Source organism: Streptomyces sp. NBC_00464 (assembly GCF_036013915.1).
Taxonomy (GTDB): domain Bacteria; phylum Actinomycetota; class Actinomycetes; order Streptomycetales; family Streptomycetaceae; genus Streptomyces.
Map to the genome: position 1 here is coordinate 1 of NZ_CP107899.1, position 54,946 is coordinate 54,946.

Genomic DNA, 54,946 nt, shown 5'->3' on the forward strand with positions numbered 1-54,946 from the left:
ACAGCCACGTGCGGTGCCGGCGGCGCCCGGTGGCACCGGCCGGGGAACAGCGCGGGCCCGGCGTTACGGGGTGCGCCGTGGCGCGCGGGCACGTAAGGTCCTCTCCTCGTGGGCAGCTTCGTCGAAGGTCTCGTGCCGGCGCGGCTGGGCACCGGCTTCCGGTGCTGCTGGCGTCGTCGTGGACGAGCAACCTCGGCGACGGGATCGCGGTCGCCGCCGGGGCCGTTGCTGGTGGCGTCGCTCACCGGCAACGCGTTCCTGGTGTCGCCGGCGGCGCTGCTGCGGTGGGCGCCGCCGCTGGTGTTCGGCCTGTACGCGGGGGTGCTGTCCGACCGGCTCGACCGGCGGCGGATCGTGATGACGGCCGACGGGGTGCGCGCCGCGGCCCTCGTCGTCGTGGTCGCGCTGCTGGCCGCGGACCGGCTCACGGTGGTGCCCGCCCTCGTCGCGCTCGGCGCTGCTGACCACGGCGGAGGTGTTCGCCGACAACGCCGCCGCGACGCTCACGCCGACGCTGGTGCACCGCGACGACCCGGCCGTGGCCAACGCCCGCATCCAGGCCGGGTTCCTGACCCTGAACCAGCTGGTCGGCCCGCCGATCGGCGCGCGGCGTTGTTCGCGGCCGGCCTGGTGTGGCCGTTCCTCGCCGAGACGGTGCTCGTCGCCGCCGGGGTGCTGCTGGTCTCCCGGGTCGTCCTGCCTGCCCGGACCAGGCCCGGGACCCGGCAGCCCGGGACCCAGCAGCCCGAGGCGAAGCGGTCCAAGGGGGTGCGGCACGAGGTCGTCGAGGGGCTGCGGTGGACGGTCCGGCACCCCGCGGTGCGCACCCTGTCGCTGACGATCCTCATCTTCAACGTCACGTTCGGCGCCGCCTGGTCGGTGCTGGTCCTGTACGCCCAGCAGCGCCTCGGCCTCGGCGCCGTCGGGTTCGGCCCGTTCACCACCGCCGGCGCCCTCGGCGGGCTGCTCGGCACCGCCATGTACGGCCGGCTGACCAGCAGGGTGAGCCTCGGCAACGGATGCGGGCCGGGCTGATCATCGAGACGCTCACCCGACCTGGCGCTCGCGGTCGACGTCGGCGGATCGCCGGTGCGGTCATGTTCGTCTTCGGCGCGCACGCGTTCATCTGGGGCACCACGTCGATCACCGTGCGGCAGCGGGCGGTGCCGAGCACCTGCAGGGCCGCGTCGGCAGCGTGAACACGATCAGCGTCTTCGGCGGTCTGGTCGTCGGCTCCGCGATCGGCGGGGTCCTGGCGACCCGGGTGGGCGTGACGGCACCGTTCTGGTTCGCCTTCGCCGGCTCCGCGGTGTTCGTGGCGCTGCTGTGGCGCGAGCTGGACCTGCATCGCCCACGCCGACGACGTGCCGCCCACGACCCGGCGGAGCGATGACCCCGCCGGCCAGGTGGACGACGCCCGGTAGCCGGCGGCACCTGGACGCCGTCGAGGGCAGCGGTGAGGGGCGCCGCTGGGACACAATGCCCGGATGACGACGGACGAGCCCGCCTGGCGGCGCTGCCCGATGCCGGGTACTTCGACCGGTGGTACGCCGACATCGCGGACTCGACCAGCCGCGACGCGATCGTCGCCCGGATGCTGCAGCTGCCGGCGTACCTGCGCTCCACCAGCCTGTCTACCTGGCAGGGCGTCGCCGACGTGGAGGAGGCGCTGCGGGTGCCGCACGACGGGCTGCTGCTCGACATCGGCTGCGGCCGCGCCGGGTACGGCATCGAGATCGCCCACCGCACGGGCGCCCGGCTGGTCGGCGTGGACTTCTCCGGCCACGGCGCTGCGGCAGGCGGCGGACGCGGCGGCGGAGCGGCTGCCGGCCGGGCGGGCCGAGTTCCGGGTCGGCACCCTGCTGGACACGGGCCTGCCGGGCGGCGCGGCGGACGCGGTGATGTGCGTGGACGCGGTGCAGTTCGGTGAGCCGCCGCTGGCCGCGCTGCGGGAGTTCCGGCGGCTGCTGAAGCCGGGGCGGCCGGGTGGCGCTGACCTGCTGGGAGGCCGCCGACCTGGACGACCCGCTGGTGCCGCGGATCCGGGCCGTACAGCTGCTGCGGGACCTGCACGAGGCCGGCTTCGCCGACGTCGACGTCCGGCAGCGGCCGGACTGGCGGCAGGCCGAGCGGACCTGTGGGAGGCGGTCGTCGCCGAGCCGGAGGCCGACGCGGCGATGCGGTCGCTGCAGGAGCAGGCGCCGGTCCCTGGAGACGTTCGCCTCGCTGCGCCGGGTGTTCGCCACCGCCACGGCACCCTGACCGCCGGTCCGCTCACCTCCTGCACGACCTGGCCGGAAGCAGGATTGACCGGCGCGCGCCGGGGCATTGCCGCGCCATGGGTGTGCACAACCCGCCGACCTGGCTGGCGCTCCGCATCGGCCGGTCGGGCTGATGCCGGTGACCGGCGTCATCGTCGGTGCCGCCGCCGTCATCGCCGGGCTGGGCGCGGTGCTGGCGGGTGCTGGCGCCGCTGCTGGTCACCCTGGTCGTCGCCGCCGCGCTGCAGCCGTTCGTCCAGTGGCTGCGCCGGCACGGCCTCGCCGGCCCTGGCCGCGCTCGTCGGGGCGCTGCTGGTGCCGGCGCTGCTCGTGGTGCTCGGCTGCTCCTGGCGCACTCGCCGGCATGGGCGCGGCGTGGAGCGACGTCCTGGCCGGCGCGGGGGACGAGGTGCACGCCGCGCTGGGCGCCGACCCGCTCGACACGCCGCTGGGCTCGCCGCAGCGGCGCACCGCCGTGCTCGGCGTCGGCTCGGCCGTGCTGAGCGGCGCGCGGCGCTGGCCGTGCAGGCGGCGATCGGGGTCTTCGTGGCCGCGTTCGTCCTGTACTACCTGTTCAAGGACGGCCCGGCGGGCGTGGCGTGGCTCGAACGGCGGCTGCCGCTGCGGCCCGGCCTGACCCGGCAGCTGGTGTGGATGGTGCGGCGCTGCGGATGCGCCGGTACATCGTGGGCACCACCATCGTCGCGGGCATGGACACCGTCGTCATCACCCTCGGCGCCGTGGCGCTGCGGCTGCCGCTGATCGGGATGACGCTGATCACGTTCGTCGCGGCGTACGTGCCGTACCTCGGCGCGTGGGTCTCGGCGGCGTTCGTGGTGGTCGTCGCGCTCGGCGCCGGCGGCCCGGCCGCGGCCGTAGTGGATGCTGGTGATCGTGCTGGTGACGCAGAACATCCCGAGGTGCTGCGCCCGTTCGTGTTCGGCCGCGCCCTGGACCTGCACCCTGCGGTGATCCTCGCGGTCACCGTCGTCGGGGGCGCCCTGGCCGGCCTGGTCGGGGTGCTGCCGGCGCCACCGGTCGCGGCGATCGCCGTCTGGTGGAGCCAGATGCTGCACGACGAGCCGCATGCCGAGCCGCCTGCCGGGCCGCCTGCCGAGCCACCTGCCGAGCCACGTACCGAGCCACGTACCGAGCCGCCTGCCGAGCCGCCTGCCGAGCCACCTGCCGAGCCGCCTGCCGAGCCGCCTGCCGAGCCACGTGCCGAGCCGCCTGCCGAGCCGCCTGCCGGGCCGCGGGACGGGCCACGTGCCGAGCTGCGGCAGGAGCCGCCTGACGGGCCGCGGACACGGTGCCGGACGTGCTGGGAAAGCGTGACGCGCCGTCCCCGGCCCCGGTCAGTGGTCGCGCAGGCCGCCGGCGCCGTACACCTTGTCCTGGACGCCGTTGTCGCGCAGCGCCATCCACCAGGTGGCCGCGTTGATGGCGATCACCGGCTTGCGCAGCCAGCGTTCGGCCTCGTCGGCGAGGCGGACCATCGACAGGTTCGCCTGCACCGCACGATCGCGTCGACGTCGGGGCCGTCCACCTCGAGGATCGCCGCGCGTACTCGGCCTCGGTGACGTGCGCGATCGACACCGCTGTCGGGCAGCGCAGCCCCTTGATCCGCACCACCTCGAAACCGAGCTCGGAGAGACCCGGACCACGTTCTCGTCGCCGACCGGCTGGTACGGGGTCACCACACCGATGCGGCGGGCGCCGTACAGGTGCAGCGCGCGCTCGCAGGCCTGGCGCCGGTGGCGACGCCCAGGCCGGTGATGCCGTGATCTGGGCGACGAACTTCGCGGTTGCCCTCGACACCGCCCCAGAACGTCTCCGCTGACATGCCCATGACCATGAAGTCGGGCTCGCACGTCAGCACCCGCTCACAGGCGTGGCCGATCTCCGCCCGGATCTGGGTGAGGAGGTTCTCGAACCCCTCGTCGCTGGACAGGTCCTGGTTGCGGGATGTGGATGCGGGAGAAGTGGGCGGTCACGCCGGGCACGCCCATGGCGTAGAAGTCGGGTTCGACGATCGTGTTGGTCGAGGGGGCGATGACGCCGAACTTGTGGCGCCAGCCCAGGGCGTCGGTCATGCGGGCACCTCGATGGAGGGGAGCGGGCGAGCGACGGCAGGCGCGGACGGTGAGCCACGCCGCGGTGAGGAACGCCAGCTGCGCGGCGGTGTTGGTGCCCTGCTCGATCCACTGCAGGCGCAGCGTCTCGTGCTCGGGGTGGTTGCGCAGCGGCACGAGCGCGGTCACCAGGACGATGCCGAGCGTGTACAGCGCGATCGCGGTCCTGGCCTGGCCGCCCGGCGTACCCGGCGCCGATGACGCTCACGGTGGTGACGCCCGCGGTGGCGAGGACGAAGACCGGCTTCATCGTGCCGGCGACCAGGGCGCCGCCGGCCACCGCGGTGGAGACGGCCGCGAACGGCCAACACGGCGCCGTCGGCAGCAGCGCCCAGACGAGGGTGACGGCGCCGGCGGACATGAGCGGGAACAGGGCGGCCTCCAGCCACGGCAGGTCCACGCCGAAGCCGGCGACGAGCAGCTTCCACGCCGACGGCTGGGCCGCCGGCGCCGATGAGCACCGCGCCGGCCCGCCCGGCGGTGACTCTCCCGGCGGTGCCGAGCCCGGCGAGGAGCCAGAACCCGGCCAGGGCCAGCAGCGTCGGTACGAAGTCCTCTACCGCCAGAATCACCGGGTAATCATTCGTGGTCATGCGAAGAGGTCCCGTTTGCGGAAGGCGGCGGTGGCGAACCGGCCGACCGCCTTCGGGGTGGTGAGCCAGGCGACCGCCCGCCGTTGGGCACCCCGGCGAGGACCTGCTCGGCGAGCCACGGGGTGACGGTCTCGACGGTGTCGGCGAGGATGTTGAAGATCTTCTTCGCCTTGGCGAGCTCCTCCGGGGTGTAGTCCTGGGCGAGCAGGTCGGTGACGACCATGCCGGGCGACAGGTGCGCCACGGTGACGGGGGAGTCCTTGCCGAGCTCTTTGGCCAGGGCGTCGGTCAGGTACGTGACGGCGCGTTTCGTGGTGCCGTACGCGGCGAGCCCGGGCGCCTTCTGGTTGCCGGAGCCGAAGCCCTCCATGTTCCACAGGCCCCGTGCCCCCAAGGCGCGCATGGCGGCCAGGACGACGGCGCTGGCGTGGGCGAGGCCGCGGAGGTTGACGTCGATGACGGCACGAGTTGCCGGCGGCGGTCCCGGCGGCCGGCGGCGGTGGGTGGTCCTTCGCGTTGTTGATCAGGATAGCCGAGCCCAGCCGTGCCGCGGCGGACGGTGGCCTGCTCCAGGTCGCGCACGCATGCGGTCGGTGACGTCGGCGACGACGCCGCGCACCGCGGTCCGGGTCACCGGCCGGCACTTGCCCGTCCACAGGACGACGGAAGCCCGGCGGAACGCCAGCACCAGCTCTTCGGCGCGTCGAGCGCGCCGCGGGTCCTCCCGGTCACCACGACGACGGTCATGCCGCGCTCCAGGTGAGCGAGCCGTGCACGACGCCGGCGAGGGTGGCGCCCTCGTACACCCGGTACGCGACGGCCAGCACGGTGCCGGCGCCCATGCCGGGGGTGGCGTCGAGCATGAACTCCCCGGCCGGTCAGCTTCACCAATGGTGCAGTGCACGGTGCTGTAGCTGGCCCGGCCGAACGCGATCGTTGCCCCACGCGCCCGGCCCCTCGTAGAAGGCGCGGAACTCGTCGCGGCGCCAGTCCACCGTGTACGCGCGCTCCAGCGCGCCGGTCCAGGTGACCGACAGCCGGGTGCGCAGCAGGTCGAGCGGGGTGAGCGCGAGCTCCACGTCGACCGGCCCGGCGAGCTTCTGGTCCGCGCCCCACAGCTCGCATCGTCCACTGTAGACGCCCGCCTGCTTGGTCGGCAGGACGAACGGCACCGGGCCGTTGGGGTCTCCGCCGCGAGGTGCGCGGCGAGGGTGTCGCCGTCCACGCCGCGCTTGTACACGCCGTTGAAGCAGCCGACGACCGCCGGTCCCTGGTACAGCATCGAGGAGTACACCTGGGTGTCGTCGCCGAGCACCTGGTTCCAGGTGTTGAGGTCGACCCGCGCCAGCCGGGGCCGTAGTAGTGCGCGTCGACGAACGTGCCGTAGGCTGGCCGGTGCCGTAGAAGTCGGGGCCGGTGTAGATCCGGTCGGCGTCGGAGTCCACGACGCCGAACGCGAACGGCGCGCCGAGCCGGAACCGCCTGGCGAGCGGGCTGCCGCCCCTCGAGACCGGCCGTCCATGTAGTACGTGGTGACGCCGTCGGCGAAGACGGAGGAGCGGCGGGATGTCCTCGTAGCCGCGCCAGGTGCCGTCGGCGTCGAAGAGGCTCGGCCGGCCGTGCCACTCACCGGCGATGCGCTGCTGCCACTGCGAAGGCGAGGCGGTCATGACAGCGGACCGCCGATGAGCACGCCGCGGATCTCGTCGGAGGCGGCCTCGCCGAGCAGCCGCGACACCTGCGCCCACACCGGGTCGACCGCCGGGCTGGAACAGGTTGGCGCGCACGGTCGCGTCCCGGGCGGCCAGGTCGGTGTCGGCGAGCGTCGCGGTGACCTGTGCCGGCAGCCCGGCCGCGACCAGGTCGAGCCAGCGTGACGTAGGCGTCGACGATCGGGTCCATGCCCCGGAACGCGGCCTCGTCGGCGCGGTGCACCAGCATCCACGGCGACATCAGCGCGTGCTGGCGCGGGCCGATGTGCGCGCGGGTGAGCCCCTCGCGCTGCGACGCCTCCTCGTAGCACGCGGTCAGCGGATGGTACGCGCTGTCCATGTACGCCAGGTGCGACGACAGCTCGGCCCGGGGGATGAGGTCCAGGTGGTAGGCGTGGTAGCGCCGCTGTACACGGAGTCGAGCGTGAAGTGGCGGCACCGCCGACGCCGGGTCCGTGAACGCGAAGACCATGTGGCTGTCGAGGTCGATCGGGGTGCACGACGAGGCCGACGTACACGATCCGGGACACCTCGCCGTCGCCCTGCCAGACCCGCATCGTGCCGACCGGCGCCGGCGACATGGGTGAGCGCAGCTCCCGGTAGGGCCCGCCGGCCTCGGTCAGCGGCTGCCGGGCGAGGATCGCGTCCAGGGCCCGGGTGGCCAGGGCGAAGGGCAGCGACGTCACAGTTCCTCCAATGTGCCGTTGTCCTCGGCGTCGCGGCGGGCCTTGCCGATCCGCTCCGCCTCGGCGACCGTGGGGTGTTCGCCCTTCGCCTTGTGCACCCAGGCGCGGGCCAGCTCCGGGTGCCCCCGCCGGGCCGGTGAGGCGATGACCGTGGCCTCTCGGCGCGGGACGTCGCCCATGATGCGGTCCTCCTCGCCCAGCAGCCAGCTCCTGCTCGGCCAGTTCCTGCCGGCGCCGCCGGTAGTGCACGGCGATGAGGCTATTCTTGACGTGCAGCTCGGCGCCGAGATCGAACGGCAGCAGCTCGGGGCGGACCCGGTCGATGACCGGGGCGTCCTGGCCGAAGATCTTCTCGACCCGCTGGACGGCGTTCCGGTCGGCCCAGTTGCCGGTGAAGCGTCGCGCAGCGCGACCCACTTGACCAGCGTGGTCGTCTCGTCGACGGGGATGTTCGTGTCGTAGATGATGAGATTGCCCAGCGGCAGCCGGACGTGCAGCTTGATCATGTTCGGCAGCATCCAGCCGGCGGTCGTCGCCACCGGCGGGCGGTCCTTGAGGTTGTGGCCGCGCCGGCCGACCAGCGACCAGATGCCCTTCGGCGCGGGCGGGGTGCAGCCGGACCGTCGCGAACGCCGACCACTGGTCGGGGATCTCCAGCTCGTACTCCTCGACGTCGGGGCGCTCCGGGTTGCCGAAGGCGCTGGCGTGCACGAACGGCGTGTGCGCGATGTCGCAGCCGTTCTCGAGGATCCGCTCGTAGTTGATCTCCACAGGTACTCGCCGGTGACCGCCTTGTACTGGCCGCCGTCGCCGACGAGGTCGTCGAACTCGGGCCAGACCGGGATCGGCGGGCGCTCGGCCTCCGGCAGGTCGCCGAGGAACACCCAGAGGAACCCGTAGCGCTCCCGGACCGGGTACGAGTCGACCCGGGCCTTCTTCGGGATGCCGCGGCCCGGCTGGTTGGCCGGATCTTTCACGGCGCCGCCGGGCTCGTACTCCCAGCCGTGGTACGGGCACACGATCGAGTCGTTGCTGACCCAGCCGCCGGACAGCGGCGCCGCGGTGGACGCACAGGTCCGACAGCGCGATCGCGGCCTCGGGTGCGGTACAGCACCAGCTCCTGGCCGAGGCACATGGCGCGCAGCGGGGTGGTGGTGACACGGTCGGCGAACTCGACCGCGTACCAGGTAGTTCTTCAACATGCGCGAGGCTCCTAGCGGCGCCGGACGGCCCACCAGGTCCGTAGAGTCGAGGGCGGCGGGGTCGCCGCCGCGCAGATGGGTGCGCAGGAACGCGGACAGCAGGCCGGCGATGACGCCGCGGACCGTGGAGCCGCCGGCGGTGGACGGCCGGTCGAGGAACGAGCGGGCTGCGGTCGGGTCGGCGGGTTCCACGACGCTGAAGTGGTTGGCCCCCGCCGACGGTCGCCAGGACGTGCGCGCCGTCGCGGTCCTCGAGCGCCTCGTCGAAGGTGCGGCTGACCGGGTCGTGCGGGTCGCCGCCGGCGGCGCCGTACCGGTCGGCGGAGGCGGCGATGACGCCGTCCTCGGTGCCGGCCAGCAGCAGCACCGGCGAGTCGACGAGTGCCTCCGCGACGGTGCCGGCGGGCCAGCCGAGCATCGTGGAGACCATGGTGTGCGCGCCGTAGGTGGCGACCGCCCGCACCTGCGGGAAGAAGCGGCCGGACTGCAGCGCGACGGTGCCGCCGGCGGAGTGGCCGAACAGCGCCACCCGGTCCAGGTCGAGCGCGCCGCGCAGGGCCGTCGGCGTGCAGCGCGGCGAGCTGCCGCAGGACCGGCTCGATCGCCTGGCAGGTGGGGCCGTCGCCGTACGTGCCGGGCCGGGCCAGGGCGAGGTCGACGCCGGGCGTGATGCCGACCTGGCCGGCGAACAGGGGGCCGACCCAGTCGTAGGTGACCGTGGCGAAGCCCTGCCGGGCCAGTTCGACGGCGAGCCAGCGGTAGCCGTCCTGCCCGACGTTGACGCCGCTGAGCACGAGCACCACTGGTACGCCCCGCCGGCCGGGTCGGCCTGGAAGACGCCGCTGAGCCGTTCGGCGTCCGACCCGGTGACCAGCGCCGGGTAGTGCACCTTCAGGTGCGCGGTGGCGTAGGGGGCCTCGGCGCCGGAATCGTGACGGCGGACCACAGGGATCGGACTGTAAAGTGCGTCACGGGCGCGGCAGTTCGCGGTCGCCGCCCCACAGGGCGCGCACGAGACGCTGGGTATTCCTCGCCGAAGTACCGCACACCCATCACGTTGGCCGGGTCGCGCTCGGCGGATGTTGCGCCGGGTGGCGAGGTCCCGCTCGCGCAGCGCGGCGCGCTCCTCCTCGGGCACCGGGCGGCGCCTCGTCGACCCAGGCGAGCCACCGGTCGACCCGGGCGTGCAGCACGTCGCTGACGACCGTCAGGTTCCGTTCGGTGCGTTCGAAGGAGTACACGCCGTAGGCGTTGGGGACAGCGAGGCGCGGATGAACGCGGCCCGGCTGGTGAACCAGGCGAACTGCGGTCGGCCTTGTGCGCCAGCCAGTCGTCGTTGACGGGCGCGTAGTAGCGGTCGAAGTAGCCGCCGTCCACGACGATGTCGGTGCGCGGGATGTAGTCGGTGTAGAACCAGCCGCCGGGCCAGCACAGCAGCGCGACGCCGAGGTGCAGGCCCGGACCTGCGGGCCGAGCCAGCAGGTCAGGCAGGTTGACGAAGCTGCGCGACGGGTCGCCCAGCCACGAGTGCACCATCCAACGGACCTCCGGCCCGGTTGTAGGCGGCCACCCGGCCGCCGGGTCCTTCCGGATACGTCCCGTACTGCTCCAGGATGTCCGTGGACGGGTCGCGCGTCGTGGTGAACCTCGCGTCGATCTTGGCCTTGAGATCCGTCAGGAGCTGCTGGAACTGTGCGAAGGTGTCGACGTCGATGACGGGCGAGGCGTCGAGCATCTCCTCGACGTGCTGGACGGTTTCCTCCACGCGCTCACTCTCCAAGTCGTGCCGCAGCAATGGAAACAGTGTTTCGCCACGGGTAACGGATGTCAACGGGTGAGGGCGTCGACGAGCTGCCACGGCCGGCCGTCGAGCAGGTCGGTGCCGCGCGACACGAGCTTGTTGCGGCTCTGCGCCGGCGCGAGCACCGCGGCCGCGGGCGCGTCGGCCGCCACGCCGGTGACGATCGGGTGGCTGATCCGGCCCGTGAACGGGCCCCGCCACGCGGTCCACAGCGTGAAGTCGGGGCTCAGCGCGTAGAAGGCGGCCGGCAGGCTCGGCGGCGCCGCGGCGACGATGTTGAGCCGGTTCTCCGCGGCCCGCTCCGGCAGCCCCAGCGCCAGCTCCCAGTCCTCGGCCGGGGTGAACGGCACGGCCACCACGTCCACGCCGGCGATCGCGGCCAGCCGGAACACCTTCGGGGTAGATGGCGTCGTCGCCGACGACCACCGCCAGGCGCCCCCACGGCAGGTCGAACGTGGCGAGGCCGTCGCCGTGCCGGCTGACGTCGGCGCCAGCCGCGCGACCGGGTGCAGCCGCGCCGCCGGCCGACGGTCCCGGTGCCGGACACCACCACGCCGGTGTGCGCGCCGTCGGCCAGGACGCTGGTCACCGCGACCGCGTCCGTGCCGTCCAGCAGCTCGCGCATCGCCGGCACCACCCAGGGCTCCGCCAGCTCGCAGCACGAGCAGGGCCGCGCCGGCGGCCAGCACGTCGCGCGTGGCGCTGCAGCGCCGGGTGTCGTCGCCCGTACGATGGCGGCCCGCACCGACCCCGAGGGCCTGCGGCCGGGCCGGGGCTCGCGGCGGGCGGCCGATCGCCGCGTAGAGCGGGCTGGCGGCGGGCGCCGAACCGGTCGGTGCCGTCGGGCCGGCGCTTGTCGAGGGCGGCGGCCGGGTCGATGTCGGCGACCACCACGGCCTCGCCGGTGCGCGGGCCCTTCGCCACGACGAAGCCGTCCGGCGCCACGACCTGGAGTTCTCCCCGGCGCCGTGCAGCCACTGCGGCGGCACCTTGAGCCCGGCGCTGATCGCCTCGAGCTTGTCCTCCGGCAGCAGCGGGCCGACCTTGCTGGCCGCCACCACCCAGACCCGGTTCTCCGCCGCCCGCACCGGATGTGCAGGCTCGCCTCGTCCGTGGCGAACGAGTTGGTGTTGTTGAGCAGCACCTGCGCCCCGCGCAGCGCGAGGCCGCGGGCCACTTCCGGCGCGACGCCCTCCATGCAGGCATACATGCCGACGGTACCGAACGCGGTGGGCACGACCGGGCCAGCTCCTCGCTCCCCAGGCGATACCGCCCGCCGTCCATCAGCACCTGCTCGTCGCTCGTCGAGCATTTCGGCGACGGCACGTAGAGCAGGCTGCGCCGGCGAAGTCACGTCGGCGAAGACGATGCGCGGAGTCGACGCGGATGCGCGGGTGCCCGGCCTTCCGCGACCGCGGTCAGGAACGCGTCGCCGAGCCAGCAGGCCATGCGCCGGGCGTGGTCGCGGTCGTCGTACCACGACAGGTGGTTGCAGAAACCCGGCAGGACCACCAGATCCGCGCCCTCGGCGGCGGCCTGGTCGATCATCCGCAGGCAGCCCGCGAGGTTCGCGGACACGTCCTGACCGACGGCGAACTGGACAGCGGCAACCCTCACGAGGGCCTCCTGGTTCCTCTAGCGGAACAGTGTTTCCCGAACATACACTCGCCGCATGACCTGGCGAAAGAGAGGCCGATGGTGGTGCTGACCCATGTCGTCGTCATGAAATTCACGGATCCGGCCGGACGCGCCGAAGGCCAAGGAGCTGCTGGGCCGTCCGGACAAGAGCCTGCGCCGAGACTGTCCTGCCGGACAGAGACTGGGGGGCGACCATCACCGACTCTGATTCCATGAGCCTTTCGCCGTTCCCCTCCGCCCCGCCCTCCTCCGAGCGTGTCGCCGCCGCGGTCCGCCACGCCGTCGCGACCGGCCTGCTGGGCGAGTCCAGCCCGGTCGTCGGGTTCGTCGACACGGACGGGGTACGCGACTCGGTCGCCGCTCTCCACGAGGCGTTCGCGGGGGTTCCCGGAGTGCTCCACACCTTCGCCGCGAAGGCCGCGTCGCTCGTCCCCGTGCTGCGGCTGCTCGCGGAGTGCGGCATGGGCTGCGAGGTCGCGAGCCCGGGTGAACTGCGGATCGCGCTCGATGCCGGGTTCGCGCCGTCGAAGATCGTCCTCGACTCCCCCGCCAAGACGCGTGACGAGATCAGGTGGGCACTGGCCCTAGGCGTGGCGCTCAACGCCGACAACCTCGACGAGGTGGACCGGATCGCGTCACTGCGGCCGTCAAACGCGGTGTCCGCCATCGGGCTCCGGGTCAACCCCCAGGTCGGCGGCGGCTCCATCGGCGCGATGAGCACGGCCACCGCCACCTCCAAGTTCGGCGTGGCGCTGCGCGATCCCGGCGCGCGGGAGCGGGTCGTGGAAGCGTTCGCGGCGCACCCGTGGCTGACGCGTCTGCACGCTCATGTCGGTTCGCAGGGCTGCTCCCTGGAGCTGATCGCAGCAGGCATCGGGGAGACGTACCGACTGGCCGAGGAGGTCAACGTCCGGGTCGGCCGCCGGCAGATCACCGGCCTCGACATCGGCGGCGGCCTGCCGGTCAACTTCGCCGACGACACGGTCCGCCCCACCTTCGCCGCCTACGTGGCCGCGCTGCGCGGGGCGGTGCCGGGGCTGTTCGACGGGCGGTACGAGCTCGTCACCGAGTTCGGCCGGTCGCTGCTGGCCAAGAACGGCTTCATCGGCGCGCTGGTGGAGTACACGAAGGACGCCGGGGGCCGCCGGATCGCGCTCACCCACGCGGGCGCGCAGACCGCCACCCGCACCGTCTTCATGCCGGACGCCTGGCCGCTGCGGGTCGGCGCGTTCGGCGCCGATGGACGAGCGAAGGCCGGGCCTTCGCTCGTCCAGGACATCGCGGGTCCGTGCTGCTTCGCGGGGGACGTCGTCGCGCACGCCCGGGAGCTTCCGGAACTGCGGGCGGGCGACTACGTGGTGCTGTACGACACGGGCGCGTACTACTTCTCCACGCCGTGGGCGTACAACAGCCTGCCGCGGCCTGCGGTGTACGGATTCGGCACGGTGGCGGGCCCCGGGCAGGACGGCCCGGCGGTCCGCTTCGCCCCGGTGCGCGACGCCCAGTCGCTGGACTCGATCGCCGAAGAGAGCGGGCTGGCACACGCCGACGCCCTGCTGGAGCTGAACGCCTGAGCCCTGGGGCACCTCTCCGATATTTAGTAGCCATGGACATAGTAGCCATGTACTGTATCTGCCATGGGCAACGCACTTGACGGTCCGACCCCCGGCTTCCTGGTCTGGCGCCTGTCGATGAAATGGCGGGTCGCCATCGACCGGGCGCTGAGGCCGCTCGGACTGACGCACGCGCAGTACTCGCTGCTGGGATCCCTGCTGGGGATGCAGCGGACAGGGCTGCGGCCGAGTCAGCGCGCACTCGCGGACCACACCGGATTCGAAGCGCTCTATGTCTCAAAACTGGCACGCAGCCTGGAAGCTGCCGGGCTCGTCGAACGGGCCGCCGACCCCGCCGACACCCGGGCGGTCCAGCTGTCCCTGACCGTCGAAGGCCTCAAGGTCGCCGACCACGCGGTCGGGATCGTGCGCCGGCTCGTCGACGGACTGCTCGCACCCCTGGGCGGTCTGGACGGCCCTGACGCCGAGGCGTTCACCCGGGCGCTGACGGCCCTGCTCGACGTACCGGTTCCCGCAGTCACCGATCCACCCACCGAGGAGTCATCATGACCACCGCACCCAGCGTCAACGGCCAGGTCATCGGGCAGGCCCACTACGCCACGCGCGCCGTTCTGGAACGGCTGCTGGCAGAGACGGGCGCCACCTTCCACGAGTCCGTCGCACTGAACGCGACGGCGGACGGCGACGGGAGCATCGAGCGCGACCGGCTGGTCGAGCGGATGACCTCCACACTGAAGGTCGACACCACGACGGCCGAGGCAGCACTGTCCGGCCTGCTCGCGCAGGGGCTGCTGGAGGAGCAGTCGGCAGACGTGGCACGGCTGACCCTGACAGCCGCGGGCAAGGAGACGCACCGTGCGCAGCGGGCCGGGATCGCCACGATCACTGCCCGGCTGTACGCGGACCTGCCGGCCGAGGACATGGCAGCGGCCGGCCGGGTGCTGACCGAGCTCACGGCCCGCGCCAACGCCGTACTGGCCGAGGGCTGAGCTCTCCGGCCGCCGGCGTCGGTGCCCGTCAGCCGACCGGTGAAGGCTCCGGCTCGGGCGGCGGCACCGGCTCGGGGTTCGGCGCGGGCGGCTGCGGGATCGGGTCCGGCGCCGGACCCGGGGGTGTGGGCACGGGCGGCGTCGGCCCCGGGCCGGGCGGAACCGGCGTGGGCTCCGGCAGCGGCCGGGGCGGCCCCGGCATCGGTCCGGGGGTGGGCGCCGGCGGTACCGGGTCGGGGAACGGGTGGGTCATCTCGGGCCTCCGAACGGTCGGGGTGGATCTCCTCCACCGTCTCCCGGAGCGGCTGCCCGCGCCCGGCGAGTCCACACGTACGGGCTGCGGATGCTCCGGCCGGTTCAGCGGGCGGCCGCGGCCGCCGCGGCCGCCAGGCCCGGTCGGGGGCTGGCCAGGACCGGGATCCGGGTAGCCGTACGGGTGACCGCGCCCGCCATGGAGACCTGGGCCAGCACGATCGCATCGGCACCCGTCACGGCGTCGGCCGCTGCCGCCACGAGATCCAGGTACCCGTCATGATCACCGGCTTCGAAACGCTCCCAGGCGCCGTCGACGAGAGCGGTGCGCACCTGCGCGGCCCGCTCCCCCGCACGCTCCGCCTCCTGGGCGAGCAGCGCCCGGGTCGGCTCCAGGGTCGCGGGGTGTGCCGCCAGAACGGTGACCCGCCCGGCACGGACGGCGTCGGCCGCCATCGGCCGGTCGACCCGAAGGACCGGAACGCCGAGGCGCGCCCCGACGGCCTCCGCGACTCCGCCGATCGTCGAGCAGGTGCAGAGCACGGCGGTGTCCCCGTCGGCGACCGCACCGGTGACCAGCGCCTCGACATCACCCTCGACCGCCTCCGGTCCCAGCACCCCGGCCCGGTCGAGCAGGTCCTTGTGCACGAGGTGGCGCAGGGCGAGGTCGGGGTGATGGGCGTCGCGCAGGGCGTCGAACACCGGGATGTGGGCCGGGGAGGTGTGCAGGAGTGCGAGGCTCATCCGCGACACGCTATCCCGAAGCCTCAGTAGAGCTCGGGGTGGACGGCGAGCTCCTTCTTGGCCCGCTCCACCAGCTCCGCCGGGGCCTCGGGGGCCTCGTCGGGGTGGCGCGACGCCCACTTCGCGGCGTACGGGCAGAGCGGGACGACGGGGACACCCTCTCGGGCCGCCATGGCGTAGAACTCCTTGACCAGGGAACCGCCGATGCCCTTGCCCTCGTGCCCCTGCTCGACGACGGTGTGCACGGCGACGAGCGCCGCGGGCGTCCCGTCCAGCACGAAGTACACGATGACCCCGGCGGCCTCACCGTCCAGGTACGCGAGCAGCTTGCCCGCGGCCCGGTCGTCACTGATCCGGGGTCCGGTCTGTCCGGCCTGCTCCGCCATGGCTCCTGCTCCCTTGTGAGTGAGACGCTTCAGCGCGCCGCGGGCACGGCATGCGGGCTGCGCTCGGTATCGGTCCCCGGCACGGGCGCGGAGGCGTCGGCGCCGAGCTCGACGATCCGGTTTGCCGCGTCGACATGGACGATACGCGGAATTAGGCCGCGCGCCTCGGTGTCGTCGACCTGCGCATAGCTGATCAGGATGACCAGGTCGCCGGGGTGCACGAGATGGGCGGCGGCACCGTTGATCCCGATGACACCGGAGCCGCGCTCGCCCTCGATGACGTACGTCTCCAGGCGGGCGCCGTTGTCGATGTCGACGATGTGGACGAGCTCGCCGGGCAGCAGGTCGGCGGCCTCCATCAGCGCGGCGTCGACCGTGACGGACCCGACGTAATGCAGGTCGGCCTGGGTCACGGTGGCTCGGTGGATCTTGGACTTGAACAGAGTGCGCAGCACTTTGGACTCCTCTAAGACGGCTCCCTGCCTGCTTTGTGCAGGTCAAGGGCGGTCTCGACCTTACACCGACGCCCCCGTTCGACGTTTGTGAGAAACATCGCTCCGATCGGGCAAGGCGGCTCGATACCGGGGCTTTCCCTTCGCACCGGCGCCCGTTGGGACGATCACCCCGGGACGCGCGGGGGCTCATGCTGACCGGATGCCGACTTACCTGATAAGCCATCAGGCATACGGGAAGTCACTCTGCACACACGGATGACGTGCGCCCACGCATCACCGACCTGTCGGGCACCGACATCGCTCTGGCTCACGGGGCACGGCCCCTTTGGCCATCAGCCGGCCGACGCTCGACTGCTCCGGGGGTCGGCTCGCTGGTTGCCGCCCGCCCGAGGCCGCTCGGCAGCGCGGAACTCTCGAGCAAGGCGGGGCCAAGGCGCCGACGCCGGCCCGCCCGGGCCGAGGCCAAGGTCACGCTCCCCTGCGCACTCGCGTGCGCCGCTCCTCCCTTCCGTACGGTCCAACCGATGGCGAACGCCCGCGCACACCGTGAAGGCGAGCTGTTGAAGCCGACCGAGCAAGTACTCCAGCACCTGACCCAGCCGTCTAACATCTCCGTCCACTCCGACGAAGCGCTCGTCGGGAAGGTGAAGTCCGCCATCGCGGCGGAGGACAAGAAGCGGAAGGAGAACCAGGACGAGCCGCCACGCCGGAAGCCCACCCTCGCCCCGATCCCGCAGACGGAGGAGCTACGCGCGATCGGTGCGACGTCGATACGCCTCAAGGTCGGGGCATCGCGGTATGAGATTCAGGCCGTGGTTCGGGCTGCTGCTGACCAGGCCGGGCGGAGAAGCATCGCATCGTACTGCGCGCCCTGGACGTACTGATGCCCGCGTGCTCTGCGACAACGCGGCACTAGCGTGCTGCACCCCCCTGACCTGGGGAGCGCAGCACGCCATGACGTCCTGTCAGGGGAAGAAGTCGGTCAACGTGCAGCCGTCAACGAGCGCCTTTTCCTTCTTGTAGCCGCTCGGAATCCGAGTCTCCGGATCGCAGACGAGAGCCAAGAGCCCGGAGTCCTTGAGATCATTGGTGGGCTGATCAAAGCGCGCGAAGATGGCGAAGTCCGCCCCCACCAGGTACGCGGAGTTGTGGCGCTTCGCCTGTACCTGGAAGGTCTTCATGTCGCCGATGGACATGAGCGTGATGTCCATGCCTTTGTCGTCCCAACAAACGGCTCGCTCCTTAATGCCCCAAGCCTTGCCTACTGCTGGTGCCTCGGGATCCTCCTCGTCCGCACTGTCCTCCATGTGCAGGTCGCGGCAGGTGGTGCGCTGGCTGACGAACGTCTCGATGTCCGACATGGTCGCAGCACTCGGCCTGGGCGGCGGCTCAGCGTCCGCGAGCCGCCCTCCGCTGCCGGCGGACTGCCCATAGCCGTCGGAGCGCTCGGCTCCGTCCTCGCTGCCACCGCCACAGCCACTGACCGCCGTCAGCGCCACAACGGTAGCCGCGACGAACACCCAACCTCGCAACCGCATTTCGTCCTCCTCGACATCGCCGTTCAGCTTGGACTACCAGTCGGGTGTGGAGCCCGACCCGTTACACCCGCAGCAGACTCCGTCGCCTCCGCACTTGTCACATTTGCGCGGGCCGGACCATGCGTAGACCTTGCCGGTGCCCTTGCACGTGCGGCACTGGCCCTTCCTCTCGGGACATGCCTTGCATCGAGCCATGAATGATCTTCCTCGCGTATCGAAAATGGCATCCGCCGTTGGTGGTTCGCCCCGTAGGCCCGGCGGCCGGACTGGTGTCTTGTGACTCCCCTCAGGTTCAGGCGCGAGCGGAGTTCCACGCCTCGCTCTGCTGGAAGTACGTGTCGTACAGCTCTTGGACGTCCAGCAGGCTCTCCGGCGGGACCGTTCCGTACGCGATGCGCTCGAGGTGACGGGAGTACTCGAACCGCTCCACCCCCGGGGTGATCACGATGAGGATGTCCGCGCTCTCACGGGTTCGCGCCGTTCGCGCCGTCGCTGAGGGTGACACGCTGCGTGGAGAGCGCACCTCCCGTGACGTGGCTGTCGGCCAGCAGACGGATGGTGGTCGGGGCCCACGTCCGATGATCTCGGCGTCTGCCTCGCGCACGACAAGAGACCGGTCGAAATCCGGGTGGATGAGGGACATCTGCTCGCTTTCCCAGAAGCTGCGGAGTGGCGGCGTGGCGTAGAGGTCAGGCTGCGAAGAGAAGTGCGGCCGAGACAAGGACTGCGACTGCCGTGGCCAGGTGGATGCCGAAGGCCACCGCCCTGGTACCACCGTTACGGAGGACGATCACCGTGTCTCCCAGCGGGGTCAGCGCGATCACGAGCATGAACCATGCCGCTGCGTCGGTGTCCGAGAAGGCCAGCAGGGCGAGCCCGAGAAGGCCCGAGACGAGGTCGCGCAGCCCTTTGATGGTCAGGTACGCGGAGTCGCCGTTCTCCTTGGCCGGCACACCGTAGCCTGCGGCAGCGGCCCGCGGCTGGAAGAAGAAGCGGAGCCCGATGAAGACCACCAGGAGATCAAGCACCACCGCCAAGCCGTACGCGAGCGGTGTGAGCACGTCTTCTCCCTGCGCCTGCGCCGAGTACCAGTGGATGTCCTCGGAGAGGACGTGATCCAGGATGCAGCGCACGAAACGCGCGAACAATCCTCGGCTTCACATGGTCTGATAACCCAGGAGTTATCACTGAAGGCGGGGACAATGGAACTACGGGACATCGAGATCTTCCTGACGCTGGCCGAGGAACTGCACTTCGGCCGGACCGCGGACCGCCTCCACGTCTCACAGGCGCGAGTGAGCCAGTCGATCGCCAAACAGGAACGGCAGATCGGCGCGCGCCTCTTCGCCCGGAACAGCCGCCAGGTCGAGCTCACTGCCATCGGAACACAACTTCGGCAAGACCTCAGCGCGGGCTACCAGCAGATACTCGAAGGCACTCGCACCGCCACCGCTGCCGCCCGCGGCACCACCAGCACACTGACCCTCGGGCTGCACGGCCCGCAGGCACACGACCAAGTACGCATACTTGACCTGTTCCGGAGCCGGCACCCCGAGGTCGACCTCCGCATCCAGGAGATCATCTTCACGGACCCCTTCGGCCCTCTGAGGAACGGCTCGGTCGACGTGGCGACCGCCTGGCTGCCCGTCCGTGAACCAGATCTCACCGTCGGCCCGATCGTCATCACCGAACCCCTGCTTCTCATGGTCGCCAGCGACCACCCCCTCGCCCGCCGGGAAACCGTCAGCATGGAGGACCTGGCCGACTGGCCTCTCCCCCACTCCGCCACACCCGTCCCCGACTACTGGCTGCAGACGCTGGTCCCCACCCACACCCCCGGCGGCCGGCCCATCCGGCGCGGCCCGAAGGTCTCCTCGTTCCAAGAGCTCGCCGCCGTGGTCGCGGCAGGCGAGACGATCAGCCTCGTCCACGGCGATGCCGCACGCTACTACCAGTGGCACGGCCTCCGCTATCTCCACCCGCACGACGCCCCGATGGCGAGCTGGGCCCTGATCTGGCCGACGGCCGGAGAGACAGAACTGGTCCGTGCACTCGCAAGGGCGGCGCGGGACACGGGACCACTCACAGGATGAGAGGCCGACCAAACGTCACAGGAGACGGGTCCGTCTGACGGTCGACGACCGGGTCCGCCTCGCCGTATGGGGGTGGACGCTCTCCCCCCATACGGAGGAGACGGAGATAGGGACATCCTCCCAAGCCTGCTCCAAGGACCATCCACAACGGCGATGCCGAAGCATTCGCATGCCGAGAAAAGGGTGCACATGACAACCGCACCACTCGACACGAGCCCTCCGCCCCCACCTCGTTGGGCCGTCCGTGCCGCCCACGCCACCGCACTGGTCACCCTGCCGTCGGGAATCTGGCGCCTGCTGCTGGCAGCCGGCGTCACCGCCGGGTACACCGAGCTGGATACGAGGCGATGGGCTTCACCGGCTGGGGTGCGGTGTACGTGGTTGGACTCACCGTGAGCGGGGAACTGCTCGCTGCTCACGCTCAGGCTGGTCCGCCCGTGGGGTGAGGCACCGCCGCGGTGGATCCCGCTCTTCGGCGGGCGGCGGCCGAACCCGCGCACGGTGACCATGACGGCAGGCGTCGGCGCCCGGCTACTGACCCTGGTCCTCACCCAGTTCGCCTTCTGGTGGGCCGTCCCCCACCCGGACAGGACTCCGCTCGGCAGCAGCATCGCCGGGGTGCTGTACCTGCCGCTGGCCGCCTGGGGGCCCCTGCTCGCCGTCGTCACCCTCGCCCACCACCGGCGGCACCGCGCCGCGGGAGCCCTGGCAGAGGTTGCCCCGCCTCAGTGAGCGTTTTGTTCTCCGGTGTCTGTTTCATTTGGTCTAGCTGTCGCGTGGAAGCCTCGGGTGGTGGGGTCGCGTTGGACGATCTCGAGGTCGATGCCGAGTCGGGCTGCGTGTTCGACGGCTTTGGTCTTGTAGCCGTTGTCGGCCCAGGCCTTGCTGATCGTCGGGTGGAGTGCGGCGACGTTGGTCATGAGCTGGGTGCCGGCCGCAGAGTCGTGGACGCTCGCGGCGGTGACGGCGACGGCCAGGAGGAGGCCGAGGGTGTCGGTGACGGTGTGCCGTTTGCGTCCGATGATTCTTTTGGCCGGGTCGATGCCTTGGCTGGCCAGGGGGACGGTGGCGGAGGTTTTCATGCTCTGGCTGTCGATCAGGCAGGCGCTGGGCTGGCTCGTGCGGCCTTCGGCCTTGCGGACTTTGCCGCGGAGGATGGTGGTGAGCTGGTCGAAGATGCCGTCGGCTTCCCAGCGGGCGAAGTAGCCGTAGACGGTCTGGTGGGGTGGGAAGTCGTGGGGGAGGTAGCGCCAGGGTATGCCGGTGCGGTCGACGTAGAGGATGGCGTTCATCAGGGTGCGTAGGTCGTGGGTGGGCTTGCGGATGCCGGCGCGGGCTTGGCGCCAGGCTTCCAGGGTGGGGCGGATGAGTTCCCAGCGGGCGTCGGACAGGTCGCTGGGGTAGGACTGCGAGGGCTGCATGATGCCTGGGTACGTGGCTGCAGCCGAACATGGGCAGGGCGTGTGCCGAGGCATCCGGGGCGCCGGGGCGCGGGTTCGCAGACCCGCGTGAACCAGGTTGCTTCCGAATGAGACGGGATCTCTCATAAGAAACTCGGCGCATTACTGGTCCACAGATTGCCTCTTAAGCCACATACCCGGCGAATCATCGCTCAGTCGACTCCGCTTGACCGCTCAGAATCGTAGCCAAACACCTGATATACGAACCAAACGCTCGCTGACAGAACGGCCGGGTCGCGCTTCTTCTCGCGAAACGCCGACTCCGGCCTCCGAAGCCCCTCAGAGCACCCCTGCCAGCACCACGGCCGTCACCAGAGCGAATGCGCCGCCCACCCCCGTGACCAGCGTCCTGACGTGGCGCGGCACGAAGGACGGGGGGCGGGCGGTCGCCGACTCCGGCTCGTGCTCGCCGTAGTACACCGTCACGAACCCACCTTGTTTCACGTCGAGCTGAGCCTGAAGTTCCTCGAACCTGACGGTGCGGCCGTCCGGCGTCCGGAATTCCAGCGTGGGATGGGAGAGGACCATCGGCACACCCTCGACATCCGTGATCTCCTCCGTGCGCACCCCCGTGCACCGCGCCTCGGCCGTGAGGCCGTCCCAGGCGGCCCGCAGTCGCGGACCCTGGAGTTGGCGGTCCAGGGTCCTGCCGAACACCACGGCAGCGGTCAGGGCGACGACGAAGTAGACGACAGCGATAACCATGACTCTCCAGGAATGGGTCCGGTGTCCGGCGTCCGCCCCGCATGACGACCGGTAGCCGGACGTGGCGGCGCGATCGCCATGATCCCCCGGTGCGACCCGGCCGACAAGGGCTTCCCGCGGCCCCGGAGTTCGCCTTCGCGTGGAGAGATCGTACGGATTCCCTCCGCAGGGCTAGGCCCACGCGGCCCTCTTGCTATACCTTCCGTCTAACAGCTTGCTAGACGTCGCGTCTAACAAGCGAGGGCGGCGCCCGGCAGCCGTCGATCTCATCGGGCAGACACGGGATGAGAGAAGAGGCCGGGCAGCCGTCGGGTCGATCTGTCTCGATTCAAGGAGCCGCAGCATGGCAAGCAGCACCGTTCGGCCGGAGGACCAGAACCGGATCGCCGAGCAGGACGTCGCCCGGCGCCTGCTCGACTCGGCCGCGAAGCTCTCGTACGACCCGGCCACCGAAGTGGACTGGGACACCCCCCTGGACACCGGTCACCACGGCGCGAGCCCGGAGTGGAGCACGCTCTACGGCACCGCGTACTGGCAGGAGTTGACCGAGACGCAGCGCAAGGCGCTCACGCGCCAGGAGGCCGCTTCCGTCGCCAGCACCGGCATCTGGTTCGAGATGATCCTCCAGCAGATGGTGCTGCGCGACATGTACGCCAAGGACCCCACCGACCCGCGGTTCCAGTGGGCGCTCACCGAAGTCGCCGACGAGTGCCGGCACTCGATCATGTTCGCCCGGGGCGCCGCGAAACTGGGCGCACCGGCCTACCGGCCGCGCCGTCCGGTGGTCGAACTGGGCCGCGCCTTCAAGACACTTGCCTTCGGCGAGGCCGCCTACGCGGCGATCCTCGTGGCCGAGGAGGTGCTCGATGTGATGCAGCGCGACTGGATGCGGGACGAGCGGGTCGCACCGTTCGTCCGGACGATCAACAACATCCATGTGGTGGAGGAGTCGCGGCACATGAAGTTCGCCCGCGACGAGACCCGCAGGCGCCTGCGCACCGCGGGACCGCTGCGCCGGCAGATCAACTCGCTCGTGGTCGCCATCGCCTCGTACTACATCGTCACCAGCATGGTGAACCGGGACGTCTACGCGAACGCGGGCCTGGACAGCGAGCGCGCCCGAAGCGAGGCAAGGGGCAATGAGCACCACAAATCCCTGATGCGGTCCAGCTGTTCGGGACTGATGGAATTCCTGGCCTCGGCCCGGCTCCTCACGAAGCCCGCCCTGTTCTTCTACAAGCGCGCCCACCTGATCTGACCCGAGACCCCCGCAAGCGCGCCGCCCCGATCTGATCCGAGCCGAGAGCCCGAGCTGACGCGATGACCTACGCCATCACCCAGACCTGCTGCAGCGATGCCACCTGCGTCGCCGTGTGCCCCGTCAACTGCATCCATCCCACGCCCGAGGAACGGGCCTTCGGCAGCACGGAGATGCTCTACGTCGACCCGGAGACCTGCATCGACTGCGGAGCCTGCGCCGATGCCTGCCCGGTCGACGCGATCTTCCCGGTGGACAGCCTGTTCGGGGCGCAGAAGGAGTACGCCGGGATCAACGCGGCGTACTACGCGGACCGTGAGCCGGAGCCGGCCGCAGGGCCGAACTTCCATGCCTGGGGCGAACCGTCGTTCGCGCGCAGCCTGCCGTCGGACTTCGCACCGATCCGGGTGGCCGTCGTCGGCACCGGCCCGGCCGGGATGTACGCGGCCGAGGACCTGCTGCTGCACACCAACGCCGAGGTGACGCTGATCGACCGGCTGCCGGTGGCGGGTGGCCTCGTCCGGTACGGGGTGGCGCCCGACCACCCGGCGACGAAGGGGGTCGGCGAGACCTTCGCACGGTTCCACTCCCACCCCCGGGTACGGATGCACCTGGGCGTCGAGGTGGGCAAGGACCTCACCGCCGAGGAGCTCGCCGCCCATCACGACGCGGTGATCTACGCGGTCGGCGCCTCCGCCTCCCGCCGGCTCGGGATCCCGGGCGAGGATCTGCCCGGCAGCATCCCGGCCACGTCGTTCGTGTCCTGGTACAACGCTCACCCGGAGGTCCCGCCGGAGGCTGTCGGCCTGTCCGGGGAACGGGTGATCGTCGTCGGCAACGGCAACGTCGCGCTGGACGTGGCACGCATCCTCGTGACCGACCCCGGCTCACTGGCCGGCACCGACATCGCCGGCCACGCGCTGGCCGCCCTGCGGGACTCCACCGTGCGCGAGGTCGTCCTGCTCGGCCGGCGCGGCCCCGACGACACCGCCTGCACGGCGTCCGAACTGCTGGCGCTCAGGCATCTGCGGGGCGTGGAGCTGGTGGTCGACACCGGCGATCCGCGCACCGGTGCGGCGATCGACGAGGCGGCGGCGGGCGACAAGCCTGCCCTGCTGAGGGAGTTGCCCCGTGAGGCGGTCGACTGGTCGAAGCCCCCGCCGCCGGGGCGTCGTATCGTCTTCCGCTTCCACTCGGCGCCCGTGGAGGTGCTCGGCGAGGACCGCGTCAAGGCGGTCCGTGTGACGGCCGCGGCCGGTGCTCAGGAGATACCAGCGGACCTGTTCCTGCGGGCGATCGGCTACCGGGGCCTTCCGGTTCCCGGTCTGCCCTTCGACGAGGCGACCGGCACCGTGCCGCACGAGGGCGGCCGGGTGGCGGGTCTGCCCGGCAGCTATGTCGTCGGCTGGATCAAGCGCGGCCCGTCGGGCGGCATCGGGGCCAACCGCACGTGCGCCGCCGAGACCGTCGGCACCCTCCTGGCGGACGCCGTCGCGGGCACCCTGCCCTCGCCCGCGTACCCGGCCAAGGCGTTCGGGCGGCTGGCCCGCAGCCGTGGCCGCCAGGTGGTCGACGCCCGGGGGCTGGCCGCCATCGACCGCGCCGAGCAGGCCCGGGGCCGCGAGCAGGGCCGCCCGCGGATCAAGTTCGCCACGGTGCCCGCTTTGATCGCCGCGTCGAAGGGGAGCCGCCTGCGGTCTCCGCGCTGAAGCGGGCGTCCCGCACCCCGGCGTACGCGTAGCGCGGGACGGTCCTGCTCAGAACTCCTCCGGCTCCGCGACCTGCCCCTTGGCCCGCTTGCCGACGACGGCTACCGCAGCCGCGGCGCTGCCCACAAAGGCCAGGGCGACCATCCAGGGCTGGTTGAAGACATGCCGGGTGGCGTGGTCCACGGAGTAGCGGCCGGGGCCGGTCAGGCCGATCGCGGCCGCGGTGAAGCCGAGGAAGGCGGGGTATTCGTAGCCACCGCCCTGCGCGAAGAATCCGGCCGGGGCGTGGACGGCCACGGCCCCCGCCATGGCGCCCGCGGCGGCGGCTCCGGCCGCCGGGGTGGCCAGGCCCAGGGCCAGCAGGACGCCGCCGCCCGCCTCGCCGAGGCCGGCCGCGACCGCGCTGTGCTTCGGCGGATGGAAGCCCATGGCCTCCATCGCGGCCGTGGTGCCCTCGATGCCTCCGCCGCCGAACCAGCCGGCGAGTTTCTGGCTGCCGTGCGCGGCCAGCACCGCTCCGGTGCCGACACGAAGGACAAGCAGGCCGAGGTCACGACGGTTGACGCTGCCCATGAGGCTCTCCGGGAGGTTCGGGGGCCCGGCCGGAAAAGGGAAGAAGGGGCCCCGGGTGCGGTACGCACTCCACTCTCCGCGCACCGGCGTCCCTACGGGGTGCGTTGTTACGCCGTCCGGGCGAGCCCGGAGCAGCACGTGACCCGTGGCACAGTGCGACGTACGTCATTGTGCAACTTGTTGCACAATGACGATTCGGTGGTCTAGAACTGGCGTAACCACACCGCGCGAGGAGCCCCCGCATGAGCCCGTACCCGCATCTGCTGAGCCCGCTCGACCTCGGGTTCACCACCCTCCCCAACCGGGTGCTGATGGGGTCGATGCACATCGGCCTGGAAGAGGTCGAGAACGGCTTCGAGCGCATGGCCGCGTTCTACGCCGCCCGCGCCCGCGGCGGTGTGGGCCTCATGGTCACCGGTGGCATCGCACCGAACGAGCGGGCCTGCTCGCTGCCCGGCGGCGCGAAGATGACCACCGAGGCGGAGGCGGCGCAGCATGCCGTGGTGACGTCGGCCGTGCACGCGGCCGGCGGCCGGATCGCCATGCAGATCCTGCACTTCGGGCGCTACGCGCACCACCCCGGCCTGGTGGCGCCGAGCGCGATCCAGGCGCCGATCAGCGGGTTCGTCCCCCATGCCCTGACCGACGACGAGGTCGAGTCGACCATCGACGACTTCGTCACGGCGGCGGCACTCGCGCAGAGCGCGGGGTACGACGGCGTGGAGATCATGGGCTCCGAGGGCTATCTGATCAACGAGTTCATCGCCTCGGCGACCAATCACCGCGAGGACCGCTGGGGCGGCTCGTACGAGAACCGCATCTGCTTCCCCGTCGAGATCGTGCGCCGGGTCCGGGAGCGGGTCGGCAGCGACTTCATCCTGATCTACCGGCTCTCGATGCTGGACCTGGTGCCCGGCGGATCGTCGCTGGAGGAGGTCGTGCAGCTCGCCCGGGAGATCGAGGCGGCCGGGGCGACGATCATCAACACCGGCATCGGCTGGCACGAGGCCCGCATCCCCACGATCGCGACGTCGGTGCCGCGCGGCGCCTTCACCTGGGTCACCGAGAAGGTGCGCGGCGCCGTCTCCGTACCGCTGGTGACGAGCAACCGCATCAACACCCCCGAGGTCGCCGAGCAGATCCTGGCGGCGGGCCGTGCGGACATGGTGTCGATGGCCCGGCCGTTCCTCGCCGACCCGGACTTCGTCGCGAAGGCGAGCGAGGGCCGGGCGGACGCGATCAACACCTGCATCGGCTGCAACCAGGCCTGCCTGGACCACATCTTCAGCGGCAAGGTCACCTCCTGCCTGGTCAACCCGCGCGCCTGCCACGAGACGGAACTCACCCTGTCGCCGACCCGCACCCGCAAGCGCGTCGCGGTCGTGGGTGCCGGTCCGGCCGGGCTCGCCTGCGCCGTGACGGCCGCCGAGCGCGGTCACGCGGTGACGCTCTTCGACGCGGCCGACGAGATCGGCGGACAGCTCAACGTGGCACGCCGGGTGCCGGGCAAGGAGGAGTTCGACGAGACGCTGCGCTACTTCCGTACCCGGCTCGCGGAGGAGAAGGTCGAGCTCCGGCTGGGCGCCCAGGTCGGTGGCGGGGAGCTCGACGGATTCGACGAGGTCGTCCTGGCGACCGGAGTCACCCCCCGTACGCCGGCGATCCCGGGGGTGGACCATCCGAGCGTGGTCAGCTACCTCGACGTACTGCGGCACGGGGCGCCGGTGGGCGACCGGGTGGCGCTGGTCGGCGCGGGCGGGATCGGCTTCGACGTGGCCGAGTTCCTGACCGACGGCGGGGACGCGGCGAGCCTGGACCCGGAGGCGTTCTTCCGGCAGTGGGGCGTCGACACCGAGTACCGCGAGCGGGGCGGACTCGGCACCGCCGAGCGCCCGAAGTCCTCGCGCACCGTCCATCTGCTCCAGCGCAAGGCGAGCAAGGTGGGTGCCGGTCTCGGCAAGACGACGGGCTGGATCCACCGCACCGAACTCCGGCACCGCGGCGTCACCATGATCGCGGGAGTCGGCTACGACCGGATCGACGACGACGGGCTCCACGTCACGGTCGACGGCGAACAGCATCTGCTGCCGGTCGACACGATCGTGCTCTGCGCGGGCCAGGAACCCCGCCGGGAGCTGTACGAGGAGCTGCTCGCCGCGGGCCGTCCCGCGCATCTGATCGGTGGCGCCGACGTCGCGGCCGAGCTGGACGCCAAGCGGGCGATCCGCCAGGGCACGGAACTCGCCGCCTCGCTCTGACCGGGGCCCCGCAGGGCCGGACCGCTCGTCCGGCCCTGCGGCCGTCCTTAGGATGCACCCCATGTCACTCCCGCACGCGATCCTCACAGCCCTGCTCGAAAAGCCTTCGTCGGGGCTGGAGCTGACCCGCAGGTTCGACCGGTCGATCGGCTACTTCTGGTCGGCCACGCACCAGCAGATCTACCGCGAGCTGGGAAAGCTGGAGCAGTCCGGGCAGATCAGGGCACTGGCACCGGCCCAGCCGGCCCGGGGGCAGAAGAAGGAGTACGAGGTGCTGCCCGCGGGCCGCGAGGCGCTGTCCGCCTGGGTGGCCCGCCCGGAGGACCCGAAGCAGATCCGCGATCCGCTGCTGCTGCGGATGCGCGCGGCGGCGGTCGTCGGTGCGCCCGGTCTCGACGCGGAACTGCGCCGCCACCTCGGCCTGCACCGGCGCCGGCTCGCGGAGTATCTGGAGATCGAGGAGCGGGACTTCCCGCCCGGGCGCGACGCGTCGAAGGACCGGCTGCACCATCTCGTGCTGCGCGGCGGCATCGATCTGGAGAACTTCTGGATCGGCTGGCTGACCCGGGCGCTGGACGAGGATGCCGGCGCCGCGGCGGCCGACCTCGGGTAACGGGCAGCCGGCCCTACGAGCGGCCGGCCCGGATGCGCCGCAGGTGTCCGTGTTCCAGGTGGAGTCCGGCCCGCGGGCTCTTGATGACCACCCTCGACGGGGCGCTCGGAGGCGGTACCGCAACGGCCGCCCCGGCGGCGGGTGCGGTCTGTGCCTGGGCGCGGCTGAGCAGGATCACGCCTCGTACGGCCGCCGCCGTGCCCAGCAGCGCCGGAACCAGGCTGATCGTCCCGCCCTGGAGCCGCTCCCCCAGCAGGGCCAGGCCGATCGCCGCCGCGGCAACCGGGTTGGCCAGGGTGACGACGGCGAGCGGTGCGCCGAGACCGCCCCGGTAGGCGGTCTGGGAGAGCAGCAGCCCGCCCATCGCGAAGGCCGACACGAGCACCGCGACGACCACCAGGTGCCAGCTGAACAGCGGGCCCGTGGTGTGGTCGGTGACGGAGACGGTCAGTGTCTGGGTCAGCGCGGAGGCTACGCCCGAGGTGATGCCGGAGGCCGCCGCGTGCCGCAGACCCGGACGCGTGCCCGGACGGCTGAGCCCGGCGACGACGGCCATGGTCGCCGCGCCGACGGCCAGCGCCTCGGTGAGGCTCAGCGTCTCGTGCGGAGCGGAACCGCCCGCGGTCATCAGCAGGGCCCCCAGGCCCAGCAGGGTCAGGAACGTGCCGCGCCATTCGGTCGTCGAGACCTTGCGGCCTGCGGCCCGGGCGCCCAGCGGGACGGCGGCGACCAGGGTGAGTGCGCCGAGCGGCTGGACGAGGGTCAGTGGGCCGTACTTCAGCGCGGCGACGTGCAGCAGCGCGCCGCCGGCGTTCAGCCCGACGGCCGACCACCACGCCCCGCTCCCGAGCAGCCGGAGCGTCCCGGTGCCCGGTGCGGTGCGTCCCGCGAGCCGCGCCTGCGCCACCGCGGCCGAGGCGTAGGCGGCGGCGGAGACGAGTGACAGCGCGACGGCGACCAGGGTGGCGTTCATCGCCCGGTCCCGGAGGAGGCGTAGGAACGGCCCGAAGTGCGAGCGGCGGCGACGGCGTGGGCCGGCGCCCCGGCCGTGGACGGCCACGGCAGGTGCGCCTTCACCGGCTCCGTGCGCGGCAGCCGCAGCGCCGCGAACGCCACCGAGAGCAGCGCGGCCACCACGATCGAGTCCAGCCAGTAGTGGTTGGCGGTGCCGACTATGACCAGCAGCGTGATCACCGGGTGCAGCAGCCACAGCCAGCGCCACCGCGAGCGGGTGGCTACGACGAGACCGACGCCGACCATGACCGCCCAGCCGAAGTGCAGCGAGGGCATGGCGGCGAACTGGTTCGCCATCGAGTCGGCGGCGGGTGTGGACCCGTACACCGTCGGTCCGTAGACCTGGCCGGTGTCGACCAGGCCGGTGGCGGCCAGCAGCCGCGGCGGGGCGAGCGGGAACAGCAGGTGCAGGGCCAGCGCGGCGCCGGTGAGCACGGCGAGGATGCGGCGCGACCAGACGTAGTGGCGCGGGCGGCGCCAGTACAGCCAGCCGAGGAAGAGCAGGGTGGCCGGGAAGTGCACGGTCGCGTAGTACGTGTTCGCGAGGTGGATCAGCGTCTCGTTGTGGAGCAGCAGAGCCTGTACGGCACCTTCGCCGGGCAGGTGCACGGCGCGTTCGAGGTCCCACACGCGCCCGGCGTTGTGGTACGCCTCGTCGACGTGACCGTTGGCCGCCTGGCGGCCGAACTTGTAGATCACGAAGAGTCCTACGACGAGAAGAAGCTCGCGGACGAGGGGCGGTCGGGCAGAACTGTCCGGCTCCCGATCGGCGGGCCTGCTACCGGCGAACATCACCCGGTGCCCCTTTGCTGACGAAGCGGTGTTTCGGTGGCAGGGACGGGCCCGTGCCGTATCGATACGCCAGTGTACCGATACGGACGCGTATCGGAACACTCACGTATCGGTACACTGGCGTATCGATGGACCTCGTCGCAGAGTCGCAGAGAGGGAAAGCGCATGTCGTCGCTGGAAACGGAGCCCGAGCAGGCCACCGCGTCGCGCCGCTCGAAGATCACGCCGGAGAGGGCCCAGGAGCTCTACACCGCCGTGCTCGACATGCTGAGAGAGGGCGGCTACGAGTCGCTCACCATGGAGGGGGTCGCTTCCCGGTCGCGCTGCGGCAAGTCCACGCTCTACCGCCAGTGGGGCTCGAAACCCGAGCTGGTCGTCGCCGCACTGCACGGGACCCGGCACGGGCTGCTCGGCCGGATCGACACGGGCACACTGGCCGGGGACCTGCGTGAGGCGGCGCGCGCCATCGGCGAGGGCTCCGGGCGCGACACGCCGCTGATGCTGGCCCTGAGCCATGCCGCACTGCAGAGCCCCGAGCTGCTGTGCGCGCTGCGCGAGTCGCTGATCCTGCCGGAACTGGCGGCGATCGACGCCATGGTGGCGCGCGGCGTGGCGCGCGGCGAGGTGGCCGCGGACAACCCGGCCACGGAGTTCGTCTCCGCGCAGTTGCTGGGCGTGATGCGCGCCCGTCCGCTGCTGGAGTGCGCCTACGCGGACGAGACGTTCCTCATCCGCTTCGTGGAGGGCGCGGTCTTTCCCGCACTCGGCCTGGACGCGCACGCGTCCGGGTCCTGACAGACGTGGACCGTCGTCCCAGCGGATGACGACGGTCCGCCCGCGCCGCACCGTGGGGACGGGGGCGGCGCACAACCCGGGCGGCCGGTGACTTCTTCGGAAGTCACCGGCCGCCCGCGTGTTCCCGCCGAAAATCGCGCCCCCCCTTCTCGTCCCCTTGACGATATGAGGCCGCCTCCTTTATCGTCTCCATGACGAGAACGAGGGGGCCCATCATGGCCGACATCACCCGGCGCTTCGGCTGGCGCCATCTGCGCTCAGCGCCCACCGCCCACATCCGCCACCACAAGCGCGGCCGGCTCGCCCACGACGGGGCGGGGCTGAGCTTCTGGTTCCGGTCGCTGAGCGCCGCGCTCTCCGAGGTGCCGGTCAACGACCGCGAGCTGGCCATGGCGTTCCACGCGCGCACGGCCGACTTCCAGGACGTCACCGTGCAGGCCACCGTCACGTACCGGATCAGCGATCCGGCCGAGGCGGCCGCGCGCCTCGACTTCTCCGTCGACCCCGACACCGGCGCCTGGCGCGGCGCCCCGCTGGAGCAGATCGCGACACTGCTGACCGAGACGGCCCAGCAGCACACCCTGGACGTCCTGGCCCGCACCCCGCTGGCCGCCGCACTGGTGGACGGTGTCGCCGCGGTACGCGAACGGGTGGCGTCCGGACTCGCCGACGAGCCCAGGCTGCCCGCCACCGGCATCGACGTGGTGGCGGTGCGCGTCGTCGCCATCCGCCCCGAGGCCGAGGTGGAACGGGCCCTGCGCACCCCCGCCCGCGAACAGATCCAGCAGGAGGCCGACCGGGCCACCTACGAGCGCCGGGCGGTGGCCGTCGAGCGCGAGCGGACGATCGCCGAGAACGAGCTGGCCAGCCAGATCGAGCTCGCCCGGCGCGAGGAGCAACTGGTCGAGCAGCGCGGCACCAACACCCGCCGCGAGGCGGAGGAGCACGCGGCCGCCGACGGGGTGCGCGCCGAGGCGGAGGCGGCGCGCACGGTGCGCCTCGCCCGCGCCGAGGCCGAGGCGGCCCGTGAGGTCGGCGCGGCCCGTGCCGAGTCGCAGGCGGCCTGGCTGCGGGTGCACGGCGAGGTGGAGGCCGCGACCCTGCACGCGCTGGCCGCGACCCGGCTCGCCGAGAACCTGCCGCGCATCGACAGCCTCACCCTCTCCCCCGACGTCCTCACCGGCCTGCTCACCAAGCTCGGCCGGACCGCGCCGGAGACCCGGGCGTGAGCCTGGCGCCCCGGGCCGTACTGGTCCACCGCACCACCGAGTACGAGGAGTTGCTGGCCCGGCACGGCACGCACGGCCAGGCGGCGTTCTTCCTCTCCAGCCGGGGCCGGTCCATCGACGAGGTGGCCCGGCGGCACGAACGGGCCCGGCAGGCACTCGCCGATGTGGCGGCGGCTGTCCCGCTGCAATGGCGCCGGTCCCGGGTGGAGCGCGCGGACCTCGACCGGTTCCTGTTCGCGCCGGAGGACGTGGTGGTCGTCGTCGGGCAGGACGGGCTGGTCGCGAACGCCGCCAAGTACCTCTCCGGCCAGCCGGTCGTGGGCATCGACACCGACCCCGGCCGCAACCCCGGCGTCCTGGTACGCCACCGGCCCGCCGACGCGGCGGCCCTGCTGCGGGCGGCCGTGGCGCCGGGCAGCGCCGCGGACGAGCTCACCATGGTCGAGGCGGTGGCCGACGACACCCAGCGGCTCCTGGCCCTCAACGAGATCTACCTCGGCCCGGCCGGCCACCAGACGGCGCGCTACCGGCTCGGCCCCGACGCGGCGGATTCCCCCGCCGAGCCGCAGGCCTCGTCCGGAGTCCTGGTCGGCACGGGCACCGGCGCCACCGGGTGGCTGCGGTCCCTGTGGCAGGAACGACGCAGCCCGCTCGCCCTGCCCGGCCCCACCGATCCCCGGCTGCTCTGGTTCGTACGCGAGGCCTGGCCCTCGCCCGTCACGGGCACCTCGCTGGTCTCGGGGGAACTGGGCCGCGGACAGGGGCTTCGGATGACCGTCGAGTCCGACCGGGTGGTGGTCTTCGGCGACGGCATGGAGGCCGACGCACTGGAGCTGACATGGGGCCAGTCCGTGCGGCTCGGCATCTCGGCCACCTCGCTGCGGCTGACCGGCTGACCGCAGCAGCGACGGTGTGCATGGCCCCGCCCGTAGGCTCTGTGCCCCGCCGGTCACCGACCTCATCAGGAGCCGCCATGGACAGCGCCGAGACGCCCCAGGTCCCCGCCCGCAACTCCCGTCCGCCCCAGGCCCAGGCGGCGCTGGGTGTAGGCGTGCTCGTGCAGGACGGGCAGGGGCGGATCCTGCTCGGCCGGCATCACAGCGGCACCTGGGAGCTGCCCGGCGGCAAGGTCGATCCGACGCATGAGTCGATCGCGGCGGCGGCGGTGCGTGAGCTCCGGGAGGAGACGGGGCTGGAGGCCGCCGAGCACGAGGTGCGCGTCTTCGCGATGCTGCACGACGTGATCCACGGGATCAACCGGGTGACGATGGCCGCGCTGGTCACCGTCGGGGACGGCGCCGCGCAGGTGACCGAACCCCATCTCATCAGCACCTGGCAGTGGATCCGGCCCGAGGAGCTGCCGACGCCGCTCTTCGACCCCTCGGCACAGATCCTCGCGGCCTGGCGCCCCGATCTCGGCATCGTGCACCCGCCCGCGCACCGGCTGGACATCATGACCGAGAGCGCACAGGCATAGACCTACATCAATTAATGATTTGCCTAGGGCTCATAGGCAGAGTTAGCGTCGTCGGTATGAAGGCCGTGACCGAGCAGGACATCCGCACATCGTTCGTCAACTGCTCCAAGGGAGAAGCGGGGCGGCTGCCGCTGCCCCGCGATCTCGACGAGCTCCCGTGGGACGATCTCGACTTCCTCGGCTGGCGTGACCTCTCCGCCCCGGGGCGCAGCTACATCGTCACCGAGCGCGAGGGCGGGCTGACCGGGATCACGCTGCGCTTCCCCTCCCAGCAGCGCGGATTCCTTCACCGGAGCATGTGCTCGCTCTGTCTGACCACGCACCCGGGCAGCGGGGTGTCGCTGATGACCGCCCGCAAGGCCGGCCCGGCGGGGCGGGACGGCAATTCGGTCGGGCTGTACATGTGCACCGACCTGGCCTGCTCGCTCTATGTGCGGGGGAAGAAGGCCGTGGCCTCGGGTGCCCGCTTCAAGGAGTCGCTGACCCTGGAGGAGCAGATCGACCGCACGACGGGCAATCTCGCCGCGTTCGTCGACAAGCTCTTCGGCTGAACCGGGCGGGCACGCCCGTGCCCGCTCCGACGGTCCTGCTGCCGGAGCGGGCACAGGTCGGTGCGCGGACCGGCTACCGCGCCGTGCGCTTGCTGTGCACCGCCGCGTAGTCCGGCGCCGCGTTCTGCCGGCCCGCGACTCCTCCCAGCACGGTTCCCTGGTTCACCAACGCGACCGAGTCGGGTCCGAGGCCGCTCTGTTCAGCGGTGACCGCCAGCGCGATGGTGTTGTCGCCCTGCGGCTTCAGGAATCCGGAGGGGATGACGAACTCCTTCTGCGGACCGACGTTGTTGACGTACTGGCCGGTGTTCCAGCCGTTGACGAAGATCTGGACGCGGTACTTGTCCGCCTTGGCACTGTCGTCGTCGATCCGCAGACCGACCGCCGTGTCCGCGTCCTTGGGCAGGTTCAGCCGGGCGGTGATGCGGTACCACCGCACGCCCGCACGGGCACTCTTGAACGCGCCGGTGCGCGCCCAGGAGGTGTCCGGTGCGCCCGGCAGGTGCCAGCCCATGCGCTCCCCGTACAGCCCTCCGTTGTTGTAGAGACCGCGCGCGGTGTCCGCGGGCTTCGGACCGCCGAGGGCGCCCTGGATCCGCCAGTCGACCTTGCCCGCTCCGGCTATGTCGACGTCGGCCAGACCCCGGCCGCCCTTGGAGCGGCCGTCGGAGCTCCAGTCCTCGTACTGGCCCATGTTCCGTACCAGGACCGCCAGTACGGCGGGTTTGCCCGGCTCGACGAGCCCTGCCGGGACCGAGTGGGTGGCGGTGCCGTCGCCCTGGGCGCCGAGGTAACGGCCGTTCAGCCAGACCAGGGCATGGCCGGCGGTGCCGGTCTTCACCGTGACCTTCACCGTGCTGCCGGCGGTGGCCGGTGTGTAGTGGCCGCGGTACCAGGTGTCGCCCTCGTGGAATCCGTACTCGTCCGTGTCCAGCACGACGCCGGATACCGCCCCGGGGCCATGGAGCGGGTTGGCGGCCGTGGTCCGGTCCGCCGCCGTCCAGCCCGAGTCGTCGAACGCTGCCGTCCGTTCGGGATCGGACTCGGCGGTGCGCCACGTGCTCAGCGCCGGCAGCGACACGTCCGCGGGGCCGGGCAGATCGGCGACCAGCGCTCCTGCCGCGTCCGTGGTCGTCGGCAGGACGCGGTTGTTCCAGGTGAGGACATTCACGCCGGTGGGCGCGAAGACCCTCAGCTTCCCGGCCCGGCGGGTGTCACCGGTCAGTTCGAGCCGGGATCCGCCGACTCGGGCCGTCCGTGCGAGTTCCGGTCCCAGGACCAGCACGTCGCTGCTCCCGGCGTCGAGCTGCCAGGTGTCCGCGACGCCGTCCCTGTCGGAGATCACGATCGTGAGTGCGGCGCGACCACCGCCGGAGATCCGCACCGTCCGGGTGCCGTCGTGCACGTAGTTGATCCGCAGGTCCCCCCGCTCCGGGTCCCAGGTGGTCTCCACCGGCGCCCCGTCCAGGGTGGTGACCTCGGGCTTCTGCGCGTAGCGCAGGACGGTCTCGCCGTCCGTACCCTTCGCACCGTCGAGGGCGAGCAGATCGCGTCCGGCGTTCAGCCGGGTGAGCACCTGCGAGGTGGAGTAGACGAGGCGGTGCGGTCCGAAGGCGTAGTCCGCGACGAGGGGGGCGGCGTCGCGCCCGTCCACGGTGATCGCGGTGCCCGGCTTCTGCGGGACGCGCGGGTAGGCCGCATCCCCGACGGGCTGCGTGCTCGGGCTCGTGTCGATGGCGTCGACGGAGACGAACGTTCCCTGCGAGGCGGCCGTGCCCTTCTCTCCGGTGACGACGATCTTGAGCGTGTGCGAGCCGGCGCCGAGGTCGTTCGCCTCGTACAGGACCCGCTGGAAGGCGGGTGACGCGGCGTAGCTGTCGACCGTCGCCTTCTTGACGCCGTCGATGTACACGTCCGCGGTGCCGTGGTTGGAGGAGTCCGGGCCGATCCAGCGCACGGTCGGTCCGTCGAAGGTGGCTTCGACGCTGTCACCGGCCGCCGAGGAGAACGTCTCGTCGTCCTCGAAGTCCCCGCCGGTCCACGACTGGCCGGCGGCGCGCTCCCAGGAGCCGGTGAACTTCAGCGCACCGGTGTCCGAATCGTTCCAGCGGTACGAGGGATCCTCCGGCGGAGCGGGAGGGGTGGCCAGGTCGAGGGGGAAGGTGACACGGCTGGTCGATGTGTCGTTGGAGTCGGGATGGCGCAGCGTGATCAGCCGCATGCCGTTGCCCGAGACGGAGGTGTCGTCCGACTTCTCGGTGGACAGACGCTGCTGGGCCTTGACGGCACCGCCGCCCGTGACCGTGACCGGCGGGGCGGTGACGGCCTGGGCGGAGGCGATCGGCTTCACGGCGTTCTGCAGGTAGCCGAACTCCTTCTGGACGGCGAGCTTCGGGGTGATCGCGCGGTTCTCGGCGATCGCCGCCCCGTAGTCGTAGGAGGTGAATCCGGAGCCGGGGTCGCCGGTCCAGCCCCAGTTGGTGCCGCCGTACTCCATATAGGAGTTGAAAAGGGTGGCGCCGTTGGCGAGGTTGTTCACGGCGAACTGACGGGTGAACGCGGCGTCCGTGAACTCGGCGCACTTGTTCGTCTGGAAGTCGCGGCCCCAGGCGGTGAACGCGCCGCCCTGCCCCTCGGCGATGAAGACCGGCGTGCCGGGCGAGTAGCCGCGGACCCGGGTCTCGTAGTCGCTCAGCCGGCCCCGGCCGCCGGCGCAGTCGAAGCCCAGCGGGTACGTGTCGAAGGCGTAGAGGTCCAGCTTCGAGCCACCGGGCCCGCCCGGCACGTTCCAGCCGTGGCCGTTTCCGTAGTCGTTGTGGAACAGCGGGACGGTGATGCCCTGTTCGACGACGGCGCTCTGCAGCTTCTCGATGTAGTCGATGTGCTTGGCCGAGTTGTCGATCTGTTCGTTCTCGACCTGGTAGGCGATGACGCTGCCGCCGCCGTCGGTGATCTGGTGCCTGCCGATGATGGCGTTGACTGCCTTCAGCCACTCCAGGTCGGCCGCCAGATTCTGCGGGTCGGCCGTGCGCTCCTCGCCCCCGTGCGTGCTCATGTACGGCGGCAGACCGCCCATGCTCACCTCGGCGTTGATGTACGGGCCGGGGCGGGCGATGACGTAGAGGCCCTCCTCCTCGGCCATGGTCAGGAGCCGGTCGATGTCGCGTACGCCGGTGAAGTCGTACGAGCCCGGCTCACTGGAGTGGTAGCCCCAGAAGAAGTACAGCGACACGGCGTTGAAGCCCGAAGCCTTCAGCTTCTGCAGGACGTCGCGCCACTGGTCGGGGCTCGGCAGCCGCCAGTAGTGGAACTCGCCGGACCACACGACCAGCCGCTCGCCGTCGACCTTGAGCGACTTCTCGTCCCAGGCGACGGTGTGGGAACGGCCGTCGTTGCCGGGGAAGGGGTGGGTGACGGTCGCGCGGGCCGCCTGGACGGCCCGGCCGGTGGGATGCGCGGAGGCCGGCAGGGGTGAGGCGAGGGACAGCACGAGGCCGGTGGCCAGGCCGCCGACGACGGCGCGGCGCCATAAGGCGTGCGGCCGTTGGGGGTGGTTCGTCATGAACGCCCTTTCGCTGGTGTGCCGATGGTGCGGTTCATCCGTCGCGCGGGGCCGGACGGACCGGCCCCGCGCGACGCGGCCCCCTTCGCGGCAGGGGCGTCCCGGCTACTGCATGCGGCTCGCGGCCTGCGCGAGGAAGGTGTCGAGCACGCCGTCACCGACCTTGGGCTGGACGCTTCCCCACGAGTTGCGGGGCGGGTCGACCCGCACGGCGCGTGCCTGGCTCTGCAGCGCCTGCGAGGAGGCGAGCAAGCGCGCGGCGGTGTCCTTGTCGCCCGCGCTCCAGGCGTCGAGCGCGTCCAGCATCGTCACGGCGGCGCTGCCCCACAGCGCGGTGGCGTCCAGCCAGGGCGCGGAGTCGGTGACGAACCCGGGCTGGACGGCGCCGCTCCGGATGACCTCGGGAGCGCTCCTGACGGCGTCGGCGTACGGGCGCAGTTCCGCCAGTGCGCCGGCCTTGTGGCCTGCGTCCCAGGACGTCCAGAACTCCGTTGTACGGCGGGTGAGTTCGGGCGCCTGGGGCTGCCAGGGCGTGGCGCCGAAGGTGGGTGCCATGTGTTCGAGGTCGCCGAGGACCAGCAGGGCCTCCGTCGCCGCCCGGTCGCCGCCCGCGAGGTAGGACATGGCGCGGCGCCACTCGGAGCGTGCGTCGTAGGCCGTGTCGTTCCAGGCGAAGCCCGCTGCTCCGAAGACGGCGACCTTGCTGGCGTACGGCTGGTTCATGGGGTTGGCCACGATGCCGGTGAGGTGTGCGGACAGGCCCGCCTCACGCTTGTCGTACGGCGCGAGGAGCAGCCGCCCGCTGGTGTTCCCGAAGTCGTTGACGGGGTAGTTGTCCCACACGAACACCTTGCGCCCGAACAGCTTCGCAGCGGCTTCGGCCTGCTCGTCGGTGATGCTCGGCGGCACGACGTCGGTGCCGGTCCACATCACCTCGATCGCGGGGTCCAGCGTGGCGCGCATGGTCTGCTTGTACGCGGTGTCGGTGAGGTCCCCGTATTCGGTCGGCACCATCTGCAGCGGCTGTGTGCCCGGGTGGGTGGCGATGAAGTCGTGCTGTACGCCGTTGAGGAGGTCGACCTGTGCCTTGGCGGCTGCCTCGCGGCCGGGCTCGCCGAACTTCGCCCGGTCGCCCTCGCAGTTCCAGCGGGTGTAGCTGATGTCGTCCAGCGGGATGGAGAACGCCCTTGTGCCCAGGTCGTACATGGCCTGGAGTTTGGCGTCGAGGTCCTTGCGGTGGGCCGGGTCGGAGTAGCAGATGGACTCGCCCGGGGAGACCGCGAAGGTGAACCGGACGTGGTTGGCCGTGGCGCGCTGCACCAGTTCGCCGAGCTCCGTGAGCTTGTCGGCCGGGTAGGGCTCGCGCCACTTGCCGCGGTGGTACGGGTCGTCCTTCGGCGCGTAGATATAGGTGTTGGCCTTCACGTCGCCGTAGAAGTCCATCTGGTCGAGCCGCTCGTCGTGTGTCCACGGCGTTCCGTAGAAGCCCTCGATGGTGCCGCGCAGGGGCATGGAGGGGAAGTCGGCGGCCTGTGCGCCGGCCACCTTCCAGCCGTCGCCGGCGCGCGTGAACAGCTGACGCAGTGTCTGCACGGCGTAGAACTGTCCGGCAGCGTCCGTGCCGCCGAGGGCTGCCGTGCGGCCGGGCCCGTGCCCGGAGACCCGCAGGGCGTATCCCTCCGCGTGATCGGGAGCCTTCGTGGCGCCGAGTGCGCGGGCGACGTCCGGGCGGGTGGCGGAACCCAGCCGCACGGTGAGCAGACCGGCGGCCGCCGCCGGCACATGTCCGGGTGTCACGACGTCGACCCGGCGGGCACCGTGCGCCTTGAGTTCGGCGACGAGGCGGTCGAGCGCCGCGGAGTCCGTCCCGTCGTCGGCGACGACGAGGACCCGGCCGGTGACGGGGGCGTCGGATCCGGCGCGGCCGATGGACTGCGGGGTGGGTGAGACCGGCGGGAGGGCGGTGGCGGTGGCGGTGGTGCCGGCCTGATCGGCCGGTCGGGCGGTGGCGGCAGGCGATGCCAGGCACGTCACGGCGGTTGCCGTGGCCAGCAGGGATGCGAGCGTGGTCACATTGCGACGTCCCACAGAGTCTCCAAGTGGTCTAAACCAGCGAAGCGTTGAGGAGAATTCCGCACCAGCGCGAGCCCGTCAAGGACTTTCGTGCGATCCTGTTTGGTCTAGACGTTTAATAATGTTGGATATCGCGTGATCTATGGGCAGGCCATCCGACCGGCTCCGCCCGCCTCGGGCTGCGGAGCCGGTCGGATGGTCACGCAGGTCAGCGGATGCCGACCGCCACCTCCGAGGGGACGAGCCGCGTCCCGTCGGCCAGCCGGAACTCCAGCGTGATCCGGTACGTGCCAGGCGCCGCGTCCGCGGTGGCGCGCACGGCCACCCGCTGGGCGGCGCCCCGCGTTCCACGCACCTTCAGCGTGCCGTTCGCCGGCTCCAGGAGGACTCCGTCGGGCGCGGCGGCGGACCAGTGGACGGTGTGGCCGGTGAAGTCGACGTCCTGGGCCTCGACATCGAGCGCCACGGAGTCACCGCCCGGTTCGAGCGCCAGGATTCCCGGGTTGCCGAAGCCCGCCGCCGGGCTCGCGTAGGTGTCGACGACATCCTGGCGGATCCTTGCGTCGTCGTACGGGGCCTGGCCCTGTGGGCCGTTCCACCGCCACCACGCCTGCATGTTGGGAAGGCAGACGCCGGTGAACCGGTTGCGGTGCACGAGCGCCCGGTACTCCTGGCGGGCGGCGTCGAGCTCGGCACTGCCCGCCGGCGCCAGACCGATCCTCATGTCGGCGAGGGCGATGTCGAGGTTGCGGGTCAGCCGGTCGAGCAGGGTGCGGGGCCCCGCACCCGTCGTCTGTCCGGTGGCCTCCTGGAGAGCGGCGCGTGCCTGGGTGTAGTTCGTGGTCAGCACGGCGGGGCCGTGGGTGTCCGGGTCGAAACGCGTCAGGTCGTAGTACCGCGCCGTCGCGGCTGCCGCCCCGGCGCCGAAGCGGGCCCGCAGGTACCCGTCGAGGAACGCACCGGCGTCCAGGGTGCCGTCCCAGGCCAGCGCGGCGAACAGGCTCTGGACGTGCTCGTACGTGATCCAGTCGGCCGGCTCGCTGTACATCCCGTAGCCGTTGAGCCCGAGCCCCGACTCGAAGCCCACGTCGCCCGCGATGGTGGCGAGCGGGTGCACCGGCAGACTGCGCCAGCGGTAGCGCCGGTAGTACTCGTACATCGCGAGCGGGCCCCGGTGCGTGGTGCGCCAGGCGCGCAGCGCGTTGGCGAACGAGACGTTGGCACCGATCGCGGGGTCGCCGAGGTGGCCGTCGTAGTTCCGGGAGTACGGGGCGAAGTCCACGATGACCTCGGGATCGCTCGCGTACTCCGGGTCGGGCGGCCGCACGGTGGAGGCGTACGCGATCCGTTCGACCCGGACCCCGGGCAGTTCCTGCCGCAGCACCCGGACGAGTTCGTTGACGACCACCGACTCCGCGTTGGCGGGGCTGCCGTAGCGGTCGAGGATGGGCTTCTGGAAGGCACCGACGTCCGGCGGCCAGCAGTCGAACACCGTGATCTCCGGTCGCTCCCGGAGGAAGGCGAGGACCTTGGCCACGTACGCGTCCAGGGCCTCGGGGTTGTAGATGTCGAAGAGCGGTCCGCCGGACGCGTAGAACTGCGGATAGTCGGCCTTCGGCAGGAAGCTGTCGTAGCCGTGGCCGCCCGTCTCGATGCGCAGGGCACGCTTGCCCGCCTCCCGGACCAGTACGTCGCGCACCCCGTCGTACGTGGTGACGCCGAGGCCCAGGTAGTCGGTCGGGTAGACGAAGGTGTTGAGCCGGTTCTTGGCCATCCAGTCGAGCAACGGCGGCAGGCTCGCCACGGTGTGGCTGAAGCCCTCCTCGGCATACTGCCGTCGCAGTTGCGAGCCCGGCCGGTCGGTGAGGCGTACCGGCGGGAGGTCGAGGGTGCGGATGCCCGGTACGGATTCGTGGTGGCCCTCGTACGCGGGGAAGGCGGGGGCGAAGAAGCGCACGCCGGTCCGCTCCAGGAGCGCGTAGACGGCGTACAGCGGAGCCCGGTCGCCGCTGCCCGTCAGCAGCAGGCAGGTGTCGTCGCCGAGCAGGGTGAAGGAGTCCTCGGGAGCCCCGCCGAGTTCACGTCCGGCGTCCGCGAGCGCGGCCGCGGGTATGCCGTCCCGGCCGCGGGTGCCCGCGCGCAGGGCGACCAGGCCGGTGACGCCCTCGGGGATGTCGCCGCCGGGCGCCGGAAGGGCGTGCAGCGGCAGCCGGACACCGGTGATCCGGTGGAGGTAGTCGCGCAGTTCGGTGGCGGCGAACTCGGCGCTGCCGCCGCCCCACCAGAGCACCGAGGCGCGGGCCCGGCCGCCGGAGGCGACCCGGAGCGGGGCGCCGGACGGCTGCGCGGCGGCTGCCGCGGCCTCGGTGGCGGTGAGCCCCGGCAGGAGGGCCGCACCGGCCAGGCCGGCGGCTCCCACGAGGAATCCGCGCCGTCTCACGGTGCTCGGTGCGTTGGCGTGGTCTTCGTTCGAGGCGTCGTTCATGAGCGGTCCGCCTTTCCGGCTGCGGCGTACAGGTCGCCGAGGTAGTAGTCCGAGGCCTTGCCCGCCTTGGGCAGCTTTCCCATCCGGTTGAAGACGCCGGCCAGTTCGTCGAACCAGCCGTCGACGGTTCCGTCCTGGCTGAGCTTCGTCAGCTCGTCGGAGGGCAGGATCTTGACGTACTTCGTGGAGCCCTTGAGCTGGTCGGCCGGCAGCTTCAGGAAGTCGGCGGTGACGGTCTCCGACTCCTCGGGGTGCGCCGCGATCCAGTCACCGGCCTCCTTCAGCACCCCGGTCACCTTCTTGACGAGCTCCGGGTTCCCGGAGGCCAGCTTCGGCTGGGTGACGAAGACGTTGGGGAAGGTCAGCTTGGGGTAGTAGTCCTGCGTCCGGCTGATCTCCTTGAGATCGGGGACCTTCTTCTTCATCGTGTCGATCAGCGGGTACCAGGTGGCCGCCGCGTCGACCTGTCCGGAGGAGAACGCCGTGACGACGGTAGAGGCGTCCATGGCGACCTTCGTGACGTCGTCCGGCTTCAGACCGGCCTCGTTCAGCGCCAGGTTGAGGATCATGTCGCCGGAGGTTCCTTCGGCGACGGCCACCTTCTTGCCCTTGAGGTCGGCCGGCGTCTCGATGCCGGAGCCGGGCCGGGCGATGACCCGGTCGGCGAGGCCCAGCATGTTGACGGAGACGATGGAGGCGCGGCCCGATGCGGGGAGCCACAGCGCGCCGGGGCCGAGGTAGCCGAAGTCCAGGCTGCCGGACCCGAGGGCCGTGACCTGGAGCGGTCCGTTGGTGAAGACCTTCAGGTCGGGGGTGAGGCCCGCCTTCTTCCACAGTCCCTGCTTCTGGGCGACGGCCAGCGCGACGGAACCGCTGTAGTCGGCGATGTAGCCGAACTTCACCTTCTGTGCTCCGCCGCCGGCGGAGTCCGAGGAGTCGTCACCGCAGGAGGTGGCGGTGGAGACGAGTGCCAGGGCCAGGAGAAGTCCGGCGGTTCGGCGGCGGACGGCAGGGATCGACTTCATGACACCATTCCTTCGAGCGGGGCCGGCTGGTGGTGGACGGCGTGCCACACCTGGGCCCGCAGTTCGGCGAACTCGGGCGACAGGCGCTGTTCCTCGGTACGCGGATAGGGCAGCGTGACCGGGATGATCGTGTGGATGCGGCCGGGGCGGGCGGCCATGACGACGACCCGGTTGGCGAGGAAGACCGCCTCGTCGACGTCGTGGGTGATGAACATGACGGTGCGCCGGTCGCGGCCCCAGGTGTCGAGGAGCGACTCCTGCATCCGGACCCGGGTGAGGGAGTCGAGCGCTCCGAAGGGTTCGTCCATGAGGAGGACCTTCGGGTCCACGGCGTAGGCGCGGGCGATGGCGCAGCGCTGCTTCATGCCACCGGAGAGGGTCTTGGGCAGGGCGTCGGCGAAGTCGGTGAGACCGACGAGCTCGATGACCTCGCGGGCCCTGCGCCGGCGCTCCGCCTTCCTGACACCCGCGACCTTGAGTCCGTACTCGACGTTGGCGGCGACGGTCATCCAGGGGAAGAGCGCGTACTGCTGGAAGATGACGCCGCGTTCGGGAGCGGGACCACGGACAGGCGTGCCGTCGACGGTGACTTCGCCGTCGGTGGCGTCCAGGAGCCCGGCGGCGATGTTCATCAGGGTGCTCTTGCCGCAGCCGGAGGGGCCGACGACAGTGACGAACTCGCCGTCCTCGATGTCGAGGCTGACCCGGTCCAGGGCCAGGAAGTCACCGCTCTTGACCGCGAAGTCCCGTGTCACGTCATGGAATTGGATGGTGGGCATGGTTACCGCCGTTCCTGCCAGTGAGTGAGCCGGCGCTCGGCAAGCAGGAGCAGCCGGTCCATGACGAGGCCGATCGCGCCGATGGCGATGAGCTGGACGAAGATGGTCGGCAGGTCGTAGTAGACCTGTGCCTGCTGCATCCGGTAGCCCAGCCCGCCCTGGGCCGCGATGAGTTCGGCGGCGACGACGGTCGCCCAGGAGGCGCCGAGCCCGATCCGCATGCCGACCAGGATGAACGGGGTGGAGGCGGGCACGACGACGCCGAGGAAGACCTGCGGGTCGCGGGCGCCGAGCACCCGGGCCGCGTTGACGAGGGTGACGTCGACGGAGACGACGCCCTGGAAGGTGGAGACGACGCAGGACAGGAACGAGGCCAGGAAGATCACGAAGATCTTCGGGGTCTCGTCGATGCCCATGAGGACGATGGCGAGCGGGATGATCGCGAGCGGCGGCACCATGCGGAAGAACTGCAGCCACGGCTCGATCAGCCTGCGGACGACCGGGTACCAGCCCATGAGGAAGCCGACGGGGATCGCCAGGACGACGCCGAGGACATAGCCGATGAGTACGCGTTCCAGGCTGGCGCCGGCGTCTTCGAAGAGCGTGCCGTCGGCGATGAGATCACCTGCGCGGCGGCCCACGGCGACGGGGCCGGGGAAGCCCTCGATGCCGCTGTTCGCGAGGACGACCCAGACGAGCAGTCCCAGCGCGGCGGAGGCGAGGCCGAGCAGGGCGTTGGCCAGGCGGCCGGTTCCCCGCTTCCTGCTCCTGGGACCGCGCGTGTCCTTCGGGGGCGACGGCTTCGTGCTCCGCGGGCCCGGCGGGCTCGTCCGTTGTTCCTCGACAGCTTCGGTCGGTGTCTTCATGCCACTTCCTCCGCGACGCCGTCGACATCCGCGGCCCGGTCGCCGCCGATGTCGGCCATGTAGCTCATCCAGGTGTAGGCAGGGTCGCCGCGGCGCAGCAGCTCGCGGTAGAGCCGGACGGTGAGGTCGCGCCGGATCCCGGCGTAGGCGGGCGCGTCGTACACGTTGTGCAGTTCGTGCGGGTCGGTCTCCAGGTCGTACAGCTCGTGCACGCTCTCCGGGTTGTGCACCAGCTTGTGGCGCCGGTCGCGGAGCATGCGCTGGGAGTACGGGAAGTGGTGGCCGTGGAACTCGGCGACGATCTCGTCGCGGCCGTCCCCGGAATCGGCCCCGTGCAGCAGGGGCAGCAGGCTGGTGCCGTCGCACAGCTCGGGCACGGGGGCCCCGGCCAGTTCGAGAATGGTCGGGTTGAGGTCGATGAGGGAGGCGAAGTCGTCGCTGACCTGGGCGGGGGCGCCGGGGATTCGGGCGATGCCGGGGATGCGGTAGATGTCCTCGTACATCGCCGGACCCTTGTCGTTCAGCCGGTGGGCGCCGGTGAACTCGCCGTGGTCGGCGGTGAAGAAGACCGCCGTGTCGTCCCACAGGCCGTGTCCCTTGAGCGCCTCGATCAGCCGGCCGGCCTGGTGGTCGATCATCGTGACGTAGCCCCAGTAGACGGCGATGAGCTTGCGCCAGGCGGCGGCGTCGAAGTCGTCCGACGACCAGTAGGCGCTGTACTGGCGCTGCACCTCGGGCTTCCCGGCGAAGGTCTCGGCCATCGAGGCCGGCAGGGGCACGTCGTCGGGGTCGTACAGGTCGTAGTAGCTGTCGGGGATCAGGTAGGGCAGGTGCGGGCCGTACCAGTGGCAGGACAGCATGAACGGTGTGCCGGTCGCCTTCCAGTCGGCTGCGTAGCGGTCGAGCAGGCCGAGCGTGCGGTCGGCGAGGAAGGCCTCGATGGTGGCCTCGGCGGGCTGCTGGAGCCGGCCGGCGATGAGGTGGCCGCGGCCGGTGCCGTTGGCGGCGGTCCCGAAGACGGGTTCGCGTACGGAGAAGGGCGGGAAGCCGTTGTCCTCCAGCCACTTCTCGTACGAGGGGTGGTGGACGGGGTTGAGCGCGCCGGGCAGGTGCTCACCGTCCAGGCCGTAGAACTCGGGGCCGCGCTCGCGGCCGATGTGCCACTTGCCGACGTGGCCCACCGAGTAGCCCTGGTCCTTCAACTGACCCCAGAGCATGGGGTCTTCATCGGAGAGCTCGTCCTTGCTCCCCCCATTGCGCTCGGGGTTGTTCAGCATGCCGTGGCGGAAGGGGTGGAGGCCGGTGGCCAGCGAGGCGCGGGCCGGGGTGCAGATGGCGGTCGGGGTGTAGAAGCGGTCGAAGCGGGTTCCCTCGGCCGCAAGGGCGTCCAGGGCCGGGGTGTCGACGAGTGGGTTGCCGTAACAGCCCAGGGTGTCCACCCGGTGCTGGTCGGTCATCAGGAACAGGACGTTGCGCGGAGCCACTCGGGCCGCCCTTTCGGTGGTCGCTCACGGTGCTGCCGGGGAGCCGGCCGACACGCCGTCAGGTGACGTCCCGACGCGTGCCGGTGTCGGCAATTGACCGGAACTGTAGGGACGGTGACTTTTTTACGTCAACCCTTGGGAATAAACATTGTGTGAATTCGTCCCGGGCGTTGACAGAAACCCCTTGACCGATCGACCATGCGTCCATGACGGAACGCACCGATGCCCTCCAGCGCCTGCGCAGGGCCAACGAAGCCGCCGTACTCGGTGAACTCCGCAGGTCGGGCGCGCTGAGCCGCGGCGAGCTGAAGGCGCGGGTCGGGCTCTCCCGCACCACCCTGTTCGCGATCGTGTCCGATCTGCTGGAACGCAAGGCCGTCGTCGAGCAGCAGGCCCCCGACCCCGAGCAGCCGCGCGGCCGCGGCAGGCCGGCCCTGGAGATCTCGCTCAACTCCCGCGGCGCCGAGCTGATCGGCATCGATCTCCAGCGCCACCACATCCATGTGGTCGTGGCCAACTGCGCCCATGAGATCGTCGGCCGCCACAGCGCCCCCGTCCCGGCGGACAGCGGCGCGGCCGAACGCGCCGCGCAGGCGATCCGGGCCGTCGAGGACCTGGTGCGGCGCGAGAACATCAGCCTCGCCCCCGTCGCCGGCATCGGCCTCGGCCTTCCCGGCTTCGTACAGAACCCGGCCTCCGGCGACCCGCGCACCATGACCCCGTTCGCCGGCCATGTCGCCGAAGAGCTGGGCCGGCATTTCGACGCCCCCGTGCTCACCGACAACAACTCGCGGCTCGCGGCTCTCGCCGAGGTGACCTGGGGAGCGGCGCGCGGGATCGACAACGCGGTCTATCTGCGCTGGTCGGAAGGGGTCGGTGGCGGACTCGTCGTCAACGGCTCGCTGGTCCACGGCGCCCATGGCACCGCCGGGGAGATCGGCCACACCAGCTGCGACCCCGAGGGAAAGCCCTGCCACTGCGGCGGCCGGGGCTGTCTGGAGGGCCTCATCTCCGTCCCGGCCCTGCTCGCCGCCTGCGCCGATCGCGGCGTGACGGCCGCGGACGCCGCGGAACTGATCGCGCTCGCCGCCGGGGGCCAGCCGGACACCGCCGAGGTGATCCGGGACGCGGCCGTCGTCGCGGGACGGGTGCTCGCGGCCCTCGCCGCCCAGGTCGACCCCGAGTGCATCGTCGTCTACGGGGAACCGGCGTCCCTCGACGCTCTCGTCCTCACACCGATCCGGGAACAGCTCGCCGCGCTCTCCCTGCCGTCCGCGCCCCGCACCATCGAGGTACGCGGATCCACCCTCGGCGGCGAGGCGGCCGCGCTCGGCGGGGTGGCGCTGTTGCTGCGCACCACGGGCCAGGACCTGGCGGAGCTGCTCGACCGGCCGGCCCCCGGTGCGGATACCGGGGACGACCGGCCGCTCGACGAGGAGACCTCACCGTGAACGCCTGCTGCGGGCCCGCCCGCGAGAGCACCACGCCTGCCGCCGCCACTCCCCCGGCGGACTTCGCCGTCCCCGTACGCCGCCCCGCCGAACTGCTGCGCGGCATGGTGGGGGTGCCCGGCGGTCCGTTCCTGATGGGCGGCGAGGACGAGGACGCGTTCCCGGCCGATGGCGAGGGGCCGGTACGGGAGGTGACCCTCGCCCCGTTCCACATCGACGCGGCCGCCGTCACCAACGCCCGCTTCGCCGTCTTCGTCAAGGCCACCGGCTATCGCACCGAGGCCGAACTCATCGGCTGGTCCTACGTCTTCGGCTCCTTCGTCCCACAGGAGGCCCGGCACGCCGTGCTGCCCGGCACCGTGCCCGGCGCCCCCTGGTGGCGTGCGGTCACCGGAGCACACTGGCGTGCCCCCGAAGGGCCGGGCACCTCGATCGGCGACCGCCGCGACCACCCGGTGGTCCACATGTCGTGGCACGACGCGACGGCCTACGCCCGCTGGGCCGGCAAGCGGCTGCCCACCGAGGCCGAATGGGAGAAGGCGGCACGCGGCGGACTCGTCCGGGCCCGCTTCCCGTGGGGCGACGAGCTGACCCCGAACGGCCGGCACCGCTGCAACATCTGGCAGGGCGACTTCCCCGTACGCAACACGCGCGAGGACGGCTTCACAGGCACCGCGCCCGTCAAGGCGTACGCCCCCAACGGCTTCGGGCTCTACAACACCTCGGGCAACGTCTGGGAGTGGTGCGCCGACCGGTTCAGCACCGACTGGCACGCCGAGGCCCGACCGGAAACCCGCTCCGACCCCGTCGGGCCACCGCACGGCGGGAGCCGGGTGCTGCGCGGCGGCTCGTACCTCTGCCACCGCTCGTACTGCAACCGCTACCGCATCGCCGCCCGCACCTCCAACACCCCCGACAGCACGACGGGCCACGGCGGGTTCCGCTGCGCGGTCACGGTCTGACCCCCCGCATCGCGATCCGCGCACATCCGGCTATCCTGGCCGCCGCACCGGACACGGGGTGCCCCTCAAGGGGCTGAGAACACACCCGTCGAACCTGAACCAGTTAGCACTGGCGGAGGGATGTCTCATGTCATTGCCGTATGCCCAGGACGAGCGCACAGCCCTGGACCCGCGACCCGCATTCGACGGGCGCATGCCCACCGCCCCCGGCGACCTGCGCATCGAGGCGCACGGCATAGCCCCCGTGCCCGAGGACCGCCGTTACGGCCGCCCCGGCCGGCTGTTCACCGTCTGGTTCGCCCCCAATCTGACCATGACCGGGGTCTTCACCGGCACGGTCGGCATCGCTCTGGGCCTGGACTTCGCCACGGCACTCGCCGCCGTCGTGCTCGGCACGCTCGTGGGCGCCGTGCCCACCGCGTATCTGGGCACCTGGGGCAGCCAGACCGGCGCCGGTCAACTCCCGCTGGCGCGACTGGCGTTCGGCAGGAGTGTCGTACTTCCCGGCGCACTGCAGTGGCTCTCCTCCATCGCCTGGGACGCACTGATCGGCCTGTTCGGCGGGGAGGCGCTGGCCCAGCTGTGCGGCTGGCCGTTCTGGCTGGGAGTGCTGGTCATGATGGCCGCCCAGGGCGCGCTCGGCGTGCTGGGGTACGAGGTGATCCACCGGCTCCAGACCGTGATGACCTTCGCTCTGGCCGCCGCCTTCGTGGTGCTCGCGACCAAGCTCCTGGACGGCGTCCACCCCGCGTCCACCAGTACCGTGCACGGCGCCGACCGGGCGGGCGCCTTCGTCCTGACGTGCACCATCGCGCTCAGCCTCGCACTGTCCTGGGCCCCGTACGCCAGTGACTTCAGCCGCTATCTGCCGCGCACCACGTCCCGGCCGCGCATGTTCTGGTGCACACTGCTCGGCATCAGCGCCTCCTTCGTGGCGGTCCAGACCCTCGGCCTGTGGGGGGCGTCCGTCTTCACCGACCAGACCGCGCACGGCATCGACACACTGCTCGGCGGGGGCGCCCTCGGAGCCTTCGGGCTGCTCGCCGTGGCACTTGCCGCGCTGTGCAGCAACGCCATGAACGACTACAGCGGATCGCTGGCGTTGCAGACCATGGGGGTCCGGCTGCCGCGCCCCGTCGCCGCGGCACTCGCCGCCGCACTCGGCTTCCCGCTCGTGCTGTGGATGCATGCGGCCGACACCACGACACGCTTCCAGAACGTCCTGCTGCTCGTCGGCTACTGGATCCCCGCATTCCTCGCGATCGTGGTCGTCGACTGGCTCGTCAGGGCGAGAGCCCGCGGCGGTTCCCCCGTCGACCTGGCCACCGAGAGCTCCCGCCCGCAGCCCTGGTGGCCGGCGCCGATCGCCTTCACGCTCGCCTTCGCAGCGGCGACACCGTTCATGAACACCACCCTGTACGTGGGTCCGGTCGCGAAGGCGCTGCATGGGGCGGACCTCGCCTACGGTGTCGCGTTCCTCGTGGCCCTGGCCCTCTACACACCGCTACGGCTGCGCAACCGGCCCTGACGACGCATGGCATTCCGGTACGGGGGCGGGTTCCGCAGCCATGGACCTCGGGTCAGGTTCCCGTGCCGCCGCCTCAGCCGTCGGCCAGGGTGCGGCCGAGGAGGGGCAGCAGACGGTCCCAATGGCGTTGCAGCGCGGCGGGGTCGAAGGCGTCGGTGTCGGACATGGTGAAGCCGTGCCTGGTGCCGGGGTAGATCTCGGAGGTGTGGGAGACACTCGCAGCGTCCAGAGCCCGGTTGAGCTCGCCGAGAGCCTCGGGCGCCAGGTCCGTCTCGGCGTGCCCGAAGTGGACCTCGCCGGTGAGGCGGCTCAGACTGTCGGGCCCGTCGGCGCCCACGGGGCCGTGGAATGCGGCGACGGCGGCCACCTGGCCGTGGTGGGCCGCGGCGGTGCGCACCGCCAGGAGGCCGCCGATGCAGTAGCCGGTCACCGCGACCGGCCCGGCGACGACCTCGGGCTGGGCGGTCAGGAACCCGAGGTAGGCGTCGGCGTCGCTCAGGACACGTTCGACGGTGTGCGCCTCGATCAGGGGCATCAGCTGCTCGAACACCTTCGCCCGGGCTCCGTCTCCGATGTACTCGGGAAGATCGATCACCGGCGCCGGACCGTTCCGGTAGAAGACGTTGGGGACGAGCACGTAGTACCCGTGCCCGGCCAGCTCGCGGGCCATCTCCCGCAGCACGGGCCGGATCCCGAAGCCGTCCGCGTACATCAGCACGCCCGGACACCGCTCGCCGCCGTCGGGGAAGGCGGCGAAAGCGTCGGCCCGGCCGTCCGCGGTGGGAATGTGCAACGTCTTGGCTGTCATGAGGTCTCCTGTCGTGGTTGACGTGTCGAGCTGTGGTCAACACGGCAGGAGGCGGAGCCCGCGCAGCAGCGCCTGGCCCTCGGTCCAACAGCGGGCCGGTACCGGCCCGTACGGCGCTCAGAGGAGCGCCGGGTCGCCAATTCGTGTGTGGCGCAAGGCCGTCCCGGTGATCATCGCCTCATAACGTAGCCCATCGGACAGGAGGGTGCCAGGCCGCCCTGCCACCCCAGGAAATACTGTGTACCCTCTCAGTATGTCTACTCACTCACTAAGAGATGGATGCCACCACTTCCCGGGGCGGCCGGCCCCGAGCGTCGCAGGAGTACGACGATGAGCGCCCGCGGCAATGAGGTTCCCGACGCCCAGTCACTGCTGAACTCGTTCGCCGAGGTGGTCGGCCCACTGCTGGACCGCACGGCCGCGATCTTCGCGGGCCACCAGGTCCCGTTCTCCCAGGCCAATCTGCTGGTGCAGATGAACGAGATGGGCGGGCCGCGCCGGATGGCTGACCTGGCCCGGGCCCACGGGGTGGTACCGCGGACCGTGACCTCCCTGGTGGACGGTCTGGAGAAGCGGGGACTCGCCGCGCGCACCCCCGACCCCGACGACCGCCGGGTCGTTCTCGTCTCGCTGACGGAGAAGGGTGAGGCCCTGATGCAGCAGATCGACGAGACATCCGCGCAGCTGGCCGACGAGATCTTCGGGCAGGTGCCGGCCAAGGACCGGGTGGCACTGGCGAAGCTGCTGGGCAGGCTCCGCGTCCAGAGCGCCAACAGGGAAACGGAGTCATGACCGTCGGGAACAGCACCCCGGCAGTGGTCCTCACCAAGGGCCACAACCGGCGGCGTTGGGCCGGCCTCGCCGTCGTGGCCTCGGCCCAGCTCGTGGCCATGCTCGACGAGACGGTCATCAATATCGCGCTGCCCTCCGCGCAGAAGTCGTTAGGCATGGCGCCTGCCGACCGCCAATGGATCATCACGGCCTACACCCTGGCGTTCGGCAGTCTGCTCCTCTTCGGCGGCCGGCTGGCCGACCGCTTCGGCCCCAAGCGCACCTTCATGGTGGGGATCACCGGCTTCGCCATCATGTCCGCCGTGGGCGGCAGCGCCACCAGTGGCGGCTGGCTCATCGCCGCACGGGCGCTGCAAGGTGTCTTCGCGGCCGTTCTCTCCCCCTCCACCCTGTCGATGGTCACGGCTCTCTTCGACGACAGGAAGGAGCGCGCGAAGGCCTTCGGCATCTACAGCGGCATCATCGCCGGCGGAGCCGTTCTCGGTCTGCTGGTCGGCGGCGTGGTCACCGAGTATCTGTCCTGGCGCTGGTGCCTGTTCATCAACGTACCCATCGCCGCTCTGGCACTCGCCGCGGCCCCGCCGCTGCTTCCGAACGTACGGGGCGACCGCACCGCCCGGCCGAATGTGCCGGACGTCGCGCTGACCGTCCTCGGCATGGCCGCGCTCGTCGTCGGCTTCTCCGAGGTGGAGGGGCACGGCTGGGGATCGGCCCGGGTGCTCGTACTGCTCGCGCTCTCCGTCGTCCTGCTCACCGCATTCGTCCTGCGGCAGACGCGCGCGCGGCAGCCTCTGCTGCCGCTGCGGGTGGTGCGCGACCGTAACCGCGCGGGCGCCTTCCTCGCCGTGGCGCTCGCGGAGTTCGGACTGCTGGGGATCTCGCTGTTCGCGTCGTACCAGCTCCAGGTGATCATGCACTACAGCCCCGTCAGAGCAGGGCTGGCGTTTCTGCCCATGGTCGCGGTGACCGTGGTCGCGGCGACCCAGATCGCGGCCCGGCTGATGCCCCGGATACCCACCCGCTGGCTGATCGGGCCCGGTCTGCTCTGTATCGCGGCAGGCGTCGCGATGTTCAACCTGATGTCCGCGGAGAGCACTTACCTGGGCACGATCCTGCCGACCTGGACCGTGCTCGGGCTCGGCCTCGGTCTGATCACTCCGTCCGCCACCCACACGGTCATGTACGGCACACTGCCGAACGACCGGGGCATCACGGCCGCGTTCCGCACCACCTCCCAGCAGGTGGGAGGTTCCGTGGGTCTGGCACTCACCAACACCGTCGCGGCCAGTGCGATCGCGTCCTTCGTCACCGCCCATCCCACCGGGAACATGTCCGCGGACTACACGGCGAGAGCTCTGGTGCACGGCACGGCAGTGGCCGCCACCTGGTCCGGCGTCCTGATCGCCGTGGGCACGATCGCGGTGTTCTGGCTCGTCAACTCCCACCCCGAACCCAAGGCTCCGCCCCCGGTCGCGGAATAGGGCCGGCGGTCGGAGACTCAGGGATTGCTCCTCCGGCCCGGCCCCTCGTGATCGCTCGCTGACGAGGTCGAGGACGTGTCGGTCCCATCCGGACCCCGAGAACGGGTCAGGGGCCGTTTCAGATTGCTCTGAAACGGCCCCTGACCTGCGACTCTTTCGAGTCGGGACGACAGGATTTGAACCTGCGACCCCTTGACCCCCAGTCAAGTGCGCTACCAAGCTGCGCCACGTCCCGCTGCCAGTCCCCCGGACCTGCCGGGCGGCTGCGCAGGACAAACATTACCTCACTCCGCGGACCGGATCGACGCCCGTGCCTGCTGGGCGCGGGTCGCCAGCCCCTCGGCGCCGCAGGCCGTGGCCAGCTTCTGCGCCCGGGCGAGCTCCCGCGGCGACCGGATGGCGACGCCGTGGTCGAACAGGGCGAGCGCGAGTTCGTAGCCGGACGGCGATCCCTCCAGGTGGCGGACCGCCTCACCCAGCAGCTGGGCGGCCTCTTCCGGGCGAGCGAACAGGGCGACACAGCGCAGTGCCTCTCCGATGGCCGTGTCCGTACCGAACCGCTCGGCGTGCACCCGGGCGGAGTTGGCGATCTGCGCGGCGCGGCCCGGGTCGTCGTCGGCGAGGGCCCGGGCCAGGTCAGCGGCCCAGGGGGCCCAGATGCCGTTGAACCTGCCTCGCGGTTCGAGTGCCTGGCCGGCCGCCTCCAGCTCCGTGACGGCCTCCTTCGTACGGCCTTCGGCGAGCAGCAGCCGGCCGCGGACACACGGGGCGTCGGGCAGCACCATGGCGCTGGGATAGGGCAGACCGAAGTCGTACTGGTCGGCGACCTTGCGGGCCTCGGTGATACGGCCCCGGGCCAGCAGCGTGTCGATGAGCAGACAGGCGGCGTCCCAGTGGACCGGCAGTCCGCTGCCCACGCGGTCGGCGAGGCGGAGTCCCTCGCGCAGGAAGCCCTCCGCCTCGGCCAGGCGGCCGCGACGGCGGTGGACCAGACCCAGCAGCGTATGGGCGAAGGCCAGGTGGGCGCCGCTCCAGCCGGAGATCTCGAAGGCGCGCACCGCCTCGCCGAAGAGCTCCTCGGCGCGGTCGAGTTGGTCGGTGAAGGCGTAGGTGATGCCGAGCAGCGTCGGGAGCTCGAAGCCCCATTCGGTGTCGGTCCA

53 protein-coding genes, 1 tRNA gene, 6 pseudogenes and 1 riboswitch (1 of these 61 cut by a window edge) are annotated in these 54,946 nt (G+C 71.5%); of the genes and pseudogenes, 28 read left to right on the forward strand and 32 right to left on the reverse strand.

Annotated features, from left to right (window positions below; translation table 11 throughout):
• Positions 1-108 precede the first annotated feature (108 nt).
• From OG912_RS00005 to OG912_RS39985, 5 genes and pseudogenes are all read left to right on the forward strand, one after another.
• A complete protein-coding gene (locus OG912_RS00005; RefSeq protein WP_327707552.1) occupies positions 109-1,035 on the forward strand; it encodes a hypothetical protein in 927 nt (308 codons plus the stop codon).
• 160 nt (positions 1,036-1,195) lie between these two features.
• On the forward strand, positions 1,196-1,393 hold the full coding sequence (locus tag OG912_RS00010) for a hypothetical protein (RefSeq protein ID WP_327707553.1): 198 nt from the start codon (positions 1,196-1,198) through the stop codon (positions 1,391-1,393).
• Positions 1,394-1,456: 63 nt separating this feature from the next.
• The gene (locus OG912_RS00015) at positions 1,457-1,930 is read left to right on the forward strand and encodes a class I SAM-dependent methyltransferase (protein ID WP_327707554.1); all 474 of its coding nucleotides are present in this window, start codon (positions 1,457-1,459) and stop codon (positions 1,928-1,930) included.
• The gene (locus OG912_RS39980) at positions 1,860-3,023 is read left to right on the forward strand and encodes a hypothetical protein (RefSeq protein WP_443061068.1); all 1,164 of its coding nucleotides are present in this window, start codon (positions 1,860-1,862) and stop codon (positions 3,021-3,023) included. Before OG912_RS00015 ends, OG912_RS39980 begins: the two co-directional genes overlap by 71 nt.
• A pseudogene (locus tag OG912_RS39985) lies at positions 2,972-3,259 on the forward strand (AI-2E family transporter); the annotation flags it as partial. The gene OG912_RS39980 and the pseudogene OG912_RS39985, both read left to right, overlap by 52 nt.
• 357 nt (positions 3,260-3,616) lie before the next feature.
• Here the strand turns inward: OG912_RS39985 and OG912_RS00030 are convergent.
• The 3 genes from OG912_RS00030 to OG912_RS00040 all read right to left on the reverse strand — a co-directional run bounded on the left by OG912_RS00030 (position 3,617) and on the right by OG912_RS00040 (position 4,522).
• Entirely contained in the window at positions 3,617-3,775 is a 159-nt protein-coding gene (locus OG912_RS00030; RefSeq protein WP_327707557.1) for a hypothetical protein, read from the reverse strand.
• A 179-nt stretch (positions 3,776-3,954) separates the two neighbouring features.
• Positions 3,955-4,104, reverse strand: coding sequence for a hypothetical protein (locus OG912_RS00035; protein WP_327707558.1), 150 nt, complete (start codon positions 4,102-4,104; stop codon positions 3,955-3,957).
• Positions 4,105-4,144: 40 nt separating this feature from the next.
• Complete coding sequence (locus OG912_RS00040; RefSeq protein WP_327707559.1) at positions 4,145-4,522, reverse strand: hypothetical protein; 378 nt, start codon at positions 4,520-4,522, stop codon at positions 4,145-4,147.
• Between the two features lie 16 nt (positions 4,523-4,538).
• Between OG912_RS00040 and OG912_RS00045 the strand changes: the two genes are divergently transcribed.
• The gene (locus OG912_RS00045) at positions 4,539-4,850 is read left to right on the forward strand and encodes a hypothetical protein (protein ID WP_327707560.1); all 312 of its coding nucleotides are present in this window, start codon (positions 4,539-4,541) and stop codon (positions 4,848-4,850) included.
• 122 nt (positions 4,851-4,972) lie between these two features.
• On the opposite strand, the gene OG912_RS00050 is transcribed toward OG912_RS00045, so the two are convergent.
• The gene (locus OG912_RS00050) at positions 4,973-5,443 is read right to left on the reverse strand and encodes an SDR family oxidoreductase (RefSeq protein WP_327713304.1); all 471 of its coding nucleotides are present in this window, start codon (positions 5,441-5,443) and stop codon (positions 4,973-4,975) included.
• Positions 5,444-5,870: 427 nt separating this feature from the next.
• The gene (locus tag OG912_RS00055) at positions 5,871-6,158 is read right to left on the reverse strand and encodes a hypothetical protein (protein ID WP_327707561.1); all 288 of its coding nucleotides are present in this window, start codon (positions 6,156-6,158) and stop codon (positions 5,871-5,873) included.
• 513 nt (positions 6,159-6,671) lie between these two features.
• Here OG912_RS00055 and OG912_RS00060 point away from each other — a divergent pair.
• Positions 6,672-6,863 (forward strand): hypothetical protein, encoded by a 192-nt coding sequence (locus OG912_RS00060; protein ID WP_327707562.1) that lies wholly within the window; start codon positions 6,672-6,674, stop codon positions 6,861-6,863.
• 791 nt (positions 6,864-7,654) lie between these two features.
• On the opposite strand, the pseudogene OG912_RS39990 reads toward OG912_RS00060, so the two are convergent.
• A pseudogene (locus tag OG912_RS39990) lies at positions 7,655-8,401 on the reverse strand (hypothetical protein); the annotation flags it as partial.
• Positions 8,350-8,586: pseudogene (locus tag OG912_RS39995) on the reverse strand (Rieske 2Fe-2S domain-containing protein); the annotation flags it as partial. The pseudogenes OG912_RS39990 and OG912_RS39995, both read right to left, overlap by 52 nt.
• A 446-nt stretch (positions 8,587-9,032) precedes the next feature.
• On the opposite strand from OG912_RS39995, the gene OG912_RS00070 reads away from it, so the two are divergent.
• Entirely contained in the window at positions 9,033-9,470 is a 438-nt protein-coding gene (locus OG912_RS00070; RefSeq protein WP_327707564.1) for a hypothetical protein, read from the forward strand.
• Between the two features lie 599 nt (positions 9,471-10,069).
• Here OG912_RS00070 and OG912_RS00075 read toward each other — a convergent pair.
• The 4 genes and pseudogenes from OG912_RS00075 to OG912_RS00085 all read right to left on the reverse strand — a co-directional run bounded on the left by OG912_RS00075 (position 10,070) and on the right by OG912_RS00085 (position 12,004).
• Positions 10,070-10,351 (reverse strand): hypothetical protein, encoded by a 282-nt coding sequence (locus OG912_RS00075; RefSeq protein ID WP_327707565.1) that lies wholly within the window; start codon positions 10,349-10,351, stop codon positions 10,070-10,072.
• Between the two features lie 62 nt (positions 10,352-10,413).
• Entirely contained in the window at positions 10,414-11,475 is a 1,062-nt protein-coding gene (locus OG912_RS00080; RefSeq protein WP_327707566.1) for a hypothetical protein, read from the reverse strand.
• 41 nt (positions 11,476-11,516) lie between these two features.
• Positions 11,517-11,699: pseudogene (locus OG912_RS40000) on the reverse strand (nitrilase-related carbon-nitrogen hydrolase); the annotation flags it as partial.
• Positions 11,700-11,737: 38 nt separating this feature from the next.
• Positions 11,738-12,004 carry a nitrilase-related carbon-nitrogen hydrolase gene (locus OG912_RS00085; protein WP_327707567.1) on the reverse strand — a complete coding sequence of 89 codons (267 nt, stop codon included), beginning with the start codon at positions 12,002-12,004 and terminating at the stop codon, positions 11,738-11,740.
• A 233-nt stretch (positions 12,005-12,237) separates the two neighbouring features.
• Between OG912_RS00085 and OG912_RS00090 the strand changes: the two genes are divergently transcribed.
• The 3 genes from OG912_RS00090 (at position 12,238) to OG912_RS00100 (ending at position 14,588) form a co-directional block, all read left to right on the forward strand.
• Entirely contained in the window at positions 12,238-13,599 is a 1,362-nt protein-coding gene (locus OG912_RS00090) for a diaminopimelate decarboxylase (RefSeq protein WP_327707568.1), read from the forward strand.
• Positions 13,600-13,662: 63 nt separating this feature from the next.
• On the forward strand, positions 13,663-14,148 hold the full coding sequence (locus OG912_RS00095; RefSeq protein WP_327707569.1) for a MarR family winged helix-turn-helix transcriptional regulator: 486 nt from the start codon (positions 13,663-13,665) through the stop codon (positions 14,146-14,148).
• The gene (locus OG912_RS00100; protein ID WP_327707570.1) at positions 14,145-14,588 is read left to right on the forward strand and encodes a hypothetical protein; all 444 of its coding nucleotides are present in this window, start codon (positions 14,145-14,147) and stop codon (positions 14,586-14,588) included. The genes OG912_RS00095 and OG912_RS00100 overlap by 4 nt, the downstream gene beginning before the upstream one ends.
• Before the next feature lie 357 nt (positions 14,589-14,945).
• Here the strand turns inward: OG912_RS00100 and OG912_RS00105 are convergent, their stop codons facing one another.
• The 3 genes from OG912_RS00105 to panD are packed head-to-tail and all read right to left on the reverse strand — an operon-like array spanning position 14,946 to position 16,425.
• On the reverse strand, positions 14,946-15,584 hold the full coding sequence (locus OG912_RS00105; RefSeq protein ID WP_327707571.1) for an arylsulfatase: 639 nt from the start codon (positions 15,582-15,584) through the stop codon (positions 14,946-14,948).
• A 23-nt stretch (positions 15,585-15,607) separates the two neighbouring features.
• Positions 15,608-15,970, reverse strand: coding sequence for a GNAT family N-acetyltransferase (locus OG912_RS00110; RefSeq protein WP_327707572.1), 363 nt, complete (start codon positions 15,968-15,970; stop codon positions 15,608-15,610).
• Between the two features lie 29 nt (positions 15,971-15,999).
• Positions 16,000-16,425 carry an aspartate 1-decarboxylase gene (panD, locus tag OG912_RS00115; RefSeq protein WP_327707573.1) on the reverse strand — a complete coding sequence of 142 codons (426 nt, stop codon included), beginning with the start codon at positions 16,423-16,425 and terminating at the stop codon, positions 16,000-16,002.
• 524 nt (positions 16,426-16,949) lie between these two features.
• On the opposite strand from panD, the gene OG912_RS00120 reads away from it, so the two are divergent.
• A complete protein-coding gene (locus OG912_RS00120) occupies positions 16,950-17,309 on the forward strand; it encodes a hypothetical protein (RefSeq protein WP_327707574.1) in 360 nt (119 codons plus the stop codon).
• Positions 17,310-17,390: 81 nt separating this feature from the next.
• Here OG912_RS00120 and OG912_RS00125 read toward each other — a convergent pair whose 3' ends face one another.
• The 3 genes and pseudogenes from OG912_RS00125 to OG912_RS00135 form a co-directional block, all read right to left on the reverse strand.
• Positions 17,391-17,963, reverse strand: coding sequence for a hypothetical protein (locus OG912_RS00125; RefSeq protein ID WP_327707575.1), 573 nt, complete (start codon positions 17,961-17,963; stop codon positions 17,391-17,393).
• 292 nt (positions 17,964-18,255) lie between these two features.
• A pseudogene (locus OG912_RS00130) lies at positions 18,256-18,606 on the reverse strand (cupin domain-containing protein).
• A gap of 46 nt (positions 18,607-18,652) precedes the next feature.
• A complete protein-coding gene (locus OG912_RS00135) occupies positions 18,653-19,024 on the reverse strand; it encodes a DUF4267 domain-containing protein (protein ID WP_326740472.1) in 372 nt (123 codons plus the stop codon).
• Positions 19,025-19,165: 141 nt separating this feature from the next.
• Here OG912_RS00135 and OG912_RS00140 point away from each other — a divergent pair, with 141 nt between their 5' ends.
• Both OG912_RS00140 and OG912_RS00145 read left to right on the forward strand, forming a co-directional pair.
• Positions 19,166-20,056 (forward strand): LysR family transcriptional regulator, encoded by an 891-nt coding sequence (locus OG912_RS00140; protein WP_327707576.1) that lies wholly within the window; start codon positions 19,166-19,168, stop codon positions 20,054-20,056.
• Positions 20,057-20,563: 507 nt separating this feature from the next.
• Entirely contained in the window at positions 20,564-20,788 is a 225-nt protein-coding gene (locus OG912_RS00145; protein WP_326733931.1) for a hypothetical protein, read from the forward strand.
• Between the two features lie 32 nt (positions 20,789-20,820).
• Here the strand turns inward: OG912_RS00145 and OG912_RS00150 are convergent.
• Positions 20,821-21,477: pseudogene (locus OG912_RS00150) on the reverse strand (IS5 family transposase); the annotation flags it as partial.
• Between the two features lie 318 nt (positions 21,478-21,795).
• Complete coding sequence (locus OG912_RS00155; protein WP_327707577.1) at positions 21,796-22,221, reverse strand: DUF3592 domain-containing protein; 426 nt, start codon at positions 22,219-22,221, stop codon at positions 21,796-21,798.
• Positions 22,222-22,564: 343 nt separating this feature from the next.
• Here OG912_RS00155 and OG912_RS00160 point away from each other — a divergent pair, with 343 nt between their 5' ends.
• Positions 22,565-23,479 (forward strand): AurF N-oxygenase family protein, encoded by a 915-nt coding sequence (locus OG912_RS00160; protein ID WP_327707578.1) that lies wholly within the window; start codon positions 22,565-22,567, stop codon positions 23,477-23,479.
• A 62-nt stretch (positions 23,480-23,541) separates the two neighbouring features.
• Positions 23,542-25,188 (forward strand): FAD-dependent oxidoreductase, encoded by a 1,647-nt coding sequence (locus tag OG912_RS00165; RefSeq protein WP_327707579.1) that lies wholly within the window; start codon positions 23,542-23,544, stop codon positions 25,186-25,188.
• A 48-nt stretch (positions 25,189-25,236) separates the two neighbouring features.
• Here the strand turns inward: OG912_RS00165 and OG912_RS00170 are convergent, their stop codons facing one another.
• Entirely contained in the window at positions 25,237-25,761 is a 525-nt protein-coding gene (locus OG912_RS00170) for a DoxX family protein (protein WP_326733935.1), read from the reverse strand.
• A gap of 242 nt (positions 25,762-26,003) precedes the next feature.
• Between OG912_RS00170 and OG912_RS00175 the strand changes: the two genes are divergently transcribed.
• Together OG912_RS00175 and OG912_RS00180 are read left to right on the forward strand one after the other, a co-directional pair.
• The gene (locus OG912_RS00175; RefSeq protein ID WP_327707580.1) at positions 26,004-28,019 is read left to right on the forward strand and encodes an NADPH-dependent 2,4-dienoyl-CoA reductase; all 2,016 of its coding nucleotides are present in this window, start codon (positions 26,004-26,006) and stop codon (positions 28,017-28,019) included.
• Between the two features lie 61 nt (positions 28,020-28,080).
• Positions 28,081-28,632, forward strand: coding sequence for a PadR family transcriptional regulator (locus tag OG912_RS00180; RefSeq protein ID WP_327707581.1), 552 nt, complete (start codon positions 28,081-28,083; stop codon positions 28,630-28,632).
• 13 nt (positions 28,633-28,645) lie between these two features.
• Here the strand turns inward: OG912_RS00180 and OG912_RS00185 are convergent, their stop codons facing one another.
• Together OG912_RS00185 and OG912_RS00190 are read right to left on the reverse strand one after the other, a co-directional pair.
• Entirely contained in the window at positions 28,646-29,605 is a 960-nt protein-coding gene (locus tag OG912_RS00185; RefSeq protein WP_327707582.1) for a hypothetical protein, read from the reverse strand.
• Positions 29,602-30,438, reverse strand: a complete 837-nt coding sequence (locus OG912_RS00190) for a phosphatase PAP2 family protein (RefSeq protein ID WP_443061069.1) — start codon at positions 30,436-30,438, stop codon at positions 29,602-29,604. The genes OG912_RS00185 and OG912_RS00190 overlap by 4 nt, the downstream gene beginning before the upstream one ends.
• A gap of 165 nt (positions 30,439-30,603) precedes the next feature.
• Between OG912_RS00190 and OG912_RS00195 the strand changes: the two genes are divergently transcribed.
• The 5 genes from OG912_RS00195 to OG912_RS00215 all read left to right on the forward strand — a co-directional run bounded on the left by OG912_RS00195 (position 30,604) and on the right by OG912_RS00215 (position 34,490).
• Positions 30,604-31,233 (forward strand): TetR/AcrR family transcriptional regulator, encoded by a 630-nt coding sequence (locus tag OG912_RS00195; protein WP_327707584.1) that lies wholly within the window; start codon positions 30,604-30,606, stop codon positions 31,231-31,233.
• Between the two features lie 215 nt (positions 31,234-31,448).
• Positions 31,449-32,462, forward strand: coding sequence for an SPFH domain-containing protein (locus OG912_RS00200; protein ID WP_326733941.1), 1,014 nt, complete (start codon positions 31,449-31,451; stop codon positions 32,460-32,462).
• The gene (locus tag OG912_RS00205) at positions 32,459-33,358 is read left to right on the forward strand and encodes a hypothetical protein (protein ID WP_326733942.1); all 900 of its coding nucleotides are present in this window, start codon (positions 32,459-32,461) and stop codon (positions 33,356-33,358) included. Before OG912_RS00200 ends, OG912_RS00205 begins: the two co-directional genes overlap by 4 nt.
• Before the next feature lie 77 nt (positions 33,359-33,435).
• The gene (locus OG912_RS00210; RefSeq protein ID WP_327707585.1) at positions 33,436-33,939 is read left to right on the forward strand and encodes a nucleotide triphosphate diphosphatase NUDT15; all 504 of its coding nucleotides are present in this window, start codon (positions 33,436-33,438) and stop codon (positions 33,937-33,939) included.
• Positions 33,940-33,995: 56 nt separating this feature from the next.
• Positions 33,996-34,490, forward strand: a complete 495-nt coding sequence (locus tag OG912_RS00215) for an FBP domain-containing protein (RefSeq protein WP_326733944.1) — start codon at positions 33,996-33,998, stop codon at positions 34,488-34,490.
• Between the two features lie 73 nt (positions 34,491-34,563).
• Here the strand turns inward: OG912_RS00215 and OG912_RS00220 are convergent, their stop codons facing one another.
• From OG912_RS00220 to OG912_RS00250, 7 genes are all read right to left on the reverse strand, one after another.
• Entirely contained in the window at positions 34,564-38,052 is a 3,489-nt protein-coding gene (locus OG912_RS00220; protein WP_327707586.1) for a beta-galactosidase, read from the reverse strand.
• 105 nt (positions 38,053-38,157) lie between these two features.
• Positions 38,158-40,140 carry a beta-N-acetylhexosaminidase family protein gene (locus OG912_RS00225; RefSeq protein WP_443060933.1) on the reverse strand — a complete coding sequence of 661 codons (1,983 nt, stop codon included), beginning with the start codon at positions 40,138-40,140 and terminating at the stop codon, positions 38,158-38,160.
• 193 nt (positions 40,141-40,333) lie between these two features.
• Positions 40,334-42,610 (reverse strand): DUF4838 domain-containing protein, encoded by a 2,277-nt coding sequence (locus OG912_RS00230; RefSeq protein ID WP_327707588.1) that lies wholly within the window; start codon positions 42,608-42,610, stop codon positions 40,334-40,336.
• Positions 42,607-43,635, reverse strand: coding sequence for an aliphatic sulfonate ABC transporter substrate-binding protein (locus tag OG912_RS00235; protein ID WP_327707589.1), 1,029 nt, complete (start codon positions 43,633-43,635; stop codon positions 42,607-42,609). The genes OG912_RS00230 and OG912_RS00235 overlap by 4 nt, the downstream gene beginning before the upstream one ends.
• Positions 43,632-44,414: an ABC transporter ATP-binding protein gene (locus tag OG912_RS00240; RefSeq protein WP_327707590.1), complete on the reverse strand. Its 783-nt coding sequence runs from the start codon at positions 44,412-44,414 to the stop codon at positions 43,632-43,634. The genes OG912_RS00235 and OG912_RS00240 overlap by 4 nt, the downstream gene beginning before the upstream one ends.
• A gap of 2 nt (positions 44,415-44,416) precedes the next feature.
• Positions 44,417-45,280, reverse strand: coding sequence for an ABC transporter permease (locus tag OG912_RS00245; protein ID WP_327707591.1), 864 nt, complete (start codon positions 45,278-45,280; stop codon positions 44,417-44,419).
• Positions 45,277-46,764, reverse strand: coding sequence for a sulfatase-like hydrolase/transferase (locus OG912_RS00250; RefSeq protein WP_327707592.1), 1,488 nt, complete (start codon positions 46,762-46,764; stop codon positions 45,277-45,279). The genes OG912_RS00245 and OG912_RS00250 overlap by 4 nt, the downstream gene beginning before the upstream one ends.
• Before the next feature lie 206 nt (positions 46,765-46,970).
• Here OG912_RS00250 and OG912_RS00255 point away from each other — a divergent pair, with 206 nt between their 5' ends.
• The 3 genes from OG912_RS00255 (at position 46,971) to OG912_RS00265 (ending at position 50,705) form a co-directional block, all read left to right on the forward strand.
• Complete coding sequence (locus tag OG912_RS00255; protein ID WP_327707593.1) at positions 46,971-48,215, forward strand: ROK family transcriptional regulator; 1,245 nt, start codon at positions 46,971-46,973, stop codon at positions 48,213-48,215.
• Entirely contained in the window at positions 48,212-49,177 is a 966-nt protein-coding gene (locus OG912_RS00260; RefSeq protein ID WP_327707594.1) for a formylglycine-generating enzyme family protein, read from the forward strand. The genes OG912_RS00255 and OG912_RS00260 overlap by 4 nt, the downstream gene beginning before the upstream one ends.
• Positions 49,178-49,221: 44 nt before the next feature.
• A riboswitch (TPP riboswitch) is annotated at positions 49,222-49,315 on the forward strand.
• On the forward strand, positions 49,305-50,705 hold the full coding sequence (locus OG912_RS00265; RefSeq protein WP_327707595.1) for a purine-cytosine permease family protein: 1,401 nt from the start codon (positions 49,305-49,307) through the stop codon (positions 50,703-50,705). (Overlaps the previous riboswitch by 11 nt.)
• A gap of 73 nt (positions 50,706-50,778) precedes the next feature.
• Here OG912_RS00265 and OG912_RS00270 read toward each other — a convergent pair whose 3' ends face one another.
• The gene (locus OG912_RS00270) at positions 50,779-51,513 is read right to left on the reverse strand and encodes a dienelactone hydrolase family protein (RefSeq protein WP_327707596.1); all 735 of its coding nucleotides are present in this window, start codon (positions 51,511-51,513) and stop codon (positions 50,779-50,781) included.
• Between the two features lie 330 nt (positions 51,514-51,843).
• Between OG912_RS00270 and OG912_RS00275 the strand changes: the two genes are divergently transcribed.
• A complete protein-coding gene (locus tag OG912_RS00275; RefSeq protein WP_327707597.1) occupies positions 51,844-52,305 on the forward strand; it encodes a MarR family winged helix-turn-helix transcriptional regulator in 462 nt (153 codons plus the stop codon).
• Positions 52,302-53,786 (forward strand): MFS transporter, encoded by a 1,485-nt coding sequence (locus OG912_RS00280; protein ID WP_327707598.1) that lies wholly within the window; start codon positions 52,302-52,304, stop codon positions 53,784-53,786. The genes OG912_RS00275 and OG912_RS00280 overlap by 4 nt, the downstream gene beginning before the upstream one ends.
• 161 nt (positions 53,787-53,947) lie before the next feature.
• Here the strand turns inward: OG912_RS00280 and OG912_RS00285 are convergent.
• Positions 53,948-54,021 (reverse strand) — tRNA-Pro (locus OG912_RS00285).
• A gap of 49 nt (positions 54,022-54,070) precedes the next feature.
• Positions 54,071-54,946: the 3' portion of an ATP-binding protein gene (locus OG912_RS00290; protein WP_327707599.1), read on the reverse strand. Its footprint extends 1,758 nt past the window's final position; 876 of the gene's 2,634 nt are visible here — the last part of the coding sequence; its start codon lies beyond the right edge, outside the window — the gene reads right to left on this strand; the stop codon is at positions 54,071-54,073.

Excerpts from the sequence above, each read along its gene's own strand:
- OG912_RS00035 (WP_327707558.1), bottom strand. The coding sequence starts at position 4,104 with ATGTCAGCGGAGACGTTCTGGGGCGGTGTCGAGGGCAACCGCGAAGTT.
- OG912_RS00060 (WP_327707562.1), top strand. The coding sequence starts at position 6,672 with ATGAGCACGCCGCGGATCTCGTCGGAGGCGGCCTCGCCGAGCAGCCGC.
- OG912_RS00090 (WP_327707568.1), top strand. The coding sequence starts at position 12,238 with ATGAGCCTTTCGCCGTTCCCCTCCGCCCCGCCCTCCTCCGAGCGTGTC.
- OG912_RS00095 (WP_327707569.1), top strand. The coding sequence starts at position 13,663 with ATGGGCAACGCACTTGACGGTCCGACCCCCGGCTTCCTGGTCTGGCGC.
- OG912_RS00100 (WP_327707570.1), top strand. The coding sequence starts at position 14,145 with ATGACCACCGCACCCAGCGTCAACGGCCAGGTCATCGGGCAGGCCCAC.
- OG912_RS00105 (WP_327707571.1), bottom strand. The coding sequence starts at position 15,584 with ATGAGCCTCGCACTCCTGCACACCTCCCCGGCCCACATCCCGGTGTTC.
- OG912_RS00110 (WP_327707572.1), bottom strand. The coding sequence starts at position 15,970 with ATGGCGGAGCAGGCCGGACAGACCGGACCCCGGATCAGTGACGACCGG.
- OG912_RS00120 (WP_327707574.1), top strand. The coding sequence starts at position 16,950 with ATGGCGAACGCCCGCGCACACCGTGAAGGCGAGCTGTTGAAGCCGACC.
- OG912_RS00125 (WP_327707575.1), bottom strand. The coding sequence starts at position 17,963 with ATGCGGTTGCGAGGTTGGGTGTTCGTCGCGGCTACCGTTGTGGCGCTG.
- OG912_RS00140 (WP_327707576.1), top strand. The coding sequence starts at position 19,166 with ATGGAACTACGGGACATCGAGATCTTCCTGACGCTGGCCGAGGAACTG.
- OG912_RS00145 (WP_326733931.1), top strand. The coding sequence starts at position 20,564 with ATGACGGCAGGCGTCGGCGCCCGGCTACTGACCCTGGTCCTCACCCAG.
- OG912_RS00155 (WP_327707577.1), bottom strand. The coding sequence starts at position 22,221 with ATGGTTATCGCTGTCGTCTACTTCGTCGTCGCCCTGACCGCTGCCGTG.
- OG912_RS00160 (WP_327707578.1), top strand. The coding sequence starts at position 22,565 with ATGGCAAGCAGCACCGTTCGGCCGGAGGACCAGAACCGGATCGCCGAG.
- OG912_RS00165 (WP_327707579.1), top strand. The coding sequence starts at position 23,542 with ATGACCTACGCCATCACCCAGACCTGCTGCAGCGATGCCACCTGCGTC.
- OG912_RS00170 (WP_326733935.1), bottom strand. The coding sequence starts at position 25,761 with ATGGGCAGCGTCAACCGTCGTGACCTCGGCCTGCTTGTCCTTCGTGTC.
- OG912_RS00175 (WP_327707580.1), top strand. The coding sequence starts at position 26,004 with ATGAGCCCGTACCCGCATCTGCTGAGCCCGCTCGACCTCGGGTTCACC.
- OG912_RS00180 (WP_327707581.1), top strand. The coding sequence starts at position 28,081 with ATGTCACTCCCGCACGCGATCCTCACAGCCCTGCTCGAAAAGCCTTCG.
- OG912_RS00185 (WP_327707582.1), bottom strand. The coding sequence starts at position 29,605 with ATGAACGCCACCCTGGTCGCCGTCGCGCTGTCACTCGTCTCCGCCGCC.
- OG912_RS00190 (WP_443061069.1), bottom strand. The coding sequence starts at position 30,438 with ATGTTCGCCGGTAGCAGGCCCGCCGATCGGGAGCCGGACAGTTCTGCC.
- OG912_RS00195 (WP_327707584.1), top strand. The coding sequence starts at position 30,604 with ATGTCGTCGCTGGAAACGGAGCCCGAGCAGGCCACCGCGTCGCGCCGC.
- OG912_RS00200 (WP_326733941.1), top strand. The coding sequence starts at position 31,449 with ATGGCCGACATCACCCGGCGCTTCGGCTGGCGCCATCTGCGCTCAGCG.
- OG912_RS00210 (WP_327707585.1), top strand. The coding sequence starts at position 33,436 with ATGGACAGCGCCGAGACGCCCCAGGTCCCCGCCCGCAACTCCCGTCCG.
- OG912_RS00215 (WP_326733944.1), top strand. The coding sequence starts at position 33,996 with ATGAAGGCCGTGACCGAGCAGGACATCCGCACATCGTTCGTCAACTGC.
- OG912_RS00220 (WP_327707586.1), bottom strand. The coding sequence starts at position 38,052 with ATGACGAACCACCCCCAACGGCCGCACGCCTTATGGCGCCGCGCCGTC.
- OG912_RS00230 (WP_327707588.1), bottom strand. The coding sequence starts at position 42,610 with ATGAACGACGCCTCGAACGAAGACCACGCCAACGCACCGAGCACCGTG.
- OG912_RS00235 (WP_327707589.1), bottom strand. The coding sequence starts at position 43,635 with ATGAAGTCGATCCCTGCCGTCCGCCGCCGAACCGCCGGACTTCTCCTG.
- OG912_RS00240 (WP_327707590.1), bottom strand. The coding sequence starts at position 44,414 with ATGCCCACCATCCAATTCCATGACGTGACACGGGACTTCGCGGTCAAG.
- OG912_RS00245 (WP_327707591.1), bottom strand. The coding sequence starts at position 45,280 with ATGAAGACACCGACCGAAGCTGTCGAGGAACAACGGACGAGCCCGCCG.
- OG912_RS00255 (WP_327707593.1), top strand. The coding sequence starts at position 46,971 with ATGACGGAACGCACCGATGCCCTCCAGCGCCTGCGCAGGGCCAACGAA.
- OG912_RS00265 (WP_327707595.1), top strand. The coding sequence starts at position 49,305 with ATGTCATTGCCGTATGCCCAGGACGAGCGCACAGCCCTGGACCCGCGA.
- OG912_RS00270 (WP_327707596.1), bottom strand. The coding sequence starts at position 51,513 with ATGACAGCCAAGACGTTGCACATTCCCACCGCGGACGGCCGGGCCGAC.
- OG912_RS00275 (WP_327707597.1), top strand. The coding sequence starts at position 51,844 with ATGAGCGCCCGCGGCAATGAGGTTCCCGACGCCCAGTCACTGCTGAAC.
- OG912_RS00280 (WP_327707598.1), top strand. The coding sequence starts at position 52,302 with ATGACCGTCGGGAACAGCACCCCGGCAGTGGTCCTCACCAAGGGCCAC.